The 57,671-nt window shown below is 71.9% G+C and carries 51 protein-coding genes (2 of these 51 only partly in view); 27 read left to right on the top strand and 24 right to left on the bottom strand.

Features of this window, described 5'->3' with window-relative positions; all coding sequences use genetic code 11:
* Positions 1–199 carry the final stretch of a helix-turn-helix transcriptional regulator gene (locus FLL47_RS06930; protein ID WP_246157619.1) on the top strand. 2,576 nt of this gene lie to the left of the window's left edge, so 199 of the gene's 2,775 nt are visible here — the last part of the coding sequence; its start codon lies off the left edge, out of view; it ends in the stop codon at positions 197–199.
* Positions 200–361: 162 nt separating this feature from the next.
* Here FLL47_RS06930 and FLL47_RS06935 read toward each other — a convergent pair whose 3' ends face one another.
* The 3 genes from FLL47_RS06935 to FLL47_RS06945 all read right to left on the bottom strand — a co-directional run bounded on the left by FLL47_RS06935 (position 362) and on the right by FLL47_RS06945 (position 3,747).
* Positions 362–1,480, bottom strand: a complete 1,119-nt coding sequence (locus FLL47_RS06935; protein ID WP_186315592.1) for a Zn-dependent alcohol dehydrogenase — start codon at positions 1,478–1,480, stop codon at positions 362–364.
* A complete protein-coding gene (locus tag FLL47_RS06940; protein ID WP_144119589.1) occupies positions 1,477–2,937 on the bottom strand; it encodes an aldehyde dehydrogenase family protein in 1,461 nt (486 codons plus the stop codon). Before FLL47_RS06940 ends, FLL47_RS06935 begins: the two co-directional genes overlap by 4 nt.
* A 123-nt stretch (positions 2,938–3,060) precedes the next feature.
* A complete protein-coding gene (locus FLL47_RS06945; RefSeq protein WP_144119590.1) occupies positions 3,061–3,747 on the bottom strand; it encodes a TetR/AcrR family transcriptional regulator in 687 nt (228 codons plus the stop codon).
* Positions 3,748–3,834: 87 nt separating this feature from the next.
* Between FLL47_RS06945 and FLL47_RS06950 the strand changes: the two genes are divergently transcribed.
* The 12 genes from FLL47_RS06950 (at position 3,835) to FLL47_RS07005 (ending at position 15,180) form a co-directional block, all read left to right on the top strand.
* Positions 3,835–4,983, top strand: coding sequence for an acyl-CoA dehydrogenase family protein (locus tag FLL47_RS06950; protein ID WP_144119591.1), 1,149 nt, complete (start codon positions 3,835–3,837; stop codon positions 4,981–4,983).
* A gap of 94 nt (positions 4,984–5,077) precedes the next feature.
* Complete coding sequence (gene fabG / locus FLL47_RS06955; RefSeq protein WP_144119592.1) at positions 5,078–5,836, top strand: 3-oxoacyl-ACP reductase FabG; 759 nt, start codon at positions 5,078–5,080, stop codon at positions 5,834–5,836.
* A 29-nt stretch (positions 5,837–5,865) separates the two neighbouring features.
* A complete protein-coding gene (locus FLL47_RS06960) occupies positions 5,866–7,038 on the top strand; it encodes an acyl-CoA dehydrogenase family protein (protein ID WP_144119593.1) in 1,173 nt (390 codons plus the stop codon).
* Complete coding sequence (locus FLL47_RS06965; protein WP_144119594.1) at positions 7,035–7,466, top strand: MaoC family dehydratase; 432 nt, start codon at positions 7,035–7,037, stop codon at positions 7,464–7,466. Before FLL47_RS06960 ends, FLL47_RS06965 begins: the two co-directional genes overlap by 4 nt.
* Positions 7,463–8,998 (top strand): long-chain-fatty-acid--CoA ligase, encoded by a 1,536-nt coding sequence (locus FLL47_RS06970; protein ID WP_144119595.1) that lies wholly within the window; start codon positions 7,463–7,465, stop codon positions 8,996–8,998. Before FLL47_RS06965 ends, FLL47_RS06970 begins: the two co-directional genes overlap by 4 nt.
* Positions 8,999–9,146: 148 nt before the next feature.
* Entirely contained in the window at positions 9,147–9,671 is a 525-nt protein-coding gene (locus tag FLL47_RS06975) for a SigE family RNA polymerase sigma factor (protein WP_144119596.1), read from the top strand.
* A gap of 67 nt (positions 9,672–9,738) precedes the next feature.
* Entirely contained in the window at positions 9,739–11,004 is a 1,266-nt protein-coding gene (locus FLL47_RS06980; protein ID WP_144119597.1) for a hypothetical protein, read from the top strand.
* Between the two features lie 136 nt (positions 11,005–11,140).
* Entirely contained in the window at positions 11,141–11,707 is a 567-nt protein-coding gene (locus FLL47_RS06985; protein WP_144119598.1) for a SigE family RNA polymerase sigma factor, read from the top strand.
* Positions 11,704–12,921 carry a hypothetical protein gene (locus tag FLL47_RS06990; RefSeq protein ID WP_144119599.1) on the top strand — a complete coding sequence of 406 codons (1,218 nt, stop codon included), beginning with the start codon at positions 11,704–11,706 and terminating at the stop codon, positions 12,919–12,921. Before FLL47_RS06985 ends, FLL47_RS06990 begins: the two co-directional genes overlap by 4 nt.
* A gap of 77 nt (positions 12,922–12,998) precedes the next feature.
* Positions 12,999–13,688: an HAD family hydrolase gene (locus FLL47_RS06995; protein ID WP_144119600.1), complete on the top strand. Its 690-nt coding sequence runs from the start codon at positions 12,999–13,001 to the stop codon at positions 13,686–13,688.
* A gap of 126 nt (positions 13,689–13,814) precedes the next feature.
* Positions 13,815–14,321: a DinB family protein gene (locus FLL47_RS07000; RefSeq protein WP_144119601.1), complete on the top strand. Its 507-nt coding sequence runs from the start codon at positions 13,815–13,817 to the stop codon at positions 14,319–14,321.
* Positions 14,322–14,391: 70 nt separating this feature from the next.
* Positions 14,392–15,180 (top strand): SDR family NAD(P)-dependent oxidoreductase, encoded by a 789-nt coding sequence (locus FLL47_RS07005; protein ID WP_144119602.1) that lies wholly within the window; start codon positions 14,392–14,394, stop codon positions 15,178–15,180.
* A gap of 207 nt (positions 15,181–15,387) precedes the next feature.
* Here FLL47_RS07005 and FLL47_RS07010 read toward each other — a convergent pair whose 3' ends face one another.
* Positions 15,388–16,782, bottom strand: coding sequence for an FAD-dependent oxidoreductase (locus FLL47_RS07010; protein WP_144119603.1), 1,395 nt, complete (start codon positions 16,780–16,782; stop codon positions 15,388–15,390).
* Between the two features lie 392 nt (positions 16,783–17,174).
* On the opposite strand from FLL47_RS07010, the gene FLL47_RS07015 reads away from it, so the two are divergent.
* Complete coding sequence (locus FLL47_RS07015) at positions 17,175–19,382, top strand: carbohydrate-binding module family 20 domain-containing protein (RefSeq protein WP_222105988.1); 2,208 nt, start codon at positions 17,175–17,177, stop codon at positions 19,380–19,382.
* A gap of 192 nt (positions 19,383–19,574) precedes the next feature.
* On the opposite strand, the gene FLL47_RS07020 is transcribed toward FLL47_RS07015, so the two are convergent.
* Positions 19,575–21,737 carry a HelD family protein gene (locus tag FLL47_RS07020; protein ID WP_144119604.1) on the bottom strand — a complete coding sequence of 721 codons (2,163 nt, stop codon included), beginning with the start codon at positions 21,735–21,737 and terminating at the stop codon, positions 19,575–19,577.
* A gap of 117 nt (positions 21,738–21,854) precedes the next feature.
* Entirely contained in the window at positions 21,855–22,574 is a 720-nt protein-coding gene (locus FLL47_RS07025; RefSeq protein ID WP_246157620.1) for a DedA family protein, read from the bottom strand.
* A 268-nt stretch (positions 22,575–22,842) separates the two neighbouring features.
* Here FLL47_RS07025 and FLL47_RS07030 point away from each other — a divergent pair, with 268 nt between their 5' ends.
* The gene (locus tag FLL47_RS07030) at positions 22,843–23,478 is read left to right on the top strand and encodes a carbonic anhydrase (RefSeq protein ID WP_342780310.1); all 636 of its coding nucleotides are present in this window, start codon (positions 22,843–22,845) and stop codon (positions 23,476–23,478) included.
* A 197-nt stretch (positions 23,479–23,675) separates the two neighbouring features.
* On the opposite strand, the gene FLL47_RS07035 is transcribed toward FLL47_RS07030, so the two are convergent.
* Positions 23,676–24,002 carry a hypothetical protein gene (locus FLL47_RS07035; RefSeq protein ID WP_144119606.1) on the bottom strand — a complete coding sequence of 109 codons (327 nt, stop codon included), beginning with the start codon at positions 24,000–24,002 and terminating at the stop codon, positions 23,676–23,678.
* Between the two features lie 235 nt (positions 24,003–24,237).
* Between FLL47_RS07035 and FLL47_RS07040 the strand changes: the two genes are divergently transcribed.
* Together FLL47_RS07040 and FLL47_RS07045 are read left to right on the top strand one after the other, a co-directional pair.
* The gene (locus FLL47_RS07040) at positions 24,238–24,732 is read left to right on the top strand and encodes a DUF3145 domain-containing protein (RefSeq protein WP_144119607.1); all 495 of its coding nucleotides are present in this window, start codon (positions 24,238–24,240) and stop codon (positions 24,730–24,732) included.
* 89 nt (positions 24,733–24,821) lie between these two features.
* A complete protein-coding gene (locus tag FLL47_RS07045) occupies positions 24,822–26,519 on the top strand; it encodes a glycoside hydrolase family 3 protein (RefSeq protein WP_246157622.1) in 1,698 nt (565 codons plus the stop codon).
* 153 nt (positions 26,520–26,672) lie between these two features.
* Here FLL47_RS07045 and FLL47_RS07050 read toward each other — a convergent pair whose 3' ends face one another.
* The 4 genes from FLL47_RS07050 to FLL47_RS07065 all read right to left on the bottom strand — a co-directional run bounded on the left by FLL47_RS07050 (position 26,673) and on the right by FLL47_RS07065 (position 29,412).
* Positions 26,673–27,152, bottom strand: a complete 480-nt coding sequence (locus FLL47_RS07050; RefSeq protein WP_144119608.1) for a DinB family protein — start codon at positions 27,150–27,152, stop codon at positions 26,673–26,675.
* A 10-nt stretch (positions 27,153–27,162) separates the two neighbouring features.
* On the bottom strand, positions 27,163–28,395 hold the full coding sequence (locus FLL47_RS07055) for an RNA polymerase sigma factor (protein ID WP_144119609.1): 1,233 nt from the start codon (positions 28,393–28,395) through the stop codon (positions 27,163–27,165).
* On the bottom strand, positions 28,392–28,727 hold the full coding sequence (locus FLL47_RS07060; protein WP_144119610.1) for a YciI family protein: 336 nt from the start codon (positions 28,725–28,727) through the stop codon (positions 28,392–28,394). Before FLL47_RS07060 ends, FLL47_RS07055 begins: the two co-directional genes overlap by 4 nt.
* Positions 28,728–28,881: 154 nt before the next feature.
* A complete protein-coding gene (locus FLL47_RS07065; RefSeq protein WP_144119611.1) occupies positions 28,882–29,412 on the bottom strand; it encodes an XdhC family protein in 531 nt (176 codons plus the stop codon).
* A 59-nt stretch (positions 29,413–29,471) separates the two neighbouring features.
* Between FLL47_RS07065 and FLL47_RS07070 the strand changes: the two genes are divergently transcribed.
* A complete protein-coding gene (locus FLL47_RS07070) occupies positions 29,472–30,017 on the top strand; it encodes an AAA family ATPase (RefSeq protein ID WP_144119612.1) in 546 nt (181 codons plus the stop codon).
* Positions 30,018–30,142: 125 nt separating this feature from the next.
* Here FLL47_RS07070 and FLL47_RS07075 read toward each other — a convergent pair whose 3' ends face one another.
* The 8 genes from FLL47_RS07075 to FLL47_RS07110 all read right to left on the bottom strand — a co-directional run bounded on the left by FLL47_RS07075 (position 30,143) and on the right by FLL47_RS07110 (position 38,132).
* Entirely contained in the window at positions 30,143–31,552 is a 1,410-nt protein-coding gene (locus tag FLL47_RS07075; protein WP_144119613.1) for an acyl-CoA carboxylase subunit beta, read from the bottom strand.
* Between the two features lie 108 nt (positions 31,553–31,660).
* On the bottom strand, positions 31,661–32,887 hold the full coding sequence (gene fabF, locus FLL47_RS07080) for a beta-ketoacyl-ACP synthase II (RefSeq protein WP_144119614.1): 1,227 nt from the start codon (positions 32,885–32,887) through the stop codon (positions 31,661–31,663).
* 15 nt (positions 32,888–32,902) lie between these two features.
* Positions 32,903–33,145 carry an acyl carrier protein gene (locus FLL47_RS07085; RefSeq protein WP_120316303.1) on the bottom strand — a complete coding sequence of 81 codons (243 nt, stop codon included), beginning with the start codon at positions 33,143–33,145 and terminating at the stop codon, positions 32,903–32,905.
* Between the two features lie 58 nt (positions 33,146–33,203).
* Entirely contained in the window at positions 33,204–34,148 is a 945-nt protein-coding gene (locus FLL47_RS07090) for a beta-ketoacyl-ACP synthase III (RefSeq protein ID WP_144119615.1), read from the bottom strand.
* Positions 34,145–35,110, bottom strand: a complete 966-nt coding sequence (locus FLL47_RS07095) for an ACP S-malonyltransferase (RefSeq protein ID WP_144119616.1) — start codon at positions 35,108–35,110, stop codon at positions 34,145–34,147. Before FLL47_RS07095 ends, FLL47_RS07090 begins: the two co-directional genes overlap by 4 nt.
* 118 nt (positions 35,111–35,228) lie before the next feature.
* Positions 35,229–36,428 (bottom strand): PucR family transcriptional regulator, encoded by a 1,200-nt coding sequence (locus FLL47_RS07100; protein ID WP_144119617.1) that lies wholly within the window; start codon positions 36,426–36,428, stop codon positions 35,229–35,231.
* Positions 36,429–36,603: 175 nt separating this feature from the next.
* A complete protein-coding gene (locus tag FLL47_RS07105; protein WP_144119618.1) occupies positions 36,604–37,419 on the bottom strand; it encodes an LppM family (lipo)protein in 816 nt (271 codons plus the stop codon).
* Between the two features lie 89 nt (positions 37,420–37,508).
* Positions 37,509–38,132 carry a hypothetical protein gene (locus FLL47_RS07110; protein ID WP_144119619.1) on the bottom strand — a complete coding sequence of 208 codons (624 nt, stop codon included), beginning with the start codon at positions 38,130–38,132 and terminating at the stop codon, positions 37,509–37,511.
* A gap of 264 nt (positions 38,133–38,396) precedes the next feature.
* Here FLL47_RS07110 and FLL47_RS07115 point away from each other — a divergent pair, with 264 nt between their 5' ends.
* Positions 38,397–39,002, top strand: a complete 606-nt coding sequence (locus FLL47_RS07115; protein WP_246157624.1) for a copper resistance CopC family protein — start codon at positions 38,397–38,399, stop codon at positions 39,000–39,002.
* Positions 39,003–39,053: 51 nt separating this feature from the next.
* On the opposite strand, the gene gltX is transcribed toward FLL47_RS07115, so the two are convergent.
* Positions 39,054–40,481: a glutamate--tRNA ligase gene (gene gltX, locus FLL47_RS07120; RefSeq protein WP_144119621.1), complete on the bottom strand. Its 1,428-nt coding sequence runs from the start codon at positions 40,479–40,481 to the stop codon at positions 39,054–39,056.
* A 112-nt stretch (positions 40,482–40,593) separates the two neighbouring features.
* Complete coding sequence (locus FLL47_RS07125) at positions 40,594–42,288, bottom strand: glycosyltransferase family 39 protein (protein WP_144119622.1); 1,695 nt, start codon at positions 42,286–42,288, stop codon at positions 40,594–40,596.
* 98 nt (positions 42,289–42,386) lie between these two features.
* On the opposite strand from FLL47_RS07125, the gene FLL47_RS07130 reads away from it, so the two are divergent.
* The gene (locus tag FLL47_RS07130; protein WP_144119623.1) at positions 42,387–44,060 is read left to right on the top strand and encodes a stealth family protein; all 1,674 of its coding nucleotides are present in this window, start codon (positions 42,387–42,389) and stop codon (positions 44,058–44,060) included.
* 154 nt (positions 44,061–44,214) lie between these two features.
* On the opposite strand, the gene FLL47_RS07135 is transcribed toward FLL47_RS07130, so the two are convergent.
* Both FLL47_RS07135 and FLL47_RS07140 read right to left on the bottom strand, forming a co-directional pair.
* The gene (locus FLL47_RS07135) at positions 44,215–46,119 is read right to left on the bottom strand and encodes an ABC transporter ATP-binding protein (RefSeq protein WP_144119624.1); all 1,905 of its coding nucleotides are present in this window, start codon (positions 46,117–46,119) and stop codon (positions 44,215–44,217) included.
* Between the two features lie 56 nt (positions 46,120–46,175).
* Positions 46,176–46,667, bottom strand: coding sequence for a MarR family winged helix-turn-helix transcriptional regulator (locus FLL47_RS07140; RefSeq protein WP_144119625.1), 492 nt, complete (start codon positions 46,665–46,667; stop codon positions 46,176–46,178).
* 84 nt (positions 46,668–46,751) lie between these two features.
* Here FLL47_RS07140 and FLL47_RS07145 point away from each other — a divergent pair, with 84 nt between their 5' ends.
* Both FLL47_RS07145 and FLL47_RS07150 read left to right on the top strand, forming a co-directional pair.
* Positions 46,752–47,990 carry an MFS transporter gene (locus tag FLL47_RS07145; protein WP_144119626.1) on the top strand — a complete coding sequence of 413 codons (1,239 nt, stop codon included), beginning with the start codon at positions 46,752–46,754 and terminating at the stop codon, positions 47,988–47,990.
* A gap of 43 nt (positions 47,991–48,033) precedes the next feature.
* The gene (locus FLL47_RS07150; RefSeq protein WP_144119627.1) at positions 48,034–48,693 is read left to right on the top strand and encodes a ThuA domain-containing protein; all 660 of its coding nucleotides are present in this window, start codon (positions 48,034–48,036) and stop codon (positions 48,691–48,693) included.
* A gap of 280 nt (positions 48,694–48,973) precedes the next feature.
* On the opposite strand, the gene aceE is transcribed toward FLL47_RS07150, so the two are convergent.
* A complete protein-coding gene (aceE, locus tag FLL47_RS07155) occupies positions 48,974–51,709 on the bottom strand; it encodes a pyruvate dehydrogenase (acetyl-transferring), homodimeric type (RefSeq protein WP_144119628.1) in 2,736 nt (911 codons plus the stop codon).
* A 202-nt stretch (positions 51,710–51,911) separates the two neighbouring features.
* On the opposite strand from aceE, the gene FLL47_RS42720 reads away from it, so the two are divergent.
* The 5 genes from FLL47_RS42720 to FLL47_RS07180 form a co-directional block, all read left to right on the top strand.
* Entirely contained in the window at positions 51,912–52,457 is a 546-nt protein-coding gene (locus FLL47_RS42720; protein WP_186315593.1) for a hypothetical protein, read from the top strand.
* A gap of 34 nt (positions 52,458–52,491) precedes the next feature.
* Positions 52,492–52,896, top strand: a complete 405-nt coding sequence (locus tag FLL47_RS07165; RefSeq protein WP_144119629.1) for a secondary thiamine-phosphate synthase enzyme YjbQ — start codon at positions 52,492–52,494, stop codon at positions 52,894–52,896.
* A gap of 124 nt (positions 52,897–53,020) precedes the next feature.
* Entirely contained in the window at positions 53,021–55,621 is a 2,601-nt protein-coding gene (locus tag FLL47_RS07170) for a glycoside hydrolase family 9 protein (protein ID WP_144119630.1), read from the top strand.
* 221 nt (positions 55,622–55,842) lie between these two features.
* Entirely contained in the window at positions 55,843–57,414 is a 1,572-nt protein-coding gene (locus FLL47_RS07175) for a DUF4139 domain-containing protein (protein WP_144119631.1), read from the top strand.
* 102 nt (positions 57,415–57,516) lie between these two features.
* A protein-coding gene (locus FLL47_RS07180) for a hypothetical protein (RefSeq protein WP_144119632.1) crosses the window boundary here: on the top strand, positions 57,517–57,671 show its start. 1,708 nt of this gene lie beyond the right edge of the window; the window shows 155 of its 1,863 coding nt (coding positions 1–155); the start codon lies at positions 57,517–57,519; the stop codon falls past the right edge of the window.

Raw genomic sequence — 57,671 nt, forward strand, 5'->3', positions numbered from 1 at the left:
CGCCCCCGCGGTACGCGCCGCCGACGTGCTCACCGCCCAGCAGCTGCAGATCGCCCGCCTGGTCTGCGACGGCGCCACGAACCGCGAAGTCGCCGCTCAGCTGTTCCTCAGCCCCCGCACCGTCGACCACCACATGCGCAACATCTTCGCCCGCCTCAACATCCGCTCCCGCATAGAACTGGCCAAAGCCCTGACCTGACCCCGCCCGCCCCGCTCTTGCCGCTCGTCCCCTCGATCATCCGACTTGCCTGGCACCTGTGCGTATCTTGACCGTCCATTCGCACAGGTGCCAGGCAAGTCGGACGACCTTGAACGCGCCCCGCCCCGCTCCGCGCCGGGTGGGCGCGAAGCGGGGCGGGGGTCAGGGAAGGAGGATGACGGTGCGGGCGCCCTCGCCGCGGGACATGCGGGCGAAGGCCTCGGGGGACTCGTCCAGGGTGATCTGGTCGGTGATCAGGGCGGCCGGGTCGAGGTCGCCGGAGAGGACCTGGCGGGCCAGACCGGGGACGTCGCGGTCGGGGTCGGAGTTGCCGTACACCGATGAGCGCAGGGTTCGGGCGGAGTGGAAGATGTCCAGCGCCGCCAGGCTGACCATGTCGTCCTTGGCGCCCATGCCGACCACGGTCACCTGACCGCCGCGGCGGGTGGCCCGCCACGCGGCCCGGATGGTCGCCGAGCGGCCCACGCACTCGAAGGAGTGGTCGGCCCCGCGGCGCTCGGTGAGGCCGCGGACCTGGGCGCTCAGGTCGTCACCGGATACCAGGAAGTGGGTTGCCCCGGCGGACAGCGCCAGCTCGCGCTTGGCGTCGGAGACGTCCACGGCGATCAGCGGGTCGGCTCCGGCGGCGCGGGCGGCCATCACGGTCGACAGGCCGACCCCGCCGAGTCCGATCACGAGTGCAGATTCGCCGGGCCGCACCGCGGCGGTGCGGTTCACCGCGCCGACCCCGGTGAGCACGGCGCAGCCGAGCAGGGCCGCCGTGTGGAACGGCAGTTCGGGCGGCACCGGGATGACGGCGTGGTCGCCGACGACGACCTCCTCGGCGAGCGCGCCCAGGCCCAGCGTGACGTGCAGCGGCTCGCCGTCGGCGGTCGCGCCGCGGGCGGCGGTCGGCGCGCCCGCGGTCTCGCACAGCCAGGGCTGGCCGTTGCCGCAGAACCAGCAGCGGCGGCACGGCGGGGCCCAGTTCAGCACCACGTGCGTGCCGACCGCGACGCTCGCCTCCGGCCCGGCCGCGGTCACCACACCTGCCGCCTCATGACCCAACACCAGGGGGTACGGCGGCGCGAGTGTCCCGTTCACCATGGACAGATCGGAGTGGCACACCCCGGCGGCGCGGATGTGCACCCGCACCTCCCGCGGTCCCGGCGCGGGCAGCAGGATCGGCTCGATCTCCAGGGCGGACCCGGGACCGCGCCACAGCAGCGCGCGCACCGGCCGATCCACCGCGCCGCCCCCTGCGGACGTCGGGGCGGTCATCGCTGGATCGCCTTCGTCTCGAGGAACTCGTCCAGGCCGTGGCGGCCGAGTTCGCGGCCGATGCCGGACTGCTTGAACCCGCCGAACGGGGCGAGCGGGTTGAACGCCCCGCCGTTGACGTCCACCGCGCCGGTACGCATCCGCCGCGCGACGGCCAGCGCCCGGTCCTCGTCGGCGGACCAGACCGCCCCGGCCAGGCCGTACCGGGAGTTGTTGGCGATGGCGACGGCCTCGTCGTCGGAGTCGAACGGGATGACCACCAGCACCGGCCCGAAGATCTCCTCCTGGGCGACCGTGCTGTCGGGGTCCACATCGGCCAGCACCGTCGCCGCGACGAAGTGGCCGCGGTCCGGCACGGGCGCGTCGAGCCCGCCCGCGATCAGCCGCGCGCCGTCGGCGAGCCCCTGCTCGATGTAGCCGCGTACCGTCTCGCGCTGCGCGGCCGAGGCCAGCGGGCCGAGGCGGGTGCCCACGTCGAACGGGTCGCCCAGGGTCTGCCCGGCGGCGGCCTCCGCGGCGATGGCGAGGGCCTGTTCGTACCGGGAGCGGTGGACCAGCATCCGGGTCCACGCGGTGCAGGTCTGGCCCGAGTTGAGGAATGCGTTCGCGACGCCGGTCTTCACCGCGCGGGGCAGGTCGGCGTCGTCCAGGATCACGTTGGCGGACTTGCCGCCCAGCTCCAGCGCGACCCGGGCGATGCGGTCCGCGGCCAGGTGCGAGATGCGCGCGCCGACGGCGGTGGAGCCGGTGAACGACACCATGTCCACGTCGGGGTGGGCGGCGATGGCGGAGCCGACCACCGAGCCGGGTCCGGTGACCAGGTTGGCCACGCCCGGCGGCAGCCCGGCCTCGTCGATCGCATCGAACAGCAGGTACGCCACCAGGGGGGTCAGGTCGGCGGGCTTGAGCACCACCGTGCAGCCCGCCGCCAGCGCTCCGGCCACCTTGGCCATGATCTGGTGCAGCGGGTAGTTCCACGGCGTGATCGCACCGACCACGCCGACGGGCTCGCCGACGATCAGCGAGTTGCCGACGGTGTGCGTGCTCTCCGGCTGCCCGGCCAGCTCGACATAGCTCTTCAGCACGGTCAGCGGCAGTCCGGCCTGGACCCGCGTGGCGATCTTCATGGGGGTGCCCAGCTCGCGGGCCACGGTGGTGGCGATGTCGCGGGCGCGGCCGGACAGCGCCGCGTGCAGCCGGTCCAGGTGCGCGGCGCGTTCCGCCGGGGCCAGCGCGGACCAGGGACCGAACGCGGCCTTCGCGGCGGCGACGGCACGGTCCACGTCCACCGCGTCACCGGCCGGCACGTGCGCGATGACCTGCTCGGTGGTGGGGTCCTCGACGGCGATCACGCCGGTGCCGTGCGGGGCGGTCCAGCGGCCGCCGAGGTAGAGCTGGGTGCGGTCCGCGATCGGGGTGGTACGTCCCGGGTGCGTCGCCGCGGCTGCCAGGTCCATGCTGTCCCTTCCCATCAGGCGGCGTCGCCCGCGGCGCGGCACCGGACGCCGACCGCGCGAGGGCGGGTGACGGCGTCGTCGTGGGCCGCGTGGCGAGCAGCCGGCATGAGCCGGGCCGCAAAACTAGCGCTGCAAGTTTCGACTGTAGTACGAGTCGGCCCGCGGCTCCAGAGGCGGGAGCGGGCCGACGGTGGCCTCGTACTCCCGGGCCAGCCCGTCGATCAGCGCGTCCAGGCCGAGCGCGAACGCACCCTCGTCCACGCTGTGCTGGTGCTCGGCGAGGCGGTGGGCCTGGGACAGGTGCGGGTAGTGGGCGGCGTACAGCTCGGGGTCCTCGACGAAGCCGCGCGCGAACGAGCCCAGCGACGAGCCCGCGACCAGGTAGCGCATCACCGCGCCGATGTGCGTGGCGCGCGCCGGCGGCCAGCCCGCCTTGACCAGGCCGCCGTACACCGCGTCGGCCATGTGCAGCGCGGCCGGCCGCCGTCCGGGGCCCTGGGCCAGGTACGGGACGATGTTCGGGTGCGCGGTCAGCGCGTCGCGGTACGAGTGCCCCCACAGTCGCAGCGCCTCGCGCCAGTCGTGGGTGGTGAAGAACGACACGTCCACGCCCGCGATCACCGCGTCGGCGACCGCGTCCAGGATGGCGTCCTTGGTGGGGAAGTGGTTGTACAGCGACGGCCCGCGTACGCCCAGCTCGGCGGCCAGGCGCCGGGTGGAGAAGGCGGCCAGCCCGTCGGCGTCGATCATCGCGGCGGCGGTCTCCACGATGCGCTGCCGGCTCAACAGGGCCTGGCTGGGCCGGGGCATGGTCGGGTCTCCTTCGGTCGGTGCTGCCGGAAACTCTGCCACAGCGGGGTCTGGACGAGATAAAACTTTCACCGCTAGTTTAATGCGGTGGACATGACACTGTCGCCGGAACACGCCGCGGTCCGCCGCCTCGCCGCCGAGTTCGTCGATCGCGAGGTCGTGCCGCACGCGGCGGAGTGGGACCGGCGCGAGAGCGTCGAGCGCACCGTGGTCAAGCAGCTCGGCGAGCTGGGCTTCCTCGGCCTGACCATCGCCGAGGAGCACGGCGGCAGCGGCGGCGACCACCTGGCGTACTGCCTGGTTCTGGAGGAACTCGGCCGCGGCGACTCGTCGGTGCGCGGCCTGGTCTCCGTGTCGCTGGGTCTCGTCGCCAAGAGCATCGCCCGGTACGGCACCGCCGACCAGTGCGCCCGTTGGCTGCCTGGTCTCTGCGGCGGCGAGCTGCTCGGCTGCTTCGCGCTGACCGAGCCGGGCACCGGGTCCGACGCGGCGTCGCTGACCACGCGGGCCGTGCGAGACGGCGGGGACTGGGTCATCACCGGTTCGAAGATCTTCATCACGAACGGGACCTGGGCGGATGTAGCCCTGGTCTTCGCCCGCACCGGCGGGGACGGGCCGCGGGGCATCAGCGCGTTCCTGGTGCCGACCGACGTGCCCGGGCTGACCCGGCGGGAGATCCACGGCAAGCTCGGGCTGCGCGGGCAGCCCACGGCGGAACTCGTCTTCGACGGGGTGCGGGTGCCGGCCGACGCCGTGCTCGGCGAGGAGGGGCGCGGGTTCCACCTCGCCATGTCCACGCTGGACAAGGGGCGGATGTCGGTCGCGGCGGGCTGCGTGGGTATCGCGCAGGGCTGCCTGGACGCGGCCGTCGGCTACGCGAAGGAGCGCACCCAGTTCGGCAAGCCGATCGCGGCGTACCAGCTGGTCCAGCAGTTGATCTCGGATGTCGCGGTGGACACCGCGGCGGCCCGGCTGCTGGTGTGGCGGGTCGCCGACCTGATCGACCGCGGGCAGCCGTACGCGACCGAGGCGTCCATGGCGAAGCTGTTCGCCAGCGAGGCGGCCGTGCGCGCGGCGAACAAGGCGCTGCAGGTGTTCGGCGGGTACGGCTACGTCGACGAGTACCCGGTCGGCAAGTACCTGCGCGACGCCCGCGTCACCACCCTCTACGAGGGCACCAGCCAGATCCAGCAGCTCCTCATCGGTCGCGCACTCACCGGCGTGAACGCGTTCTGAAGGTCCAGCTCAGATAGGCACAGGCGTTAAGAAGGGCACCTTCCTCTACACATAGCGATGTGAAGGTGCCCTTCCTTTCAAAAGGAGGATGGGCATGAGCAGGTTCAGTGGGCGGGTCGCGATCGTGACCGGTGGCGCGCAGGGGATCGGGGCGGCTACCGCGAAGCGGTTGGCGTCGGAAGGGGCGGCGGTTGCGGTCGTCGATCTGAGCGCGGAGAAGAGTGAGGCGCTGGCGAAGGAGATCGCGGCGGCGGGCGGCACCGCTTCGGGGTACGGGTGTGACGTCACCGACGAGGCGGCGGTGCACGCGATGACCGAGCGGGTCGTCGCGGATCACGGACGGCTGGACATTCTGGTCAACAACGCGGGGATCACGCGGGACGATCTGCTGTTCAAGATGAGCGCGGCGGACTGGCACGCGGTGCTGAACACCAACCTGACCAGCATGTTCTACTGCTGCCAGGCGGCGCAGAAGCACATGGTGGCAGGCAAGTACGGCAAGATCGTCAATTTGAGCAGCCGGTCGGCGCTGGGCAACCGGGGGCAGGTCAACTATGCGGCGGCCAAGGCGGGCGTGCAGGGGTTGACGGCGACGCTGTCGATCGAGCTGGGGCCGTTCAACATCTGCGTCAACGCGGTCGCGCCGGGGTATGTGGCCACCGCGATGACCGCCGCCACCGCCGAGCGGGTCGGCTCGTCGGCCGAGGCGCACCAGAAGTGGGCGAGCGAGCACACGCCGCTGCGCCGGGTCGCCCAGCCAGCGGAGATCGCTTCCGTGGTCGCGTTCCTGGCCAGCGACGACGCCTCCTTCGTCACCGGGCAGACCCTCTACGTCAACGGCGGCGCGCGCTAAGCGAAGCACCACAACCGAAGGGAACCACAGTGGACTTCTCGCTCGACGACGAGCAGCGGGCGATCCGGGACACCGCCCGCGCCTTCATCCGCAAGGAGGTCGTGCCCCTCGAACACGAGCTGCTGCGCCGCGAACGCGCCGGAGAGCCCGGCATCGAGCGGTCGGAGCTGCGCGAGCTGCAGCTCAAGGCCCGGAAGTTCGGCTTCTGGGGGCTGGCCACGCCGACCGAGTACGGCGGCATGGACCTGCCCGCGATCATGCAGTCGCTGATCTGGACCGAGATCGGGCACACCCTGGTGCCGTTCCGGTTCGGCGGCGAGGCCGACAACATCCTGTTCCACGCCAACGCGGAGCAGCAGGAGGAGTACCTCAAGCCCACCATCGAGGGTGAACGCGTCTCCTGCTTCGCCATCACCGAGCCGGGCGCGGGCTCCGACGCCGCGAACATCAAGCTCAGTGCCCGCAAGGACGGCGACGACTGGGTCCTGAACGGCGAGAAGACCTTCATCACCAACGGCAACGACGCCGACTTCGCCATCGTGGTCGCGGTCACCGACAGGGACAAGGGGGTACGCGGCGGCGGCACCACGGCGTTCCTGGTCGACCGGGCGATGGGCTGGCACTCGGAGTTCATCGCCACCATGGGGCCGGGTGGCCCCGCGTCGCTGGTGTTCGACAACGTGCGCGTCCCGTCCCGCAACATCCTCGGCGAGCTCGGCCAGGGCTTCGAGCTGGGCATGAAGTGGATCGGCAAGGGCCGCTACCTCATCCCGTCGCACGCGCTCGGCATCGGCGAGCGGGCCCTGCAGATGGCCGTCGACTACGCCAACACCCGGGTCACCTTCGGCAAGCCGATCGGCGAGAACCAGGCCATCCAGTGGATGATCGCCGACGCGGAGACCGAGCTGGAGGCGGCCCGCTGGCTGGTGCTGCGCGCCGCGTGGACGGTCGACCAGGGCGAGGACCCGCGCCACTCGTCGTCGATGGCGAAGCTCTACGGCGCCGGGATGATCAACCGGCTGGTGGACCGGGTCATGCAGATCCACGGCGGCATGGGCTACACCCGGGAGCTGCCCATCGAGCGCTGGTACCGGCAGGTGCGGCTGCTGCGCATCTACGAGGGCACCGACGAGATGCAGCGTCTGATCATCTCGCGGGACCTGCTGCGCGGGTACACGAAGATCGGGGGGCATCTGGCATGAGGGTGTTCGCGTCCGCCCAGGAGCTGGCCGCCGCGGTCGGCCAGTGTTTCGGTCCGGGCCCCTGGCAGCGCGTCGACCGGTCGCGGGTGGACGCGTACACCGACGCCACCGGCGGCGTCGACTGCATCGGCATCGGGGCGGCCACGCCCGGCTGGCTGACCCTGTCGATGCTGCCGCTGCTGGTCCGCGACGTGTACCGGTTCGACAACGTGCGCCTGGGCGTCAACTACGGGGTGAACCGGGTCCGCTTCCCGGCCCCGATCCCGGTGGGCGCCCAGGTGCGCCTCACCGCCCGCATCGCCGAGGTCGAGCCCGTCGACGGCGGCGTGCAACTCATCGCGCAGCTCACCGTCCGCGCCGACGGCGAGGACAAACCCTGCTGCGTGGCCGAAACCGTCAGCCGTATCTACTTCGAGGAGGAGCTGTGAGCACGCTTTCCCTGGCCGCCGTCCTGGCCGAGGCCGCGCGCCGCCATCCCGCAAAGACCGCCGTGGTCGACGCGTTCGGCCGCGAGACCTACGCCGACCTGTGGCGGCAGGCGCTCGCGTACGCCGCGGGCCTGCGCGAACTCGGCATCCAGCCCGGTGACGCGGTCGCGCTGGTCGCGCCGAACGTGACCGACTTTCCGCGCGCCTACTACGGCATCCTCGCCGCGGGCGGCGTCGTGGTGCCGGTGCACCTGCTGCTCACCCCGACCGAGGCGGCGTACGTGCTGCGCGACAGCGGGGCGAAGCTGGTCGTCTGCCACAGCGGCATGCTCGCGCTGGGCGCACCCGCCGCGGCCGAGGCCGGCGTCCCTGTGGTCAGCGTCGGCCCGCGTCCCGACGAGGGCGGCCCGGAGCGGCTGGAGCAGATCAGCTCCCGGGTGCCCGCGCTGCGCTCGTACGAGACCCGCTACCCGAACGACCCGGCCGTCATCTTCTACACCAGCGGGACCACCGGCAAGCCCAAGGGGGCCGTGCTCACCCACCTCAACCTGGTGATGAACGCGACCGTCAACATCTTCGACGCCAACGACGCCCGCCCCACCGACGTGGCACTCGGCTGCCTGCCGCTGTTCCACACGTTCGGGCAGACCGTCGGCATGAACGGCACCTTCCGCATCGGCGCGACGCTGGTGCTGCTGGCCCGGTTCACCGGCGAGGCGGCGATCGACCTGATGCTGCGCGAGGGCGTCGACGTCTTCCACGGCGTGCCGACCATGTACGTCGGCCTGCTCGAAGCCGCTGCCGGGCGCACCGACCTGCCCAAGCTGCGGCTGGCCATCTCCGGCGGCGCGTCGCTGCCGGTGGCCGTGCTGGAGCGGTTCAACAAGACGTTCGACACCACGATCTACGAGGGCTACGGCCTGTCGGAGACCTCCCCGACGGCCACCACCAACCAGCCGCACTTCGGCGTACGGCCCGGCACCGTCGGCCACTCCGTCTGGGGCGTCGAGGTCGAGATCGCCCGCGCCGAGGTCGACGACCGCATCGAGCTGCTCGGCACCGGCGAACTCGGCGAGATCGTGATCCGCGGCCACAACGTGTTCGCGGGATACCTCGGCAACCCCGCCGCGACCGAGCAGGCCCTGGTGGACGGCTGGTTCCGCACCGGCGACCTCGGCACCAAGGACGCCGAGGGCTTCGTCTCCATCGTGGACCGCAAGAAGGACATCGTGATCCGCGGCGGCTTCAACGTGTACCCCCGCGAGGTCGAGGAAGTCCTGGCCCGCCACCCGTCCATCGAGCTGGTCTCGGTCATCGGCGTCCCCGACGACGTGCACGGCGAGGAGATCTGCGCCGTCGTCGTGCTGCGCCCCGACGCCGAACCGGTCACCGAGGACGGCCTCATCACCTGGTCCCGCGACCAGCTCGGCAAGCACAAGTACCCCCGCCAGGTCCGCTTCCTCCCCGAACTCCCCATGGGCCCCAGCCACAAGATCCTCAAACGCGAGCTCCGCCGTATGCTCACCGACTGATGAGCAGAAGGAAGGGCACCTTCTTATCGCTTTGCGATGCAGAAGGTGCCCTTCCTAACTTCTGCCGCGGGTTTTCCAACCCGTGCGCCGTGTGCCGCCGTGTAGGTGGGGCGGAAGGTCGGACAGACGAACGGGGAGGTGTCATGTGGTGGACGACGACGGATTCCGCGAGTTCGTGCACGCCCGGCTGAGCAGGCTGTCGCGCATCGCGTACCTGCTGACCGGAGACCATCACGCGGCCGAGGACCTGCTGCAGAACGCACTGGTCAAGCTGGCGTCGCGGTGGTCGAAGGTGGCCTCCGGGGGCGCGCCGGACGCGTACCTGCGCAAGATCCTCTACCACGAGCACGTGTCGGCCTGGCGGCGTAACCGCCACCTGCGCGCCGAGTGGCCCACGGCAGAGCCGCCGGAAGGGGGCAGCGGCCGGGACATGGCCGCCGAGACGGTGCGCCGCGTGCTTCTCGAGCAGGCGCTCGCCAAGCTGACCCGCAAGCAGCGCGCGGTGATCGTGCTGCGCTTCGTCGAGGACCTGTCCGAGGCCGACGCCGCCGCGGCGCTCGGCGTCACCGTGGGCACGGTCAAGAGCCAGACGTCGTACGCCCTGAAGCGGCTGCGCGAGCTGGCACCCGAACTGCACGTGCTGGTCAGGGAACCGAAGGAGGCCTGGGCATGAGCGAGCGCAGCGAGCGAATCATGTTGCCCGGGGTTCATGCCGCCGACGAGCGAAGCGAGGAGAAGGCATGAGCGACCTGACCGAACTGCTGGCCGACATCGGTGACCGCGCCCGCACGTACGACGTCACGGAACAGGCCCTGGTGCTGGGCCGTCGCCGGCGCAACGCCCGCCGCCTGTCCGGTGTGGGCGGGATCGCCGCGGTGGTCGTCCTGTCGATCCTGGGCGTCACGTACCTGCCTGCCGCGCAGAGCTCGCCGCCGCCCCCGGCGGCCCCTTCGTCACCGGCCCCGGCCCTGTCGCCGACCACCCCGGCCGTGAACGTGGCCAAATGCGTGCCCCAGCGCCTGCCGATGCCCAAGGGCTATCCGCCGAAGAGCGTGCTGACCGGCGGCGACCCCACCGGCCGCTTCCTGGTCGGCCGGGCCTACCCGTACGACGGCCGGGACCGCCTGCTGATCTGGGAGGACGGCAAGGTCAAGGTGGTCCGGCACGAGGGCGAGGACCCCGACCTCAACGACATCAGCTCCACCGGCATCGCGGTCGGGTCCAGTTTCGTCGAAGGGGACGTCCAGGTCCCGTGGATCTACCAGAACGGCAAGTTGCGCAGGCTGAAGGGCAAGAACGCGGCGGCGAACGCGGTCAACGACAGCGGCGTCGCCGTCGGCGCGATGGGCCGCAACGGACCTGCCCTCGGCGGGGCAGGTATTGCCGACGAGCGCCCGGTCGTGTGGCGCTCACCGGCTGCAGAACCGACAGCGCTGTCAGTACCGGCCGGGATGGTGGGTAGGGCGACAGGCATCGACGCCGACGGCACGATCTCCGGCTGGGTGGGCCCGCCGCCGCGATTCGGCAAGCGCGGGGAGAAGCCGTCCATGCCGGTGAACCCGAGCCGGGCGGTCGTCTGGCAGCCCGACGGCACGATGCGGGAGCTGAAGGTGCCGGACAGCATCGACGGCAGGCCGGTCGTCGGGGCCACGGCCGAGGACATCCACGACGGCCAGGTGGGCGGCAGCTTCGTCACCGGCACCGGCGACGCCGACCGGTACGAGTACGTGGCACAGTGGAACCTCGCCACCGGCGAGGTGCGCTGGCACGCCGTGACCGGCCGCATGAGGCACATCAACGCCTCCGGGCTCGCGGTCCCGTGGGCGAGGCATCCCGTGCTGTTCCTGGAGCAGGCCACCGTGCCACTGCCGGACGCGAAGGGCGCCCCCGAGTCCTCGGCGGCCGAGCCGGACATCCGGGTGATCAGCGTGGACGGCCGCATCGTCGCCGGCTACCAGCCGGTCAACGGAGCCGGCCCCGCCGCGGTCGTCTGGCACTGCACCTGACGAAGGAAGGGCACCTTCTTACCTCTATGTGTAAAAGAAGGTGCCCTTCTTAACTCGCTGCCGACGACTTCCAACTTTCGTGCCGTACGCCGCCGTCAGCTGATGCGGAAGGACGACACGATCGAGGAGGTGACGGGTGGCGGACGACGAAGGTTTCCGCGACTACGTGCACGCGAGGCTGGGCTGGTTGTCGCGTATCGCGTACCTGCTCGCCGGTGATCGCCATGCGGCGGAGGACCTGCTGCAGAACACGCTGATCCGGCTGTCCCCGCGGTGGTCGAAGGTGGTGCGCGCGGGCACGCCTGACGCGTACGTGCGCAAGCTGATGTATCACGAGCACGTGTCGGCCTGGCGGCGTGCTCGCCACCTGCGCGCCGAATACACGACGGCGGAACTGCCGGACGGGGCGGCCGGGTCGGACATGGCCGCCGAGACCGTGCGGCGGCTGCTGCTGGAGCAGGCACTGGCCAAGCTGACCCGCAAGCAGCGGGCGGTGATCGTGCTGCGGTACTTCGAGGACCTGTCCGAGGCCGATGCCGCCGACGCGCTCGGCGTGTCCATCGGCACCATCAAGAGCCAGACTTCGCACGCGCTGTCGCGGCTGCGCGAGCTCGCGCCGGAGCTGCACGTGCTGGTCAGGGAGCCGAGCGAGCGTGGCGGCACGGCCGTCCGCCAGCTCGGCGGGAACGGGGTGAGGGCATGAGCGACCTGAAGGAACTGCTGCTCGCGATCAGCGACCACGCCGGGGTGTACGACGTCACCGAGCGTGCCTACGTGCTCGGCCGCCGCCGCCGTACCAGACGCCGCGCGGCCTACAGCGGTGCGACCGCGGTCTTCGCCGTCACGGCCCTGCTGGCCGCGGTGAACCTGCCCCTCGACCGCCCCGCCCCCGAACCGGCGGTAACGCCGTCCCCGTCTCCGTCCGCGGTCGCCCTGTCGGCGTGCACGGCCGCGGAGCTGCCCACGCCTGCCGGCGTCCGGCCGGACGAGTTCCGCATGGTGGCGGGCGATCCCACCGGGCGGATCCTCGCTTCACGTGGCAAGGACGTCAAGGGCGGCGACATCGTGGCGGTCTGGACCGACGGCGTGCCCACCGCGGTGGGCAAGGTGTCGGACCTGGTCGTCGAGGTCACCGCGGTCAGCTCGACCGGCGCCGTCGTGCTGTTCGGCCAGAAACTGAAGGACGGCAGCCGCGGACAGACCCAGTACACGGCGCTCGCCTGGGTGTACCAGGACGGCAAGGTGACCCGGCTCAAGGGCGACGAGGCCTTCGGTGCCGCGGTCAACGCCGCCGGCACGGTCGTCGGCATGGTCGGGAAGAACCCGGTGACCTGGCGCGACGCCACCGCCGAGCCGAAGCGGCTGCCCGTGCCGGCGGGTATGACGGCGGGGGTGCCGATGGCGATCGCCGACGACGGCTCGGTCGTCGCGCCGCTCTATCAGGGCACGAACAGCCGGTTGCACCTCTGGTCGCCGGACGGCTCGCGCCGCCCGCTCACCTCGCCCGACACGATCGACGGCGCGCCGGTCGTCGAATCCATGGTCGGCCGGGTCGCCGACGGCTGGGCCGCCGGGACGATCGTCACGCAGAAGGGGCAAGCGCGGCAGTGGTACGCGGCACGCTGGAATCTCGGCACCGGCGCGGTCGAGTGGTTCGGCGGTCCGGGCCGCCCGGGACCGGTCAATCCGCAGGGGTGGGCCGTCTTCGGGGACACGGCGGCGCTGACCCTGGTGCACGGGGACACGGCCGTCGTGGTGACCGGGCTGCCCGGCTACACGCCAGGGACAAACCGCACCGCGATGGACCGGCCGGTCGTCTCGGTGATCAGCCCGGACGGGCGCATGCTGGCCGGGAGCCAGATCACCCTGGCGCGGCAGGTGCCGTCGCACCGGGTACTGCGGTGGACCTGCCGGTGAGCTTCGCGGGCCGGGCACGTGATCTGTGCCCGGCCCGCGGCTTGACACCGACCCCTGCCGCGTGATCCGGTCGGGGGATGCAACGGCTGGTGCTCTGGGACATCGACCGCACGCTGATCGACGGCGGCAAGGTCGGCCGGGACGTGTTCGTCGCCGCGTACCTGGCGGTGGTGGGCAGCGAGCCGCCGCGGCTGCCGGAGTTCGGCGGGCGTACCGACCACTGGATCTTCACGACGGCGCTGGAGTGGCACGGCCGCGAGGTCAGCACGGACATCGTGGCCGAGTTCTTCGTCCACCTGGCCGAGCACACCCGGGCGCACCGGCCGCAGTTGCTGGCCCGCGGTGCGGCGCTGGCCGGTGCGGCGCAGGCGCTGACCGCGCTGGCGGCGCAGACCGGAGTGGTGCAGTCGGTGGTCACCGGCAACATCCGGGAGGCCGCGTACGAGAAACTGTCCGCGTTCGACCTGCTCGGGCCGATCGACCTGGAGGTCGGCGGCTACGGCTGCGACGACGGGGTGCGTTCCGTGCTGGTGCGGCTGGCCCACGAGCGGGCGCAGGCCAAGTACACCGCGGTACTGCCCGCGCGGCAGGTCGTGGTCATCGGTGACACGCCGCACGACATCGAGGCGGCCAAGGCCAACGGCGCGATCGCGGTGGGTGTGGCGACCGGCTCGTGTACCGCCGACGAGCTGGTCGAGGCGGGCGCGGACGTGGTGCTGCCGTCGCTGGCCGACACCGCGGCGGTGCTGCGCGCAGCCCTGGCCTGACCTGTCAGGCCCATAGGCCCACGGCACGACGTCGACCGTGCGCGTGATTTCGGCGGGGCATGCTCGCGGCTTGATCCGGGGCTTATCGGTTCGACAGGCACCGGACCGACCAGCATGATCGCAGGCATGACACGAACCGACGTGCCCGCCACCTGGGACGAACGAGCCACCCTGACCACGTTCCTCGACTACGCCCGCGCGACGGTGCGCGCCAAGTGCGAGGGCATCTCCGACGAGGCTGCGCGTAGGGCGCCGCTGCCGGACTCTCCGCTGATGACGGTGAAGGGCCTGGTCAGCCACGTGCGCTGGGTGGAGTACTCGTGGTTCCAGGTGGTGCTGCTGGGTGAGGAGGACGCCGGGCCGTGGACGAAGGAGGAGCCGGACCGCGAGTTCACCTTCGCGCTGGACGTGCCGATCGAGCAGCTGCTCGACGAGTACGAGGCGCAGAGCGCCCGCTACCGGGAACTGGTCGCCTCGCTCGACCTGGACACCCTCGCCCAGCGTGACCTGCGCGGGGCAGGCCGCCCCGCGACGCTGCGCTGGATCCTGTTCCACCTGGTCGAGGAGATCGCCCGGCACAACGGCCACCTCGACGTGGTGCGCGAACTCGTCGACGGCACCAAGGGCGACTGACCTGCCCGTTCCCGTGATCGCGAGCACCCGGCGCGCGTAACCTGAACCGGAGCGCGTCGGGGGAGGCGTCATGGATCTGCACCTGGGCGGCAAGGTGGCGGTGGTCACCGGGGCGAGCAAGGGCATCGGCCTGGCGGTGGTGAAGGCACTGGTGGCCGAGGGCGCGAGCGTGGTCGCCGCGGCCCGGGACACCGCCGGTGAGCTGGCCGAGATCGCGGCGAACGGCCCCGTGCGCACCGTCTCCGTCGACCTGACCGACCCGGCCGGGCCGCAGCGCCTGATCGACGAGGCGGTGACCGCCCATGGCGGGCTGGACGTGCTGGTCAACAACGTGGGTGCGGTGAAGCCGCGGCTGGGCGGGTTCGTCTCGGTCACCGACGAGGACTGGCTGTGGTCGCTGAGCGTCAACCTGCTCTCCGCGGTGCGCACCACCCGGGCCGCACTGCCGCACCTGCTGGCCCGGGGCAAGGGCAGCATCGTGACGGTGAGCTCGATCAACGCCTTTCTGCCCGACCCGACGATCATCGACTACACCGCATCGAAGGCGGCGCTGACCAACTTCTCCAAGGCGCTGTCCAAGGAGGTCGGACCGAAGGGCATCCGGGTCAACACGATCAGCCCCGGCCCGGTGCGCACGCCGCTGTGGACGGGTGTGGACGGTGTCGCCAAGTCGTTCGGCGTGGCCGGCGGGGTGTCGGCCGAGGAGGTGGCCAAGCAGGTCGCCGCGCAGGCGGCGACCGGTCGGTTCACCGAGGCCGAGGAGGTAGCCGACCTGGTGGTGCTGCTCGCCGGCGCACGCGCGGGCAACGTCACCGGTGCCGACTTCGTCATCGACGGCGGGCTCATCACCACACTGTGAACCCCATCGGGTGACCACGGCCGGATTATTTTCGATGCGGAGGTTTGACGCGCGGTCTTTCGGGGAAACCCCGTGCGCCGCGCGGCCACTCGTCATTGGAGGGATGGGCGCATCCCGGAACGAGTGGCCGCGTACGGCCGTCGCCCGCCGGCGGCTCGATCGATTCGGTCGCACCCCGGATCGACCGTCCGCCGGCGGGCTGCCTGGTCAGCCGGCCGGTTCGGCCAGCGAGACCGGGGCGGCCTGGGCGACCGGCGTGGCACGGGCCTTGCCCGTCCGTCCGGACCACAGCACCCGGGCCAGCACGCCGGGGGAGAAGAGCCGCTGCGGCGGGGACATCAGGTTCGCCACGGCCAGGAACGCGAGGCCGACCTCGGGGTGCTTGGCGGCCGCGATGTGCAGGCGGCCGACGTACCCGTTGAGGAAGTCGACCTTGCCGGTGCGAGCGCCCTCGACCTCGGGGTAGCGCAGGTCGGCGCCGACCGCGATGTCCCACGGCACGTCGATGACCTTCGCTGCGGCCGCGTAGAAGCGCTTGGGCAGGCCGTCGCGGCCCGCGCGCAGGCTGTCCCGGAGCACGACCGACTCGACCGCGGCCACGGTCATGCCCTGGCCGTATGCCGGGTTGAAGCTGCACATCGCGTCGGCGACGGCGACGAAGCCCTCGGGCAGCCGCGTCATCCGCTCATAGCGGCGGCGCACGCTGACCGGCAGCCGCAGGCGCAGTGCCGGACCGGCCGGCTCGCACTTGCTGAGCAGCTGGAACAGCTCGTCGCCGGGCAGCTGCCGGGCGAACCCGACGTAGTCGTCCGGGTTCGTCGGCGGGGTGCCCGCCTTGCCCACGCCGACCAGGGTGACCATCCAGCGGTCGCCCTCGACCGGCACCGCGATGCCGCCGAAGGGCGTCTGCGGCGACGGGCTGATCACGGCCGCGCTGAAGTTCAGCTGGCCGGGCGTACGGCGGTAGGCCCGCGAGACGTAGACCGTGTGCGGGTCCACGTGCTCCTCGGCGGGCTTGTCGAAGCCCAGCTCGGCGAGCCAGGTCGGGCCGCGGTTGCCGCGGCCGGTGGCGTCGATGACCAGGTCGGCGTCGAGACGCTGCTCGGCGTCGCCGCCGACGGGCAGCACCCGCGCGCCGACGACCCGGCTGCCGTCCGCCGAGGCGATCAGGCCGACGGCCTCGTGGCGGGCGTGCAGCGCAACGTTCGGCAGCTCGGTGAGCCGGCGGCGTACGTACGCCTCCAGCCCGATCCGGGTGACGCCGAGGCCCTGCAGGCCGGTGGCCTTCGCGGCGAGCCGGTGGCCGTCGTTGATCCAGACGACGTCGTGCTGCACGTCGAGGGGCACGGCTCCGGCCTGCGCCATGTCGGCGGCGAATCCGGGGAACAGCTCCTCCAGCACTTCGCGGCCGCGGGCGAGCAGGCCGTGCGTGTGGTCGCCCTGCGGCACCCCCTTGCGGCCGGTGACGCCGTCGGTGGGCAGCGCGTCGCGGTCGAAGATGGTGACCTTCGCGTACGACTCGCTCAGCACGCGGGCGGCCAGCAGGCCGCCGATGCTGGCGCCGAGCACGATCGCGTGCCCGGACTTTTCCTTGGCAGACAAGGTTTTCTCCGTCTCGGTGTGGGGTGTGCACACACCGTAAGAAGGGGTGACGCAATCATGAAAACGAATATGCGGTCCGGTAGATGACACTGTGTGCCCGCTCACGCGCGCTGCGTGGGTGCTGTCGGGAGCCCGACGACGGCCGGCTGGAAGAATCTTTGAAAGATTTTTCACGACGGTGCGCGCGGTAGCCCGGCTCGGCGTGCACCGATGTGGTCCAGGGGTCGCCTGGTGGTAGCCGTCGGTGCAAATGGAACCCCCACCAGCTCTGATTTGTACGGTAAATCCGGCGCATCGACGCTCTTCACGCCGTGTCAACGCGGGGCTAACATCCTTGAAACTTGCGCAAGAGTTTCCATCCCCCCGCCCCTCCCTGACCCAGGAGGAGACTCGTGTTCACCCGCAACCGCCCCCTAGCCGCAGCCCTCGCCTCGGTGCTGCTGGCCGCCGCGCTCTCCGTGGTCGTGCTCCTGCGCCCCGGCACCCCCGACCTCGTCCCGGCGAAGGCAGACGCCAATCCGGGCAACCGCGACGTCATCGTGCACCTGTTCCAGTGGCCGTGGGCCTCGATCGCGAACGAGTGCACCACCGTGCTGGGCCCGAAGGGCTTCGGCGCCGTGCAGGTGTCCCCGCCGCAGGAGCACGTCGTACTCGGCAGCCAGGGCTACCCCTGGTGGCAGGACTACCAGCCGGTCAGCTACCAGTTCGTCAGCCGTCGCGGCAACCGTGCCGCCTTCGCGAACATGGTCTCCGCCTGCCACAACGCGGGCGTGAAGATCTACGTGGACGCCGTGATCAACCACATGGCCGGGGGCGCGTCCACCGGCACCGGCTCCGCAGGTTCGACCTACTCGCAGTACAACTACCCGGGGATCTATCAGAATCAGGACTTCCACCACTGCGGCCGCAACGGCAACGACGACATCGTGGCCTGGGGCGACCGGTGGGAGGTGCAGAACTGCGAGCTGGTCGACCTGTCCGACCTGGCCACCGAGTCCTCCTATGTGCGCGGGAAGATCACCGCGTACCTCAACGACCTGGTCTCGCTCGGCGTGGACGGGTTCCGCGTCGACGCGGCCAAGCACATGCCCGTCGCCGACCTGCAGGCGATCCTGGGCGGCGTCAGCGGCACGCCGTACGTCTTCCACGAGGTGATCGAGGACAGCGCGTTCCCGCCCGGGGAGTACGCCGGGATCGGTGACGTGACCGAGTTCCGCTACGGCGACGTCGTCGGCAACGCGTTCCGTGACGCGAACCTGTCCAACCTGAACAACCTCGCGTCCCAGATGGCGCTGGCGAGCGGAGACGCGGTCAACTTCGTCGACAACCACGACACGCAGCGCAACGGCCGCGCCCGGCTCACCTACAAGAACGGGCAGACCCACGCGCTGGCGGCGGCGTTCAGCCTGGCGTACCCGTACGGCACGCCGCAGCTGATGAGCAGCTTCACGTTCAGCAACAACGACGCCGGCCCGCCCGCGAGCAACGGCGTCACCAGCCAGGTGAGCTGCGGTTCGGGTTGGGAGTGCGAGCACCGCAAGTCCGTGGTCGCGAACCTGGTCGGCTTCCACAACGCGGTCAACGGCACCGGCGTCGCCAACTGGACCTCGCCGTCGGCGTCCCGGATCGCGTTCGGGCGCGGCAACGTCGGCTTCGCCGCGTTCAACCGCGACGGCGCAGCCTGGAGCACCACCTTCAGCACCGGGCTGCCCGCAGGCGTGTACTGCAACGTGGCCACCGGCGATTTCACCGCCGGGGCCTGCGCGGGCAGCACCGTCACCGTGAACGGCTCCGGCCAGGCCGCCGTCACCGTGGCGGCCAACAGCGCGCTGGCGATCTACACCGGGGCGCTGGTGGGCAACCCGCCCTCACCGACGGCCTCGGGCACCCCGTCGCCGACCCCGTCCGGCACCGCCTGCACCAGTGTGGCGGTCACGCTGGAGTCCACCGCCACCACGACCAGCGGCCAGCACGTCTTCGTCGCCGGCAGCATCGCCCAGCTCGGCTCCTGGAACACCGCGAACGCGGTCGCCATGTCCAGCGCGGCCTACCCGGTCTGGCGGGTCACCATCAGCCTGCCCGCGGGCACGTCGTTCGCCTACAAGTACATCAAGAAGGACGGTTCCGGCACCGTCACCTGGGAGAGCATCGCCAACCGCAGCCGTACCGTGCCGACCGGCGTCTGCGCGGTCACCTACCCGGAGACCTGGAACGTGCCCGGCGGCTCGACCCCGTCGCCCAGTGCCTCCCCGACATCGTCCCCGTCGGCCTCGCCGAGCCCGTCGCCCACCGGCTCGACCTGCGCCTCCATCGCGGCGGCGTTCTCGGTGAACGCGACCACCACCTGGGGCCAGAACGTCTACGTCGTCGGTTCCATCCCCGCCCTCGGCAACTGGAACGCCGCGAGCGCGGTGGCCCTGTCCAGCGCGGCCTACCCGGTCTGGACCGCCACGGTCAACCTGCCCACCGGCACGACCTTCGCGTACAAGTACCTCAAGAAGGACGCCGCCGGCACCGTCACCTGGGAAAGCGACCCCAACCGCGCCCGCACCACCCCCACCGTCCCCTGCACCGCCACCTACCCCGACACCTGGCGCTAGGGACAAAGGAAGGGCACCTTCTTAACGCTCCGCGTTATAGAAGGTGCCCTTCTTAACGCCTCACCCGTCTTGAGCTGCGCCGATGCACGCTGTGGCCGCTACGTGCGGCCTGACCAGCGGCGCAGGTCGTCAAAGGTTAAGAAGGGCACCTTCTACAACGCATAGCGATGTGAAGGTGCCCTTCCTTCGTTCTCAACGCCAGGGGCGGGTGGCGAGGGTGGTGAGGCGCTGGGTGGCGCGGGAGAGGGCCACGTAGAGGGTGCGGCGGCCGGCGTCGGTGCCCGCGTCGATGAGGCCGGGTTCGACGAGGACCACGGCGTCGTACTCCATGCCCTTCGCGGCGAGGGCGGTGACGACGCGCAGGCGTTCGGTGTCCCACTCGGACAGGCGGGCGGTGATCCGGTCGCGGATGCGGGCGTCGGGAGTGATGACGCCGACGGTGCCCTCGACCTCGCCGAGCAGTGCCGCGACCGCGTCGCGGACGCCGCCGTCCAGCTCGGCCCGGTCCACGATCCGGTGCACGGGGTCGACGCCGGTGGTGCGTACGGCCGTCGGCAGCGGCAGGTCCGGCGACACCTTCCGGATCACCTCGGCGGCCACCTCGAAGATCTCCGTCGAGTTGCGGTAGTTCGTGGTGAGCTGGTGCGGGTACCGCTTGCGGCCGCCCAGCGCCTCGTCCCGGGCCCGGGCCACCTCGCCCGCGCTGCCGATCCACGCCGACTGCGCCGGGTCGCCGACCACGGTCCAGCTGGCCGCGTGCCCGCGCCGACCGATCATGCGCCACTGCATGGGCGTGACGTCCTGCGCCTCGTCCACCACCACGTGGGCGTAGTCGCGGTAGTCGTTCTCCCGCGGCGCGGCGGCCGATGCGGCGCGCGAGCGCTCGTACGAGGTCGCCACCTCGCGCACCCCGCCCACCGTGTACGCCTCGCGTCGGCGTACCCGCGGCTTCGGCTTGTCGCCGAGCAGTTCCTGCAGCTCGTCGAGCAACGGCACGTCGTCGATGCTGGGACCCTGCTCGCGCAGCGGCGCCAGCGCCCGCACCAGGGTGCGCTGCTCCTCGTTCGACAGCGTGCCCTCGGCGTATCGGCGCAGCCGCTGCGGCTCGGCCAGCCAGCCCAGCACCTGCACCGGGCGCACCAGCGGCCACCAGGTCTTGAGGAACTCGCGGAAACCCTCGTGCTCGGTCAGCTCCTCGTCGAACCGGGCCTGCTCCAGCCTCGGCTGCTTGGCCTTCATCTGCTCCCAGAGCTGGTCCAGCACCGCGCCGAACGCCTTGGCGCGGATCTCGTTGCGCCGGTTGCCGCGCCCGATCCGCCGCCGGATCTCCTCGCCCTGCCGCCAGGTCAGCTCCAGCCACTCCCCGCGGTAGCGGAAACGCAGGCCGTCGGGGCTGCCGGGCGGGGCGTCCTCGGCGGCGCGGCGCAGCACCCGCCGCATGCGCGTCGAGCCCTTCACCGCGCGGACCGCGGCCGTCTCCTCCCGGCTCGCGCTGAACCCGGGCACGAGCTGCCCGAGCGACTTCAGCGTCGCGGTGTCCTCGCCCAGCGAGGGCAGCACGGTCTCGATGTACTCGACGAACACGGGGGAGGGGCCGACGATGAGCACGCCGCCGCCGGCGAACCGGGACCGGTCGGAATACAGCAGGTAGGCCGCGCGGTGCAGGGCCACCGCCGTCTTGCCGGTGCCGGGGCCGCCCTCGACCATGGTCACACCGGACGCGGGCGAGCGGATCGCCAGGTCCTGCTCGTGCTGGATGGTCGCCACGATGTCGCGCATGCCGGTGCCCTTGGCCCGGCTCAGCGCCGCCAGCAGCGCGCCGTCGCCGACCACGCGCATGCCCTCGGGCGCGGCCGAGGGGTCGAGCAGGTCGTCCTCCAGACCGGTGACCTTCTCGCCGAACGACGAGATCATCCGGCGGCGGATCACGCCGAGCGGCTGCGCGGCGGTGGCCCGGTAGAAGGCCGCCGCGGCGGGCGCGCGCCAGTCGATGAGCAGCGGCTCCGCTCTCTCGGTACGCACGCCCAGGCGGCCGATGTAGCGGGGGCGCTCGTCCCAGCCCGCCGCCTCCGGGTCTGCCGCGGCCTCGTCCGGCTCGATGCGGCTGGGGTGCATGTCCAGGCGGCCGAAGACCAGGCCCTCGTGCTCGGTGTCGAAGGCGTGCCGCCGCCGGGCGGCGTGGAAGACCATCGCGTCGCGCTCGACCAGCGACCCGTACGTGCCGACCCGTGCGAGTTGATAGCCGTCGGCCTCCGCCTTCGCGGCGTCGGCGCGCAGTCGGGCCAGCCGCACGTAGACGCGGTCCACGTGCTGCTGTTCGATGGCGATCTCGTCGTGCAGGGTGTTGTCAGACATGCGTCTCCCGGGCCGGGTATGGCGGCGATGGTGCCCCGATAGGGTACGGGCTGCCCCCGACCGGAAGATCGATCACCGGGCCGATGTGACGCGGAGCCCCACCGGATAGGCTGACTATCAGCCCACCCGCTCCTCGCTGGGCCGCTGTGCGGCCGCCGGGGAGATGTCCGTGGCGTGGTCGATCTCATCCGTGCCGAGGTGGGCGACGGTCTCGTCCGCTGCGGCGGCGACCAGGGACTTCTTCGCCCGGTGCTTGAACCACCAGGTCGTGCCGAGGCCGAAGACCAGGGCCAGGGCCAAGGCCGCCCAGGAGAACCGCTTCAGCCAGGCCTCCGCCACGGCGCCCAGCGCGTAGATCGCGAAGGTGGTGCCGAACGCCCAGACCAGGCCGCCACCGGCGTTGGCCAGCAGGAACTTGCGGTACGGCACCTTCAGCGCGCCGGCCATCGGCCCGGCCAGGATGCGCAGCAGGGCGATGAAGCGGCCGAAGAAGACCGCCCAGGTGCCCCAGCGCCCGAACATCGCCTCGGCCCGCACGATCTGCTCCGGGCCCAGGTGCTTCGGGAACCGGCGGCCCAGGCGGTCCAGCAGCGGGCGGCCGCCGCGCTTGCCGATCGCATAACCGATGGAGTCGCCGACGATCGCGCCGATCGCGGCGCCGATCGCCACGCCCCACGGTGAGATGTGATCCGTGGTGGCGGCCAGCAGCGAGGCGCTGACCAGCACGATCTCGCCGGGCAGCGGGATGCCCATGCTCTCGGTCCCGATGACCAGGCCGACGATGAGGTAGATGGCGACCGCGGGGAGCGTCTCCAGCCATGCTCCGACGAACTCCACCGGCCACCCCTTTCCGAGCACCATCGCCCGCAGTGACCTCACCGGGACGCTCGAAAGATACCCGACCAGGAACCCCGGCGCACCCGGCTGAAGCCCCTAAGGGGACACCGGGGGTGTCGGATCACGGCCGCACGCCGCAGTGGCGCGGGTCCGCGAGGCCGGGCCGACCGGCCGGTTCTGGCGGGTCCGCACGTTCCGGTCGTGAGAAGGGTCGCACTACTTCCGAGTAACCTTCCCGTGACGGGCCATCACCAGCGACCCTTGACTCATGACGCAGTCGAGGACCGCGCCGTCGGATTCTGGTGTGACGATGACCGGCAACCGTCGGGGGCCCGCAGAGGCGCTGGCCGACCTGATGACGGGCAACCGCCGCTTCGCGGCCGGGCGCCCCCGATACGGTCACCACATCGGCGAGGCCGCCGCCCAGTCCAGCGGCCAGGAGCCGTACGCCGTTGTGCTGGGCTGCATCGACTCGCGGGTGCCGCTGGAGGCCGTGTTCGACCAGAACTTCGGCGACATGTGCGTGGTCCGTTCCGGCGCCCATGTGCTGGACCGTTCGGTGGTGGGCTCGGTCGAGTTCGCCGTCGCCGAGCTGCACGCCTCGCTGGTGATGGTGCTCGGACACGAGCGCTGCGGCGCCGTCGCCGCCACCGTCGACGCGCTGCGTACCGGCAGCCGGCCCGACGGGTTCATGGGTTACCTGGTGGACCAGATCGCACCGGCCGTTACCGAGGTCGGCCTGCACGACCCGAAGGTGAACGCGAAGGCGCTGCGCCGCCACGTCGAGCGCACCGTCGAGCAGCTCCGCCTAGCCGAACGCCTCGCCACCGCCACCGCGGCCAGCCGCCTCCAGATCGTCGGCGCCGTCTACGACCTCGACACCGGCGTAGTCGACCTCCTCTGACCCCGGCCCCGCCCGCCGCCCCCCGCGCCCGCGCGCCGGCCGGCGCGGCCCCACCGGCGACACGATTCTCAAAGACTTGCGGCCTCAGACAGTGTCTGAGGCCGCAAGTCTTTGAGAGTTGTCGCAGAAGGCCCGGGTGGGCATGACTGAGGCCCCGGCCGCGGAGCGGACGGGGCCTCAGTGTGAGACAGAAGGGCTCAGCCCTCGAAGATGCCGGCCTCGGCCAGGCGCTTCTCGGTGGCGTCCCACCCGTGACCGGGGTGGGTGCTGTTGAGAGCGACCAGCTCGGCACGGATCTTGGTGGCGTGTCCGGCGCCCGCGAGCACGCGGATCTCCTCGACGAAGGCGTCCGAAGAGGTGCTCAGGTGCACGGTCTTGCCGTTGGTGAGGTTCCGCACGTAGGCGTGCTTGCCGTTGTTCAGCGGAATGATGTACTTGAACTCACCGAGCACGCTGAGCGCGCCACCCTTGGCCTCACCGGCCCGGACAGACGCGCGTGCGGTCTTGGAGGTGTTGCTCGCCACGACGTACTCCTTGAAAGTCTGGTTGACTTAAGAACTCTACACGACCCCTGAGCAGACCCTGATCGGCGTCGCCTTCCGGTGTGACGGACACGTCGCCGCGGGCCGGTCGGACAATTCATCCGGCGAGTTTCGCGATTCTCTGGCGCCACATCCGCCCCAGCCGTCATCATGGGTGAGATCGTCCGCGTCGCCAGGCCGTAGGGGAAGACGAGCCTGTCCGTCTCGGGAGGTCACCGTGCCCACGCGTGGCGTCGTACACGTCCACTCGAGCCCGCTTGCCGTGTGTCCTCACGTCGAGTGGGCAATTTCGCGCGCCCTGAAAAATGGCGCCGTCAACCTGCACTGGACCGTGCAGCCGCTCGAGCCCAGTGCCCGTCGCGCCGAGTGCGGCTGGTCCGGGCGGCCCGGCACCGCCGCGGAGATCGCGGCTGAGCTGCGCCAGTGGCCGATGCTGCGGTTCGAGATCACCGAGGAGCCCAGCGCCGGTGTCGACGGCGAGCGCTTCATGCACGTGCCGGGCCGCGGCCTGTTCCGGGCCGCGATGGGCGCGGCCGGGGACATCCAGCTCGGCGAGGACCGGCTGCGCGCGCTCATCACAGGCAGCCGCAGCCCGGAGGCGCTGGCGCATGCCCTCGACATGGCGATGGGCACGCCCTGGGACGCCGAACTCGAGCCGTATCGCTACGCCGCCGAGGGTGCGCCGGTGACGCTGCTGACCAGGGCGGGTTAGCCCGCGCGCCGGGTGCCCGATCGGCCGTAAGGAGGAGGCCGAGGCGTGTAACGGTTGACCCCGTCCCGTACGGCTGGTGGGATACCCGCGTGACCTCGTCAACGCAGAAGTGGTTCCGCGGGCTCGGCGCCGTCGTGTCCGGCCTGTGCACAGTGGCTGTCGTGGCCAGCGCGTGCGGCACGGCGCCCGACAACGGGGGAACACTGCCGATGCAGGATCCGGCCGACGTCTCCGCCAAGGTCGCGGGGATCATCAAGAAGATGTCCGACGCGGACCTCGCCGGACAGGTGCTGATGCCGTTCGCCTACGGACGCTCGGCCACCGACGTCTCCGCCGGCACTGCGGCGGGCAACAAGGCGCTGGCCGGGGTGGACACCCCCGCGCAGATGATCGAGAAGTACCGGCTCGGCGGCATGATCCTGATCGGGTTCGGTGGCAACGACCCGACCGCGGCCAACCAGCCGGTGAACAACGTGCAGTCCCCGGAGCAGGTGCGCGCGCTGACCAGCGGGCTGCAGAGCGCCGCGGCCCGGCTGCCCGCCGACGTGCCGCTGCTGATCGGCATGGACCAGGAGTTCGGGGTGGTCACCCGGCTCACCACGGGAATGACGGCGCTGCCCAGCGCGATGGCGTTCGGGGCGGCCGCCGACCCGGGCCTGACCGAGGTCGCCTGGCGGGCGGCGGGCCTGGAGCTGTCCGCGGTGGGCGTCAACGTCAACTTCGCACCGGTCGCCGACGTGCTCGGCGCGGCGGGCAGCCCCGTGATCGGCTCGCGGTCGTACGGGTCGGACCCGCGGGCGGCCGGTGAGCAGGTCGTCGCAGCGGTCAAGGGGATGCGCGCGGGCGGTGTGGCGGCGACGCTCAAGCACTTCCCCGGGCACGGCCACACCGCCGCGGACAGCCACACCGAGCTGCCGGTCGTGAAGCAGTCCCGGCAGCTGCTCGACACCGACGACCTGGCCACGTTCAAGGCCGGCATCAAGGCCGGAGCGCCGCTCATCATGTCGGGGCACCTCGACGTGCAGGCGATCGACCCGGGTGTGGCGGCGACCTTCTCCAAGAAGGTGCTGACCGACCTGCTCCGCAAGGAGCTGGGCTTCCAGGGCGTCGTGGTGACCGACGGCATGAACATGGCACCGGCGATGAAGGTGCCGCCGGGCGAGGCGGCCGTGAAGGCGCTGCTGGCCGGCAACGACCTGATCCTCATGCCGCCGAACGTGGGCCAGGCCCACCAGGGCATCGTCGACGCGGTGAAGGCGGGCACCCTGCCGCGGGCGCGGCTCGTCGAGGCCGCCGGCCGGATCCTGTCCCTCAAGCTCGGCTTCGGCCAGGCCGCGGCCCCCGCGCTGTCCACCGTGGGCACCCACCAGCAGGACGTCGCCCCGCTCGCCGCGGCCGCGGTCACCGTGCTGCGCGGCGCCTGCGGTAAGCCGCTGGTGACCGGGCCGGTGCGGGTGACCACCTCGCCGGGGCGCGACAAGGCCCGCAACCGCCTGACCGAGGCGCTCAAGAAGAACGGAGCCACGGTGGTCGAGACCGGTGGCAGCGTGGTGCACCTCGTCGGGTACGGCGACGCCGCCGACGACCTGAGCACGGCCGCGGCGGTCACCGTCCACATGGACGTACCCACGCTGCTGGCCAAGTCGACGTCGAAGGTCCTGCTGGCGACGTATTCGTCCAGTGACCTGTCGATGGACGGCCTGGCCGCGGTGCTGACCGGCAAGGCCAAGCCGACCGGCCGCTCGCCGGTCGAGGTCACCGGCCTGCCCCGGACCACCTGCGCCTGAGCACCCGAAGCGCCCGCTGCGTGCCCCCGTGGCCGCAGCGGGCGCTTCGCCGTCTCACGGCTGCGCACCTGACCGGCTGCCGCCGGGCCGCGTCTGCACCGCCGTCTCCGGCCGCGGCACCCGGACCGGCAGCCACCGGCCACGTCTGCGCTGTCAGGCCTGCACCAGCCACTGTCGGCCGTCGATGAGCTCGCGGGTCGCGTCGAGGTGCCCGGCGTGGCGGGCCGTCTCGGTGATGACGTGCAGCAGCACCTGGTGCCGGCTGGTCAGCCGCCAGTCGCCGAAGTGGCCTTCGGGCCACCAGGCCAAGCCCGCGTCCGGGTCGGTGGCCGCGATGACGGCGTCGGCGTGGGCGATCTGCCGCCGGTAGCCCTCGAGCACCAGGTCACTGGGCGTCTCCGGAGCGACCTGCCACGCGTCGGCGGTGACCGCCAGTTCGTCGATCGCCTCCTGCTGCCCGCCCAGCACTGCGCGGAACCAGAACAGCTCGACGTCGTGCGCCAGGTGGTTGATCAGGCCGAGGCAGGACCAGCCGGACGGCAGCACCGGGCGGTGCAGGTCGGCCTCGGACAGCCCGGCGACGCAGTCGAGCACGTGCCCGCGCTGCCGGCTGAGGGTGGTGTGCAGGTCCATGGGCTGTCTCCTAGATCTCGTCGGCGCGGTCGAGCAGGGCGCGCCGCTCGGAGTCGCTGTGGGTGCGCGCGGCGGCCGCGCGGAACAGCGCCGCGGCGCGTACCCGGTCGCCCGCCCGCGCGGTGAGGTCGGCCTCCGCGGCGATGGCCAGCGGGTAGTCGTCGAGCGCCCCGCCCGCGCGGGCCCGGGTCAGCAGGTCGAGCCCGGCGACCGGTCCGTACGCGTAGCCGTGCGCCACCGCGCGGTTGAGTTCGATCACCGGGCTCGGCTGCAGTTCGGCGAGCCGGTCGTAGCAGCCCGCGATCCGGGTCCAGTCGGTGTCCGCGACGGACGCGGCGGTGGCGTGGCAGGCCGCGATCCGCGCCTGCAGCGCGTAGGGGCCGGACCCCGGCGGCGCGGACTCCCGCAGCTCGGACAGGATGTCGACGGCTTCGCCGATCGCGGCGTGATCCCAGCGGGACCGGTCCTGCCGGTCGAGCGGGACCAGGTCACCCGCGGCGTCGCGGCGTGCGTGCCGCCGCGAGTGCTGCAGCAGGAACAACGCGAGCAGGGCGCGGGCCTCGGCCTGGTCGGGCATGAGCCGCGCGAGCAGCCGGGCCAGCCGGATCGCCTCGTCGGCGAACGCGGGCTCCCCGTCGGCGTTGTAACCGTGGGTGAACAGCAGGTACAGCACGGCCAGCACGCCGGGCAGGCGCTCGGTGAGCGCCGGGCCGGTCGGCACCCGATACGGGATGCGGGCTTCGGTGATCTTGGTCTTGGCCCGGGTCAGCCGCCGGGTCATGGTGGACTCGCTGACCAGGAACGCCCGCGCGATGTCCGGGGTCGCCACGGCGCAGATGGTGCGCAGCGTCAGCGCCACCCGGGCCTCCAGCGGCAGCGCCGGGTGGCAGCAGGTGAAGATCAGCCGCAGCCGGTCGTCCACGATCTCCTCCGGCTCCGGTTCGGCGGTGGCCGCGGTCAGCGCCAGCACGGCGAGTTCGCGCAGCTTGCGGCGTTCGACGGTGCCGCGCCGGAGCACGTCCAGGGCGCGGTTGCGGGCCACCGTCATCAGCCAGCCGCCCGGGTTGTCCGGCACACCGTCGGCCGGCCAGCGGTCCAGCGCCAGCGCCAGCGCCTCCTGCGCGCAGTCCTCGGCGAGCGTCCAGTCGCCCGTGATCCGGATCAGGGCCGCCACGATGCGCTGATACGCCTCGGTGGCGGCGGCCGCGGCGGCCTGCGCCGCCGCGGCCCGCGCGTCGGTCACTGCGACCAGTCGGCCAGCGGCCGGATCTCGATGCGGCCGCCCCGCGCCATCGGGTGCTCGCGGGCGACCTCGATCGCTTCGTCGAGGTCGGCGCACTCGAGCACGTCGAAGCCCACGATCAGCTCCTTGGTCTCGGCGAACGGGCCGTCGGAGACCAGGGTCCGGCCGTTGCGCACACGCACGGTCGTCGCCGCCGACTTCGGGCCGAGCCCGATGCCCTGCAGGCGCTGCCCGCTGGCGTCGTGCTTGTCGACCCACACGTCGATGTCGGTCTCGGGCGCGGGATCGGTGTCCGGCTCGGTGTCGGTGCAGACGAACATCAGATACTTCATCGCTTGCTCTCCTTGTTCGAGGTTCACCACAGTGACGAACGGCGGACCGCGTTCCGGACAGCCCCGCGAAAAATAGTTCGAAGGAAGGGCACCTTCTTATCGCTATGCGTAGAGGAAGGTGCCCTTCTTAACGTCTCGCGAGCGTTTCCGCAGGTCAGAAGGCGAAGCCGCCGGGGCGGTCGTTGCGGTCGGCGATGAGTCCGGCCAGCGTCGCCACGGCGATCTCCGCGGGCGTACGCGAGCCGATGTTCAGCCCGATCGGCCGGTGCACCCGGGCCACCGCGGGCTCGTCCACCCCGCGTTCGCGCAGCGCCGCGACGTGCGGGGCGGTGTGCCGGGGGCTGCCCATCACGCCGATCCAGCGGGCCCGGGTCTGCAGCGCCGCGTCCAGGATCGCACCGAGTTCCGGCCGGTCGTGGTCGGTGACCACCACATCGGCGTCGCCGTCGGCGAACGACGGGTCGACGGTGCTGGCCAGGTGCAGGTGGCCCGGCTGCGAAGCGGCCTCGATCCGGCTCAGGTCGGGTTCGACCAGCACGGTGCGGTAGCCCAGGTCGTGTCCGAAGTGCAGCAGGTGCTCGGCGACCGGGGAGGCGAACACCGCGACCAGGGTGCGGGCGCCGCGCTGCGCCGGCAGGTCGCCGTGGGCCGCGGCGCAGGCCGGATCCGTGTGCTGATGTGCCACTCGCCCAGCCTAGTACCGTCGCGTCTGAATTTGGGACGGCAGCGGGGAGGCTGGACGCAATGGCGGTGATCGTGGTGACGGGTATCCAGGCCGCGGGCAAGTCGACGGTGGCGCAGGGGGTCGCCGAGCGGCTGGCGCGGTCGGTGCATCTGCGCGGCGACCTGTTCCGGCGGATGGTGGTCAACGGCCGGGTGGAGATGGGCCCGGCGGACCCGCCCGCCGAGGCGCTGCGGCAGCTGGCGTTGCGGTATGCGCTGGCGGCGACGGTCGCCGACGGGTATGCCGAGGCCGGGTTCGACGTCGTGCTGCAGGACATCGTGCTCGGCGAGGACCTGACCACGATGCTGGCGGCGATCAGGCACCGGCCGCTCTACGCGGTGGTGCTCGCGCCGCGGACCGAGGTCGTGCAGGCCCGCGACGACGAGCGGCGGGCGCGGCGCGGCAAGGTGGCGTACAAGCCCGGCGACGAGGGCGTGGCGGAGCTGGACGCGTACCTGCGGGCGCATACGCCCCGGATCGGGCTCTGGCTGGACACGTCGGACCAGACGGCGGCCGAGACCGTCGACGAGGTCATGTCTCGGGTGTGGACCGAAGGACTGATCTGAGCCGCCGCCGACGCCATCCGCACAACCCAACGGCGCTTAGCCGACGAATACGCAGCTCACGGACGTGAGGCGTTAAGAAGGGCACCTTCCTCTACGCATAGCGATAAGAAGGTGCCCTTCCTTCGTCAGAGCGGGATGTTGCTGTGGGCGCCGCGGGCGGCGGGGGCGGCGGCGAGGGCTTCGGCGATGCGTTTGCGGGACTCGGCGGGTTTGATGACGTCGTCGACGACGCCGATCTCCAGGGCACGGTTCACACCGCCGGCGGTGTGGGTCTGCTCGTCGATCAGCCGGGTGCGCAGGGCCTCCCGCTGCTCGGCGGGGGCCGCGGCGAGCTTCTTGCGGTGCAGGATGTTCACGGCCGCGCCGGCGCCCATGACGGCGACCTCGGCGTTCGGCCAGGCGAACACGGCGCTCGCACCGAGCGCGCGGGAGTTCATCGCGATGTACGCGCCGCCGTACGCCTTGCGGGTCACCAGGGTCACCCGGGGCACCACCGCTTCGGCGAAGGCGTGCAGCAGCTTCGCACCGCGGCGTACCACGCCGTCCCACTCCTGGCCGAGGCCGGGCAGGTAGCCGGGCACGTCCACCAGCACGATCAGCGGCACGCCCAGCGAGTCGCACATGCGCACGAAGCGGGCGGCCTTCTCCGCCGCAGCCGAGTCGAGGCAGCCGCCCAGGCGCAGCGGGTTGTTGGCGACGACGCCGACGGTGCGCCCGGCGAAGCGGCCCAGCGTGGTCACCACGTTCGGGGCCCACTTGCCGTGCAGTTCCACGCCGGGCTCGTCGAGCAGGGCCTTGACGACGGGCCTGACGTCGTACGCCCGGTTGGCCTGCTCGGGCAGCCAGGCGCCGAGGTCCCGGTCGTCGGCGGCGTCGGCCGGGGACAGGCGGCCCTGCCTGCCGAGCAGCCTGGCCAGCCGGCGCGCCTCGCCGAGCGCGGCGTCGTCGTCCTTGCAGGTGAGGTGCACGACGCCGGAGCGGCGGCCGTGCGCGTCCGGACCGCCTAGGCTCTCCATGTCGACCTCCTCGCCGGTGACGGAGCGGACGACCTCGGGGCCGGTCACGAAGATGCGGCCGGCGTTGCTCATGATCACGATGTCGGTCAACGCGGGCCCGTACGCCGCGCCGCCGGCCGCGGGGCCGAGCACCACGGAGATCTGCGGCACCCGGCCGGAGGCCCGCACCATCGCCGCGAAGACCTGGCCCACGCCGTCCAGCGCGACCACGCCCTCGGCCAGCCGCGCGCCGCCGGAGTGCCACAGGCCGACGACCGGGATACGTTCGCGTACCGCGGTGTCGATGGTGTCCACGATGTGCCGGCAGCCCTCGACACCCATCGCACCGCCCATCCGGGTGGCGTCGGTGGCGAACGCGACGGCGGGCATGCCGTCGATCTCACCGCGGGCGGCGAGCACGCCCGAGCCGTCCGCGCCGTTCAAGGTCCGCACGGTGCCCTGGTCGAACAGGGCCCGCAACCGCACCAGCGGATCGCGAAGGTCGACGTCCCCGCCGACCGCTGCCGAGATCGTCGTCATTCGGGTCTCCTAGGGGCAGGGCGGGTATACGAAACGACGCCCAGGCGCCTCACGGCACCTGAGCGTCGCCTGGCTACGGCCGGGGACCGAACGCTTCGGCCACCCGGCTCACGGCCGCGTGAACAGGAGGGCGACGTTGTGCCCACCGAAGCCGAACGAGTTGTTCAGCGCGGCTGCGATCTGGAGGGGGCGGGCCTTGTGCGCCGCCACATCCATGGTCAGGGCGTCGTCGGGGTCGTCGAGGTTGATCGTCGGCGGCACGACACTGTCGCGGATCGCCAGGATCGTCGCGATCGACTCCAGCGCGCCCGCCGCGCCGAGCAGGTGCCCGGTCATCGACTTGGTCGCGGTCAGCACCGGGTGGTCACCCAGCGCCGCCCGCAGCGCCGCGATCTCCGCCATGTCGCCGACCGGGGTCGACGTGGCGTGGGCGTTGACGTGCACGACGTCGGCCTTGGCCACGTCGGCGTCGCGCAGTGCCATCGCGATGGCCCGGGCGGCGCCCGTGCCCTCGGGGTGCGGCTGCACGATGTCGTATCCGTCGGAGGTCATGCCCGCGCCGGCGAGACGCGCGTAGATCCGCGCGCCGCGTGCCGCGGCATGGTCGGCCCGCTCGAGGATCAGGATGCCCGCGCCCTCGCCCAGGACGAAGCCGTCACGGCCCTTGTCCCACGGACGGGAGGCCTTCTCCGGGTCGTCGTTGCGCGTCGACATGGCGCGCATCGAGGCGAACCCGGCGATCGGCAGGGGGTGGATGACGGCCTCGGTGCCACCGGCGATGACCACGTCGGCGCGGCCGGACCGGATCATGTCCAGACCCCAGGCGACCGCCTCCGCTCCGGTGGCGCACGCGCTGGTCGGCGCGTGTACGCCGGCCTGCGCGCCGTACTCCAGGCCGACGAAGGCGGCCGGACCGTTCGGCATCAGCATCGGCACCGTGTGCGGGCTGACCCGCCGGGCGCCGGACGCCTCCAGGATGTCGTCCTGGGCCAGCAGGGTCTGTGCGCCGCCGATGCCGGAGCCGACAACCACGCCGAGCCGCTCGCGGTCGAGGCCGGCGTCGGCCAGCCCGGCGTCGGCCCACGCCTCGGCGGCGGCGATGAGCGCCACGGCCTCGGAGCGGTCCAGCTTGCGCAGCCGGACGCGGTCGATGACCTCGCTCGGCTCCACCGCCAGCTGGGCGGCGATCTTCACTGTCAGCTGATCGGCCCACTCCTGGGTCAGCTTGCTGACCCCGGAGCGGCCCGCCAGCATCGCGTCCCAGGTCGACGCCACGTCCCCGCCGAGCGGGGTGGTGGCGCCGATGCCGGTGACGACAACGTCAGGCTTGGTCACGTCAATCTCGCAACTTCAGGAGTTGGCGACGATGAAGGAGACAGCGTCGCCGACGGTCTTCAGGTTCTGGACCTCGTCGTCCGGGATCTTCGCGCCGAACTTCTCCTCGGCGGCCACGACGACCTCGACCATGGAGAGCGAGTCGACGTCGAGGTCCTCGGTGAACGACTTCTCCTCGGAGACGTCGTCGGGGTTCACGCCGGCGACCTCTTCGAGGATCTCGGCCAGGCCGGTGACGACCTCTTCGCGCGTAGCCATGGAACTTGGTTTCCCTTCGGTTGGTGGAACTTATGGTGAGAAAAGCCAGGGGTGGGGCTCAGGGGCAGCGGACTACCTGACCGGCGTAGGTCAGGCCACCGCCGAAGCCGACGAGGAGCACCGGCGAGCCGGACTTCACCTCGCCGCGTTCGATCATCTTGGACAGCGCCAGCGGGATGCTCGCCGCCGACGTGTTGCCGGATTCCACGATGTCGCGGGACAGCACCGACGGGTCCACGCCGATCTTGCGGGCCAGCGGCTCGATGATGCGCAGGTTGGCCTGGTGGGGCACGAAGCCGCCCAGGTCGCCGGGAGCCACTCCGGCCTTCTCACAGGCTGCGAGCGCGACCTGGGGCGCGGTGCCGGTGGCCCAGCGGAAGACCTTCTGGCCCTCCTGCACGATGTACGGCTGCCAGCCCTCGATCGCGATCGCGTCGCTGGGCTCGCTGCCCCAGACCACGGGGCCGACACCGGGCTCCTCGCCCTCGGCGGTCGCGGAGACGACCGCGGCGCCCGCGCCGTCCGCGAAGATCACGCAGGTGCTCCGGTCGGACCAGTCGGTGATCTGCGACAGCTTCTCCGCGCCGATCACGAGGGCGTGCTTCGCCGCGCCCGCGCGGATCGCATGGTCGGCGTTGGCCAGCGCGTACGAGAAGCCGGAGCACGCGGTGTTCAGGTCGAACGCGGCCGCCCCGGCGACGCCGAGCTTGTCGGCGACCCGGCAGGCCACGTTCGGGCTGCGGTCGATCGAGGAGCAGGTCGCCACGATCACCAGGTCGATGTCGGCGGCGGTCAGGCCGGACGCGGCCAGCGCCTTCTCCGCGGCGAACCCGGCCATGTCGGCGACGGTCTCGGTGTCGGCGATGCGCCGCTCCTTGATGCCGACGCGGGACTGGATCCACTCGTCGTTGGTGTCGACCATCTGCGCCAGATCGTCGTTGGTCACGACGCGCGACGGCTGGTAGTGCCCGAATGCGAGGATCTTGCTGCCGTTAGCGGTCATGATTGCTCTCCGATACGGGCTTGCGGGGTGGACTCGTGCGACCCCGGTGCGCTGTGGCGCGAGATGAGGTCCTTCGCGGCGGCCAGGTCGTCGGGCGTGTTCAACGTGACGATCTCCGGCGTGCCGGTCTTCAGCTCGCGCTTGACCAGCCCGGCGAGTGTGCCCGCGGGCGGCAGCTCGATCACGGCGGTGACGCCGAGCTGGGCCAGGCTCCGCATGCACAGGTCCCAGCGCACCGGCGCGGTGACCTGGCGGACCAGGCGGCCCAGCATCTCGCGGCCGTCGGTCACGGCCGTGCCGTCGGCGTTGGACAGCTGCGGGCGCTCGGCGTCGGCGGTGTCGACGTCGCTCGCGACGGCGGCCAGCGCCGCCTCGGCGGGGGCCATGAACGGGGTGTGGAACGCGCCCGCGACCTGCAGCTTGATGATGCGGGTCCGGGCCGGCGGGTTGGCCGCGAACTTGTCCAGCGCGTCGAGCGCGCCCGCGATGACGACCTGGCCCGCGCCGTTGCGGTTGGCGGCGTAGAGGCCGTGCGCCTCCAGTGCGGCCAGCAGCTCGGCCTCGTCACCGCCGAGCACGGCGGCCATGCCGGTGGGCTCCAGGGCGCATGCGGCGGCCATCTCGCGACCGCGTACGCCGGCCAGCGTGATCGCCGCGTCGGGGGTCAGCATCCCGGCCAGCGCCGCCGCACCGAGCTCACCGACACTGTGCCCGGCCACGACCGACACGTCCGCCATCGGCAGGTGTTCGGCGGCGAGCAGCGCGGCGGCGACGAGCAGCGGCTGGGTCTTCGCGGTGTCCTTGATCTCCTCGGCGTCCGCCTCGGTGCCGAGGTGCACCAGGTCGACCCCGGCGAGACTCGACCACCAGCGCAGACGTTCGGCGGCGCCGTCGAGGTCGAGCCACGGCGTGAGGAATCCTGGTTTCTGGGCACCCTGGCCCGGGGAGAGTACGGCGAGCACGTATTCAACCTTGAGGGATCACGGACCCGCACGCCGTTGCCGGGGATGACTAAATCCTCCTACCGGAGTTGTGGGTACCCCACAAAGATCGGCGGACCGTGTTGGAATTATGTCCCGTTCATGTCGGCTTGGTGAGCTGTTCGACCTGCGTACCGGGCTCCAGGCGGCCCAAAGCCAATGCGATCTTGAGGGTGAAAGCGTCACGCGGAGTCAGCGGGCCGAAGCCTGTGACCTCGGCCACTCGGCGCAGTCGGTAACGCACCGTGTTCGGGTGGACGAACAGCGCCCGTGCTGTCGCTTCCAGCGCGCCACCGTGGGTGAGGAACGCGTCCAGCGTCTCCAGCAGCTCCCCGCTGGTCCGGGCGAGCGCGCCGTACGCCGAGTGGCGCAGGATGCGCCGCGCCTCCCCGTCGCCCGCCAGCGCCCGCTCGGGCAGGAGGTCGTCGGCGGCCACCGGCCGGGGCGCGGCGGGCCATGCGGGCGCGGCGCGGTAGCCGGCCATCGCCGCGCGGGCCGACTCGGTCGCCGCCTCCAGCGACGGCACCGCCGGGCCGACCACCACCGGGCCCTCGCCGAACGCGGGCAGCAGCCGCTCGGCCACCGACACCGGGTCGCTCGCCCCGCCCATCACCACGACCAGCCGGTCGCCGTGCACGCCGCCGAGCACTTCCACGTCGGCGCGGCGGGCGGCCCGGTGCACGCCGTGCAGCACGATCGCGGCCTCGCCGCCGGGGGAGCGGCCCACGACCACCGCGACCGGCGGCGCGTCGGTCCAGCCCAGCGCAGCCGCGCGGCTGGCCAGAACGTCGGCGGAGTCACCGCGCAGCAGCGCGTCCACCAGCAGGGCCTGCAGCCGGGCGTCCCACGCGCCGCGCGATTCGGCCGCGCGGGCGTACACCCGGGCCGCGGCGAACGCGACCTCCCGGGAGTAACGCAGCACGGCCTCGCGCAGCTGCTGCTCCTCACCCGGCGCGGCCAGGTGCGGCACCTGCTCCTCGACCACGTCGATGGTGACCTTGATCAGCGCGACCGTCTGCTGCAGGTTGATGCTGCGGGCCAGGGCCCGCGGTGCGACGTCGAACACCTCGTCGGAGACGGCCTGCGGCCCGCCCCGCGTGCCTGCGCCCGTGCGCAGCCACTGCACCAGCGACTGGACACCGGCCTGGGCCACCAGCATGACCCACGACCGCTGGTCGGCCGGCAGCTCGCGGAACCACGGCAGCGACTCGTCCATGCGCGACACGCTGGCGGTGGCCAGGGCGCCTGCGGACCGCTCGATCTGCCGCAGCGTCGCGGCCAGCGGTTCGCCGTCGGTCATGTGCCCCATATTAGGGAGCCTGCGGGCTCCGGAACCCCGGCTCACCCGGCACGCCCCGGACCGGGCGCGGATGCGGGCAGCCGGAGGCCCCGTCCGGCCCCCGGATCGCCCGCGCCGTGCGCCGGCCCCGGAGCGGGTGAGCCGACTCCGGGGGCGGCGATGCCGGCGCGTGGTGTCACGGTTGGGGGTGTCCGTCCGCCCCGCCCTGCGGCGGCGTGGCGTAGGGCTGCGTCGTCGGGTGCCCGCCGACGGGCTGGGCCACGGTGGCCGGGTCGAACGAGGCCACGGCGTTCGGGTCGGCCGTGGCGGCGGGCGCCTTGCGGCGGGTGAGCCAGACGGCCAGGAACACGATGGCGGCGATCACGGCGAGGCCGAGCACGCCGCCGACCACGGCGACGACCAGCCAGGGGAAGGCGCTGCCCTCCTCGGCCACGGCGCGCAGCTCGTTCTTGCCGCCCAGCGCCACGTTCCAGCGCACGGTGTCGCCGTCCACGACCGCCTTGGCGTCGTGCTCGACGACCTTGCCGGGGAAGGTGATCGCGAAGGTGATCTGCAGGCTGCTCAGGAACGGCTTGACCATCTCGGCCTGCGGGCCGAGGCCGTCGGCGCCGGTGTCGAGGTCCGCGGTGAACAGGTACTTGCCGTTGGCGTGGGTGATCGAGGGCGCGCCCTTCTCACCGGTGTTGAACTCGGTCAGCGGCAGGTCGTCGTAGACGATCTTCTTGCCGTAGTACTTGCCGTCGTCGTACACCTCGGTGCGTGTGCCCTTCGGCAGCTCCGTCAGGCTGTCGCCGGCCTCCTCGAAGGCCTGCTCCGGGCTCTTGCCGCTCAGCTGCAGCACCGACTTGTCCAGTGCCATGATGATCGTGCCGTCGACGGTGTCATCGCTGTTGACGGTCATGTTCATGTCGAGCTTCATGCAGCCGGTGAGGCTGAAGGCCGCCAGGGCCAGCACGGCGAGGGTGCGCAGGGGTTTGCGGGGCAGTCGCATCGGGCCAGTATGTGGCAACTGCGCCCCGGCCGGAAGCCGGGGCGCAGGCCACCGATGTCGGAGGGTGCGCCGGGAGGCGCACGCGGATGTCAGATGGTGCGCCGGAACGCGTACGCGATGGCGAACACCCCGAGCGCGATGACCACGACGACCGCGCCGTTGAGACCCACGAAACGCTGCCAGTCGCCGACCATGGCGCGGATGTCCGGCTCGGCGGTCGCCGACTCCACCAGGCCGCCGCCCACGCCGCCCGCCTCGACCGGCGCGGCCGTGCCCAGCAGGAGCCCGGCGCCGCGCAGCGAGGCGTCCATGGTGAAGCGGCCCAGGAACCAGGCGGCGGTGACCTTGCGCTTGTCGGGCTGCGCGGCCGGCCGGAACACCCGGGGACCGCCCGCGGCCAGCGGATACAGGTCGTAGGTCTGCTTGTCCACGCCGTTGACCGCGCTCACCACGACGAACTTCGGGCCGAGCTTGTCCGCGGCCGGCGGCTTGAGCGCGGAAGTCCCGCCGGCCAGCCAGTCCACCTCGCCCGCCAGCGCCGCGAACTGGCGCTGGTGCTGGTCGGAGCGCAGCACGATGGGCGCGGTCAGCGTGTCCGAGGAGATGGTGATGCTGCGCACCGTCGGCGACGGGCTGGGCTTGGGCGACGGCGTCGGCGCGCCGAACGCGGGCGCGCCGAGCAGCAGGAGGGCGGCTGCGAACAGTCCTGCCACGACCTTCACGATGGTGCCCCTCACGATGGTGCCCTGCATGGCCCGCCCCGTTTCGCCGCGTCACCTGGTGCCAGTGTGACTGGTGGTACCTCTTCTAGACCCGCGAGAAACCTGTCAGGTTGCTGCTCTGATAGTCACGTTTCGGACACGGACGGAGCACTGTCCGGCTCGGTGGGTGACATGCGCGATTCGCCGGGAACCGAACAGGCCGGTAACGTCGACCAACTGCGGATTGCGGTGGATCATAACGAGGCGGAGGCGATCGTGGGGGACAGTCGGCAGCGGACCCGGGAGCACCGGGCGGCAAGACGCGGCGCGGCGGTGCTCGCCGTCCTGGTGGGACTGGGCGCGCTGCTGCTCGGCGCGACTCCCGCCTGGGCACACAATGCCCTGGTCGAGGCGTCGCCGAAGAAGGACGCGAAGCTGACTGCCGCGCCTCCGGCAGTGAAGTTGACGTTCCTGGCCACGCTGAAGAGCGATGGGACGAAGCTCACGGTGACCGGCCCGGACGCGGCCGCCGCGGCGGGCCCGGTGACCGTCAGCGGCAAGACGGTGTCCGCGCCGTTCACCGGTACGGCGGGCGGCGCCTACACCGTCGCCTACGAGGTGTTGTCAAAGGACGGCCACGTGGTGAAGGGCTCGTACAGGTTCACCCTGGCGGTGGCCGAGAGCGCCGCGCCGAGCCCATCCCCGGTCACGGAGTCGGCGCAGGTCAGCCCGTCGGCGGCTCCGGTCGCGGCGAGCACCGCCCCGGTGGCGGACACGGAATCCGGCGACCCCTGGTGGCCGTGGGTCGGCGGGGCCGCTGTGGCGGGCATCCTGGTCGGCGGACTCGTCAACCTCGTCAAGAAGCGCCGCGAAAAGGCCTGATCCGAACATGAAGCCCCCGCCGAGCACGGCGGGGGCTTCGTCGTCTGCGGGTCAGGCCGTGGCGGCCTCGAGCCGGCGCAGCGTGCGCTCGCGGCCGAGCACCTCGAGGGACTCGAACAGCGGCAGGCCCACCGAGCGGCCGGTGACCGCGACGCGGACCGGGGCCTGCGCCCTGCCCAGCTTCAGCCCGTGCGCCTCACCGACGGTGACCAGGGTGTTCTTCAGCGACTCGGCGTCCCACGAGGCCAGGTCGCGCAGCGCCGCGATGACGTCGGGCAGGATGCCCGCGTCCTTGGACGCCTTGGCCCACGACGCCTCGTCCAGCAGCGGCTCATCGAGGAACAGGAAGTCCACGTAGGAAGGCACCTCGGACAGCACCGCGATGCGGGTCTGTACCAGCTCGGCGACCTGCGCGAACACGGCCGGGTCGTACGCGTCCGCCGGCCACGGCGGCGGCGTGATGCCGTACCCCCGCTCGGCCCGCTCCTCCTCGGTCGGGAACGGCCCGGTCAGCCACGGCGTGCAGACCTCGGTGAACTCCGCCGGCGACAGCGCCCGGATGTACTCGCCGTTGAACGCGCGCAGCTTCTTCTCGTCGAAGAACGCGGGGGACGGGTTGACCTCCGCCAAGCGGAACTCGTCCTCGACCACCGACCAGGGCACGATCTCGCGGTCGCCGCTGGGCGCCCAGCCGAGCAGCATCAGGTAGTTGCGCATGGCCGCGGCCAGGTAGCCCTCGTCGCGGTACATCTCCAGCGCGACCTTGTCGCGGCGCTTGGACAGCTTCTGCCGCTTCTCGTTCACCACGACCGGCACGTGCGCCCACACGGGCGGGACCTTGCCCAGCGCCTCCCAGAGCAGCTGCTGCTTGGGCGTGTTGGGCAGGTGCTCCTCGGCGCGGATCACGTGGGTGATCCCCATGGTCATGTCGTCGACGACGTTGGCCAGCAGGAACACCGGCGAGCCGTCGCCGCGCGCGATGACGAAGTCCTCGAGCAGCTTGTTCTCGAAGGTCGGCTCACCGCGGATCAGGTCGACGACCTTGGTGACGCCCTCGTCGGGGGTGCGGAAGCGCAGCGCCCGGCCCTCGCCCGCGCTCAGGCCCCGGTCGCGGCAGAAGCCGTCGTAGCCGGAGTACTTGTTCTCGGTGCGGGCCTGCACGTCGTCGCGGGTGCAGTCGCAGTAGTAGGCGCGGCCCGCGTCGAACAGCTGCTGGGCGGCCTTGGTGTGCTCCGCGTGGTAGGACGACTGGAACAGCGGGCCCTCGTAGGTGTCGCGGGCGATGCCGATCCACTCCAGCGCGGAGAGGATGCCCTCGGTCCACTCGGGGCGGTTGCGCGCGGCGTCGGTGTCCTCGATGCGCAGCACGAACACCCCGCCCTGCTGCTTGGCGAAGACCGCGTTCTGCAGCGCCGAGCGGGCGCCGCCGACGTGGAACATACCGGTCGGGGATGGGGCGAATCGCACTCGTACCGTCACGACCTCCAGGGTACGGCGCGACCCCGGGCCCTGCGCCACCAGGTTTGCCGAGGGTGTCCCCGGATACGCGAAGGGCCCACCCGGCGGGGGTGGGCCCTTCGCGTGCTCGCCGCTACGGCTGGGACGGGGCGGGCTGCTCGCGCACCAGCAGGGCCACCGCTACGCCCTGCGTGCGCTGGGCGAACACCGTGGTGAACTCGTCGCGCAGCAGCTCGGCGCGGGCCACCGGCATGTCCGCGAACAGGTCCCGGTCGGGCGCCGAGGTCACCAGCCAGATCCGGGTGACGCCCCTGGCGCACTCGGCCGGGTCGGCGCACTCGACGGCCTCGAAGCTGCCCCGGTCCTGGCCCCGCAGGGACACGAAGACGTCCTTCGGCCCGTCGAGATCGCGCAGTTCGAAGGTCATCCCGCGACGGAAGGTCCGCGGGCCGCCATGGGACTCGCCGCCGTAGGCGATGGCGTCGCCCGGCAGCAGCCGCGGCCGCATGATCTCCGCAGCGGTACGCAGATCCGCCTGGTTGCCGGCGGGCAGCGTGCGCGCCTCGACCTGGCCCGGCAGGCCGAGCAGGGCCAGCGCCGCCAGCGCGCCCAGCGACACCGCCCAGGCGGGCCCGTCCCCGGCCAGCGCCCGCCGGGGCCGGACCGTGCCCGGCCCGCCCGCGGCCGACTCCGCACCGGCCGGGGCCGATCCCGCACCGCCCAGGATCGACCTGGCGCTGTGCGAGTTCGCGGCGCGTGCGGCTGTCGCGGGTGGGACCGGCGACGCGGCCCGGACCGCGGCCGCGCGGGCTGCCGGGGTCAGCGCGGCCACCCGGGCCGCCAGCAGGCGCAGCGTGCAGGCGGCGAGCAGCACCCAGGCGGGCACGGTGAACAGCAGGTACCGCGACAGCATCATGTTGATCACCGGAGTGAGCGCCAGCACCGCGGCGGGCGGCAGCAGGGCCCAGGCCAGCAGGAAGCGACGGCGCGGCTCGGCCAGGCGCACCGACAGCAGTGCAAGTGCCAGCACCGCGAGCCCGATCCAGAGCGAGCCGAAGATGCTGGTGACGAACTCCCGGACCGACTCCTCGCCGCGGTCGCCGATCCAGCCGATCTGACCGGTCTGCCGCTTGCCCAGCCACAGCAGCGGTGCGACGGGCAGGCCGCCGGCGGCGGTGGCGAGCATCCAGTTGCGCAGCGCGACCGAGCGCAGGCCCGCCGCGCCGGCCACGGCCACCGCGTACGCCGCCAGCACCGTCAGCGCCACCAGGTGCGACCAGCCGATGGCCGCCACCACCAGGGCGTACGGCACCCAGCGCCGCCACTGTCCCGGCTGCTCCAGCGCGCGCAGCAGCAGGAGCGCGCCCGCCACGGAGAACGCCAGCGCGAACGCGTACGGCCGGGCCTCCTCGCCGTAGCGGGAGACCGCGGGCAGCAGCGCGAACAGCAGCCCGGCGACCAGCCCGGTGCCGGGGGAGAACAGCCGCCTGCCGAGCGCGCCGAGCAGGCCCGCGGCTGCGGCCATGGCCAGTGCCGACGGCAACCGCAGGCTGGTCAGGCTGTCCCCGAAGAGGGCGACCCACGCGCGGGTGAACAGGTAGAACGGCGCGAACACCGCATCTACCTTGGACAGCAGGAGTTGCAGCTGGTCGGTGGTGAGCGAGGCCGCCCACCAGGTGGCGTACTCGTCGCGCCAGAGTGCGCGCCGGTCGTGTCCGACCAGCACGACGAGCAGGGTGACCAGCGCCGGAATCGTGATCGGAAGGCTGCGGGCGAGCCGGGAGCCGAACGCGTTCGCCTCGAGGGCGTGCGGTTGTGGGCGGGTCAAGCGTTGACCCCCTGACGGCGGAAAACGGCAGTCAACATGAATGTCCTTATTAACCAAATACGCAGTCCTATGCGGCTTATACACTATGTTGGGTTGTTGTGAAGCAGATTGTCAAACGCCTCCTGCCGAGACCCGCACTGCGCGCCGCGGCCTACCGGCTCCCGCTGCGCCAACGGGTCCGCATCGCCAAGCTGCTCGTCGGTGGACCCTCGCGCACCCGGACCCCCGGCTCCGCGACCCCGGCCGGCGGGTCGTCGCCCGCCCACGCGTGGCACGACAATCTGCAGACCGTGATCGGGCTGCTGGAGGCCGACGGCGTGGACTACTTCTGCGTGCCGCACACCGACCCGCGGCGCAGCGCGGTCGCCGTCGCGGCCGAGCACCGCGCCCAGGTGCTGCGCCTGCTGCGCGGCAGGTCCGCCGGGGACACGGTCATCCGGACCCTGGACACCGTCGGCCGCCGGGTCAGCCCGCAGCGCTGCGCGGTGGTGCAGGTCTACCGGGTCGCCGCGGGCTCGGCGACCACGCCGCTCACCGAGTGCGCGTACGCCTGCGAGGTCGAGTTCTGGTCGACCGTGAAGCAGCAGGGCTGGCAGGCCCCGCGCCAGGTCGGCCCGCGCAACCACAAGGTCGGCACGGTCGTCAGCGTGGACAACCCGACGCAGTACGTCGCCGCCGCGCGCCTGTCCGCGTTCGTGCCGCGCGACGCCGAGCCCCGCTACCGCAGCCGCGCCGTCTACGCCGAGCCCGGCCCCAACGACGTGCAGTTCCCCATCGACGTCGTCTACACCTGGGTGGACGGCGACGACCCGGCCTGGCGTAGCCGCAAGGCACAGGCGCTCGGCGAGGACGCCGACGACTCGTTCGCCGGGCTCGCCACCAACGACTCCCGGTTCACCTCACGCGACGAGCTGCTCTACTCGATGCGCTCGCTGCACGCGTTCGCGCCCTGGGTCAACCACATCTACCTGGTGACCGACGACCAGACGCCGTCCTGGCTCGACCCGACCTCGCCGTACGTCACGCTGGTCTCGCACAAGGAGATCTTCGGCGACGTCGGCGTGCTGCCCACCTTCAACTCGCACGCCATCGAGTCGCGCCTGCACCGGGTGCCGGGCCTGCACGAGCACTTCCTCTACTTCAACGACGACATGATCCTGGGCCGCCCCGTGCTGCCGACCCAGTTCTTCTTCGCCAACGGCGTGGCCAAGTTCTTCCCGTCCAGCTCGCTGGTGGACGTGAACCCGCCCGCGCCCGCCGACGCACCCGTGGACGTCGCCGCGAAGAACAACCGCCGCCTGCTCCAGACGCGTTTCGGCACCCAGCTGTACCAGAAGATGCGGCACGTGCCGTACCCGCTGCTGCGCGGCGTGCTGGAGGAGATCGAGACCGAGCTGCGCGAGGAGTCGCACGCGACCGCCTCGCACCAGTTCCGCGACCGCGGCGACCTGTCCATCCCGTCGTCGCTGGCGCACTACTGGGCGCACAGCACCGGGCGCTCGGTGCCCGGCTCGATCAGCCACGTCTACATCGACCTGGGCCGCCTGGTCGCGCCGATCATGCTGGCCCGGCTGGTGCGCCAGCGCAACGTCGACGTGTTCTGCCTCAACGACACCAACTCGGCGGCCGGGGAGATGGACGAGCAGACGGCGATGGTGCGCGACTTCATGGAGGCGTACTTCCCGTTCCAGGCGCCCTGGGAGCTGACCGGCCGCATGGACCTCACCCAGCGCACCGCCGAACTCGCCGCCGCGGCCCCGATCGCCGGCTGATCCGGCTGGGCAGGACGTCCGCGCTTTTTATCGACGCTGGCCTATCTCATCGAGAATGATCTACGATTTCTCGATGAGATAGGCCAGCGTCTATGCACGTGACGGGGTGACGGGGTGGCGGGTGGGCGGTCGGGGCGGGGCGCGTCGGTGGGGGTCAGGCGGGGTCGGGGGCGGGGTCGACGAGGAACTGGTGGGCGGCCAGTTCGCGGTAGAGGGGGCTGGTGTCGAGGAGTTCGGTGTGGCTTCCGGTGGCGACCACGCGGCCGTGCTCCAGCACCACGATCTGGTCCGCGTCCACGACGGTGGACAGCCGGTGCGCGACGATCAGCAGCGTGCGCCCCCGGGCGACGGTGTCGATGGCGGAGCGCAGCGCCGCCTCGTTGCGTGCGTCGAGGTTGCTGGTCGGCTCGTCCAGCAGCAGGATCGGCGGCGCGGCCAGCAGCGTACGGGCGATGGCCAGCCGCTGCCGCTCCCCACCGGACAGCAGTACGCCGCCCTCGCCGACCTGCGCCTCCAGCCCCAGCGGGGTCCGGTCGACCAGCTCGTCGAGGTTGACCGCGGCGAGCACGGTGCGCATCTGCTCCTCGGTCGCGTCGGGCGTGGCCAGGCGCAGGTTCTCCCGCAGCGTGCCGGCCAGCACCGGCGACTCCTGCTCGACGTAACCGAGCCGGGACCGCAGCGTCTCGTGGCTCAGCTCCCGCACGTCCACGCCGTCGATCCGCAGACTGCCCGAGGTCACCTCGTAGAACCGCTCGACCAGGGACAGCAGCGTCGACTTGCCCGCCCCGGACGGCCCGACCAGCGCGGTACGCGTACCCACCGGGGCCCGGAAGCTGACCTCGCGCAGCACCGGCTCACCTACCCGGCCCTCGGCGTCGGTATAGCCGAAACCGACCCGGTCGAACTCGATCGCCGGTGCCCCGGCCACCGCCGCACCGGCCGACGCCGCCGCATGCGCCGACGCTGCCGCACCGGCCGACCGGGCCGAGGCGGCCGACCGGGCCGAGGCGGACGACGGCTGAGCGCCCACCAAAGCCCTCGCGCCCCCGGTCGGCGCGGTCGCCGTGTCGTCGCGGGCACCCTCCAGCGGGATGACCAGCACCTCCTCCATCCGCTGCAGCGCGCCGAGGCCCGCCTGCAGCTGGGTGTACGCGTTGAGTGCCTGGCCCAGCGGCATCACCAGGAAGAACACGAACAGCACGAACGCGACCAGGTCGCCGACGGTGATCGCGCCGGACGCGACACGTGCCCCGCCGACGCCCAGCACTAGCAGGAACGAGCCCTGGATGGTGGTCACCATGGCGGGCTGCACGATCGCCTGCAACCGGGCGATCCGCACCCCGGCGTGGTACGCCTGCTCGGCGCTGTGCGCCACGGTCGCGGTCTCGCGGTCCTCGGCGCGGCTGGCCCGGATCGTGCGCGCCGCGGTGATGGACCGCTCGACCGCGGCGGTCATCTCGCCGATGCGCGCCTGCGCGTCCCGGGACATGCCGCGCACCTTGCGGGCGAAGAAGATGCCGCCGGACAGGCCGATGACCAGGCCGATCAGGGTGACCCCGAACAGCAGCGGGTCCAGCAGCACCATCGCCGTCGCCGCGCCGACCACCATGATCGCGCCGCTGACGGTGTCGAACAGCCCCGAGGTGACCACGGCCCGCAGCAGCGTGGTGTCCGCGCCGACGCGGGACAGCAGGTCACCGGTGCGGCGCTGGTCGTACTCGGCGATGGGCAGGCGCAGCAGGTGCCCGGCCAGGCGGCGGCGCGACGTGAGCACCAGGCCCTCCGCGGTGCGCTGGAGCAGGAAATGCCGGAAGCCGTCGACTGCTGCGACGCCGACCAGGGTGCCGACCAGCGCGACCACCCAGGGGCCGATCGGCGTGCGCGCGCCGAGCCCGTCGAGCACGTTGCGGGTCAGCACCGGTTGCAGCAGCGTGCCGGCGGTGGTGACCAGCGACAGTGCGGCGACGAGCAGCAGCGAGGAGCGGTGGGCGCGCAGGTACGGCCAGAGGGTGCGCAGCCCCACTTTGGGCAGGGCGGTGGCGGGGTCTTCCGGGGGCATGTCCCGACACTAGCCGCCGTGCCACAACCGCCGTCCTGAGCTGCTGCTCGGCGGCGTCAGCGCTGCTCGGCGGCGAGCATCACCCGGCGCAGCAGATCGGCCAGCGTCCGGCGCTCGTCCGCGTTCAGGGCTCCGAGCAACCGGTATTCCTCGTGGCCCAGCACGTCCATCGCGCCGAGCCAGGCGGCGCGACCGGACTCGGTGAGCTCGATGTCGACCCGCCGTCGGTCCGAGACGGAGTGGGTGCGGCGGATGAAGCCGCGCTGTTCCAGCCCGTCGAGGCGGCCGGTGACCGTCGCGGGCGCCATGGCCAGGTCGCCGGCCAGCTCCGACGGCGCGGCGCGGCCGCCCCGCCCGGCCAGCGAGTGCAGCGTGTCGAACTCGTGGCGCTGCAGGTCGAAGTCGACGAGCGACTGCTCGCGTACCCGGCGCAGGTGGTCGGACAGCTTTTTCATCCGTGTCACCGCTGCCTCGACGTCGGGGTCGAGGTCGGGCAGCACGGGCAGCCAGCGGGCGACGTGCGCGTCCACCCGGTCGCGAGGCTCCATGCCGGTGATCCTATGACGGCAGCGGTCCTTCGACTCTGGATTGTTCGTTGACAAATAATTCGGTGTCGAAATATCTTGGGCGGCATGGCCCACCCCCTGCGCCAACGCGCCTTCCGGCTGCTGTTCATCGGTCGCACCCTGTCCTCGCTGGGCGACTTCGTCATCCCCGCGGCACTCGCCATCGCCGTGCACCACGCCACCGGATCCAGCGGCGCGCTGGCCCTGGTGCTGGGCTGCGCGATGGTGCCCCGCCTGGTGCTGCTGCCGCTGGGCGGCGTGCTCGCCGACCGGTACGACCCGCGCCTGGTGGCGCTCGCCGCCGACCTCGTCCGGTGCGCCGCGCAGGTGTTCGTCGGGTGTGCGCTCATCGGTGGCGATCCGGTGCTCGCGCACCTGGCGGTGGCGTCCGCGGTCGGCGGAGTCGCCTCCGCGTTCGCCATCCCCACCACGTCACCGCTGGTCGCCGGGGTGGTGGACGCTTCGCAGCGGCAGGCGGCCAACGCCGCGATGGCCGTCGCCACCGGCGTCACCCGGCTGGCCGGTCCGGCACTGGCCGGGGTGCTGATCCTGTCCGCCGGAGCCGGCTGGGCGTTCGTGCTCGACGGCGCCTCGTTCGCGGTCAGCGCGATCCTGCTGGCCGTCATCCGGGTGCGCCGGGTGCCGGTCGAGCGCCGCACCCTGCTGGCCGACCTGGCCGCGGGCTGGGCCGAGGTCCGCTCCCGCGACTGGTACTGGACCAGCCTCATCGCCCACGCCGCGTGGAACGGTGCCGCGGCGGTCCTGATCACGCTCGGTCCGGCCATCGCCGTCGACCGGCTCGGCGGCGACGCGACCTGGGTGCTCGTGCTGGAGGCCGGAGCGGCGGGCCTGCTGCTCGGTTCGCTGGTCGCGAGCCGGGTTCGCCCGCGGCGTCCGGTGCTGGTGGCGAACCTGGGCCTGGCCACCTACGCGCTGCCGCTGGCACTGCTGGCGGTCGCCGCCCCGGCCCCGGCCGTCATCGGCTCGTACGGCCTGGCCATGGCGGCGCTCGGCTTCCTCAACCCGGTGTGGGAGACGGTCGTGCAGGCCGAGATCCCGCCGCAGGCGCTGGCCCGGGTCACGTCGTACGACTGGCTGTGCTCGCTGGCGGCGACCCCGGTGGGCTACGCGCTCGCGCCGCTGGCCGCGGCGGCGTGGTCGCCGCAGGTGCCGCTGCTCGCCGGGGCGGTCGTGGTGGCCGTCGCCTGCCTCGGCACCGTGCTCGCCCCCGGGGTGCGCCGGATCGGCCTGTCCGTGCCGCCGCCGGCCCCGGCCGCTGCCGAGCCTGTCGCCGCCGTCCGGTGACCGGCCCTCGTCGCCCGGAAGGAAAGCGTTTACCCTGTTCGCCATGCGTAGCGCGTTGATCGTCCGGGGCGGGGCCGAGTTCCACGACCCCGTCGGCACCACCGACAGCTTCCTGCCGTTCCTCAAAGGCCAGGGCTTCACCGTCGACACCGCCGACGACCTGGTCGTGTACGACGACGCCGCACTGCTCGCCCGCACCGATCTGATCGTCAACTGCTGGACCGCGGGCGGCGACGCGCTCACCCCCGACCGCGCCCGCAACCTCGACGACGCCGTCCGCGCCGGAACCGGCCTGGCCGGCTGGCACGGCGGCATCGTGGCCGCGTTCACCGAACGCCGCTACCAGTGGCTCACCGGCGGCTGGTTCACCTGCCACCCCGGCGACTTCGTCCCGCACCCCCTGACCGTGCTGCCGGAACGGGCGGACCATCCGATCGTCGCCGGGATCAGCACCGTCGCGCTGAACACCGAGCGCTACTGGATGCTCGCCGACCCGCTCAACGACGTCCTCGCCACCATCACGTTCCCCGTCGAGGACGGCGAGCCCTGGCACGAGCCGGTCACCCACCCGGCGGTGTACACCCGGCAGTGGGGTCTGGGCCGGATCTTCGTCTCCACCGTCGGCCACCACCTGCCCGACCTCGACATCCCCGAGATCCGCACGCTCACCGAACGCGGCCTGCTCTGGGCCGCCCGATCCTGACCGCGGTCGCCGCCTGCCCGTTCCGCCCCGCCAACCTTGCCCGGCCCACGCGCCCTGGCCGCCTCGCGGTGCCTCGGGCGGCTGAAGATCGCTGTTTCGGGTCAAAAACTATGGTTTGACCGCAGATCTTGACCGGAAACAGCGATCTTCGCCCGCCGCCAACCGGCGGCGCGCCGGGACGGACGCCACGAAGGCCCCGTGACGCCAAGTCACGGGGCCTTCGTGGTTAAGAACGGCACCTTCACATCGCCGAGCGATGTGAAGGTGCCGTTCCTTCTTGTTAGGAGTCGCCGCCGGTTTCGCCGGCGGGGGCCGCCAGGACGTCGTCGATGGCGTACTTGCGGGCCGCCTCGGCCGGGGCGGTCGCGGGGACCTCACCGGCGCGGGCGAGCTGGGCCAGGACCGCCACGACGACCGACTCGGCGTCGACGTTGAAGTGGCGGCGCAGGGCCGAGCGGGTGTCGGACATGCCGAAGCCGTCGGTGCCGAGCGAGGTGTAGTCGCCCGGGACCCAGCGGGAGATCAGGTCCGGGACGGCGCGCATCCAGTCGGACACGGCCACCTTCGGGCCGGGCGCGTTCTGCAGGGCCCGGGTCACGTACGGCACCTTGGCGGGCTGGTCCGGGTGCAGCAGGTTGTGCCGCTCCGTCTCGATCGCGTCGCGGCGCAGCTCGGTCCAGCTGGTCGCGGACCACACGTCGGCGGCCACGCCCCAGTCCTCGGCCAGCAGCTGCTGGGCGCGCAGCGCCCAGTGCAGGCCGACGCCGGAGGCCATGATCTGCGCCTTCGGGCCCTCGACCGTCGCCGGGGCATACCGGTACAGGCCCTTGAGCAGGCCGGCCACGTCCACGTCGGCGGGCTCCGCCGGGTGCACGTACGGCTCGTTGTAGACGGTCATGTAGTAGAAGATGTCCTCCGGCGTCTCGCCGTACATCCTCTTCAGGCCGTCCTCGACGATGTACGAGATCTCGAAGCCGAACGCCGGGTCGTACGCCACGGCGGCCGGGTTGGTCGCCGCGATGAGGTGCGAGTGCCCGTCCTCGTGCTGCAGGCCCTCGCCGTTGAGCGTGGTGCGGCCCGCGGTGGCGCCCAGCAGGAAGCCGCGCGTCATCTGGTCCGCCGCCGCCCACAGGCCGTCGGCCGTACGCTGCCACCCGAACATCGAGTAGAAGATGTAGACCGGGATCATCGGCTCGCCGTGCGTGGCGTACGCGCTGCCCGCGGCGGTGAACGAGGCGACCGAGCCGGCCTCGTTGATGCCCTCGTGCAGGATCTGCCCGGCCGTCGACTCCTTGTAGGACAGGAACAGCTCCCGGTCCACCGAGGTGTACTGCTGGCCGTGCGGCGAGTAGATCTTCGCGGTGGGGAACAGCGAGTCCATGCCGAAGGTGCGCGCCTCGTCGGGGATGATCGGCACCCAGCGGTGGCCGATCACCTTGTCCTTCATCAGGTCCTTGAAGAGCCGGACGAAGGCCATCGTGGTGGCGATCTTCTGCTTGCCGGAGCCCTTCTTCAGGTCCGCGTAGACCTTGTGCTCGGGCAGCTGCAGCGGCACGTGTTTGGTGTTGCGCGAGGGCAGCGAACCGCCCAGCGCCGCACGCCGCTCCATCAGGTAGCCGATCTCGTCGCTCTTCGCACCGGGGTGGAAGTACGGCGGCTCGTACGGGTTCGACTCCAGGGCCGAGTCCGGGATGTCGAGGAAGAGGCGGTCGCGGAAGCTCTTCAGGTCGTCCAGCGTCAGCTTCTTCATCTGGTGCGTGGCGTTGCGGCCCTCGAAGTGCGAGCCCAGCGTCCAGCCCTTGATGGTCTTGGCGAGGATGACCGTCGGCTGACCGGTGTGCTCCGTCGCGGCCTTGTAGGCGGCGTAGAGCTTGCGGTAGTCGTGGCCGCCGCGCTTGAGACCCCAGATCTCGTCGTCGGACATGTGCTCGACCATCTTGCGGGTGCGCGCGTCGCGGCCGAAGAAGTGCTCGCGCACGTACGAGCCGGACTCCGCCTTGTAGGTCTGGTAGTCACCGTCGGGCGTCACGTTCATCAGGTTGACCAGCGCGCCGTCGGTGTCCTGGGCGAGCAGCGGGTCCCACTCGCGGCCCCAGACGACCTTGATGACGTTCCAGCCGGCGCCCCGGAAGAACGCCTCCAGCTCCTGCATGACCTTGCCGTTGCCGCGGACCGGGCCGTCCAGGCGCTGCAGGTTGCAGTTGATCACGAAGGTGAGGTTGTCCAGCTCCTCGCGCGCGGCCAGGCCGATCGCGCCCAGGGTCTCCGGCTCGTCCATCTCGCCGTCGCCGAGGAAGGACCATACTCGCTGGTCCGAGGTGTCCTTGATGCCGCGGTGGTGCAGGTAGCGGTTGAACCGCGCCTGGTAGATCGCGTTCAGGCCGCCCAGGCCCATGGAGACGGTGGGGAACTCCCAGAAGTCCGGCATGAGGCGCGGGTGCGGGTACGACGGCAGCCCGCCACCCGGGTGCGACAGCTCCTGGCGGAACCCGTCGAGCTGGTGCTCGGTGAGCCGGCCCTCGAGGTACGCGCGCGCGTACATACCCGGGGAGGCGTGGCCCTGGTAGTAGATGTGGTCGCCACCACCGGGGTGGTTCTTGCCCCGGAAGAAGTGGTTGAAGCCGACCTCGTAGAGCGAGGCGGACGACGCGTAGGTCGAGATGTGCCCGCCGACGCCGACCCCGGGGCGCTGCGCCCGGTGCACGGTCATGGCCGCGTTCCACCGGATGTACGCGCGCAGCCGGCGCTCGATGTGCTCGTCGCCGGGGAACCACGGCTCGCGCTCGCTGGGGATCGTGTTGATGTAGTCGGTCGCGGTCAGCGGGGGGACGCCGACCTGCCGCTCACGAGCCCGCTCCAGCAGGCGCAACATGACGTACCGGGCGCGCTTGGCGCCTCGCTCGTCGATCACTCCGTCGAGCGACTCCACCCACTCGGCCGTCTCCTCGGGATCGATGTCCGGGAGCTGGCTCGGCAGGCCGTCGCTGATCACCGGGCGCTTGCGTTCGGTGGCCACAGGCGTTCCCTCGTAGTTGTAGTGATGATCGGTCTAGACACAGAGTTTGTCTGTTCGACCCATCCTGCCCCTCCGGTGGGGGATTCGTCACGCGTACCGCCATGCGATGCGACACGCGACACGCATACTGACCAGTAACATTTCGGTCGGCTTCACGACCGGGGACCCGTTTCAGTGGCGTACGCCGATTAGATTGCCGCCCATGCGACGACTCCTCGGCCTCCTTCTCATCGCATACGGATTCCTGCTCGCCGTCAACACGACCTTCCCCCTCCTGGCCGATCTGGGCGGGGAAAAGGTGACGGCAGGGGTCAACGGTGATGAGTGGACCTGCAACAAGGACTTCCTGGCCCCGCCATACGCGGGCATCTACGGCAACTGCGAGCTCAGCTGGGTGATCGGCCCGCTGCGCGACAGCGGCCGCCTGGTCGGGCCGGACGTCGCCGCCAAGGTCGAGCCGAACAAGGACTCGATCCCGGCGGTCGCGATCACCGGCATGGAGGGGTATGCCTTCCTGCCGCCCGCGGGTCTGGAGCGCATCGCCGGCTTCGCTGCTCCGCTGGTGATCATCTTCGGCCTGGTCCTGCTGCTCGCCCCGCGAAAGCGCCGCCGGCGCGGCGGCGGCCACTCGCACGGCCACCACGACCATGACGACGACTACGACAGCGACGACTCCGGCGACTCGGGTGACTCCGGCGGCGACGGTGGCGGCGGTGGCGGCGGCGACGGCGGTGGCGGCGGGGACTGACCGCCGCCGCACGGTGCTGTCCTAAGTTGTCCTCATGGACAGCACCGTGCTCACCGTACGCACCGGCTCGCGCGCGAGCGTGGTCGATCTGACCGACGAGGCCGCGAAGTTCGTCGCGGGCCGGGGAGACGGCCTGCTGCACGTGTTCGTGCCGCACGCGACGGCCGGAATCGCGATCATCGAGACCGGTGCGGGCAGTGACGACGACCTGCTCACGGCGCTGGAGCACGTGCTGCCCGCCGACAACCGCTGGCAGCACCGGCACGGCTCACCCGGCCACGGTCGCGACCACGTGCTGCCCGCCTTCGTCGCGCCGTACGCCAGCCTGCCGGTCCTGAACGGCCGTATCGCACTGGGCACCTGGCAGTCGATCTGCCTCGTCGACACCAACGGCGACAACCCCACCCGCCAGGTCCGCCTCTCCTTCCTCGCGGGCTGAAACTTCCACGCCTCCACTGCAGGGGCGATTGACACTCCGGAAACGCGGCGGCAATAATTCATGGGCGCAGATGGGAGCGCTCCCAGCATTTGTGGCGCATTCTGGCTGCTCACGCCCGCTTTCGATGCAACACCGATCGCTCCATCGAAAGGAACCCCCAGTGCGTAGACCCGTGCTGATCGCGCTGGCCGCCGTGGCCGGGCTCGTGTCGACGAGCCTGACCGCCGCCGCCGCCTCGGCTGATCCCCCCGAGCAGATCGTCAACGGCACCTTCACCTCCGGCCACGCCCCCTGGTGGGGGACCGGCAACATCACGCTCGACTCCAGCAGCGGGCAGCTGTGCGCCGACATCCCGGGCGGCACCGTGAACCCGTGGGACGTGATCATCGGGCAGGACAACATCCCGCTGGTCGCCGGAGAGACCTACAGCTACACGTTCACCGCGAGCGCGACCCCCGACAAGGTCGGCAAGGCGCTCATCCAGCTGCCGGTGGACCCGTGGACGCAGTTCCTCGCCGCGAATCCGCTGATGACCGGCACTGCCACCGGCTACTCGTACACCTTCACCGCGCCCGTCTCCCTTCCGAACGCGCAGGTGGCGTTTCAGATCGGTGGCAGTGCCTCCCCCTGGCGGATCTGCCTCGACGACATCTCCCTCAAGGGCGGCGCCGCGCCCGAGGTCTACCAGCCCGACACCGGCCCCCGGGTGCGGGTCAACCAGGTCGGCTACCTGACCAAGGGCCCGAAGAACGCCACCGTGGTCACCGAGGCGACGGCAGCCCTGCCCTGGCAGCTCAAGAACGCCGGCGGGGCCGTGGTCGCCAGTGGCGACACCACCCCGCGCGGTGTGGACGCCAGCTCCGGCCAGAACGTCCACTCGATCGACTTCAGCGGGTACGCGGTCGCGGGCGCCGGCTACACCCTGGTCGCCGACGGCGAGACCAGCCGCCCGTTCGACCTGGCCGGCAACCTCTACGCCGGGCTGCGCGACGACGCGCTGAAGATGTTCTACACCCAGCGCTCGGGCGTCGAGATCCTGGACGGCCTGCGGCCCGGCTACGGCCGCCCGGCGGGCCACGTCGGCGTCGCGCCGAACAAGGGCGACACCTCCGTGCCGTGCCAGCCGGGCGTCTGCGACTACTCGCTGGACGTCTCCGGCGGCTGGTACGACGCCGGTGACCACGGCAAGTACGTCGTCAACGGCGGTATCTCGGTGTTCCAGCTCGTCAACGAGTTCGAGCGCGGCAAGTGGGCCGCCACCGCCCAGCCCTTCCCCGACGGCCAGCTGAACCTGCCGGAGAGCGGCAACGGCGTGCCGGACATCCTCGACGAGGCCCGCTGGCAGCTGGAGTTCCTGCTGAAGATGCAGGTCCCGGCCGGTGAGCCGCTGGCCGGCATGGCCCACCACAAGATCCACGATGCCGAGTGGACCGGCCTGCCGCTGCTGCCGCACCTCGACGACAAGGTGCGCGAGCTGCACCCGCCGTCGACCGCCGCGACGCTGAACCTGGCCGCCGCGGCGGCGCAGGCGGCCCGCGTGTACGCCCCGTACGACGCGGCCTTCGCGGCCCGCAACCTGGCCGCGGCCCGCACCGCGTACGCGGCGGCGCTGGCCCACCCGGCGATCTACGCCAGCCCGTCCGACGGCACCGGCGGCGGCACGTACGACGACGTCGTCGTGACCGACGAGTTCTACTGGGCGGCCGCCGAGCTCTACCTGACCACGGGGGAGAGCCAGTACCAGGCCGCGGTGACCGGCTCGCCGCTGCACACCGCCGACGTGTGGAGCAGCAACGGCTTCGGCTGGCAGTCGCTGGCCGCGCTGGGCCGCCTCGACCTGGCCACGGTGCCCAGCGCGCTGCCCGGCCGGGCAGCGGTACGCGCCTCGGTGGTGTCCGGCGCGGAGGAGTACCTGGCCGCGATCGAGGCGCACCCGTACGGCGTGCCGTACCAGCCGGCGAACAACTCCTACGACTGGGGCTCCAACAGCCAGATCGCCAACAACCTGGTGGTGCTCGCGGCGGCGTACGACCTCACCGGCCAGGACCGGTTCGCCGACGCGGTGACCCAGGGCGCGGACTACCTGTTCGGCCGCAACGCGCTGAACATGTCCTACGTGACCGGCTACGGCGAGGTGCACGCCAAGAACCAGCACAGCCGCTGGTACGCGCACCAGCTCAACCCGGACCTGCCGAACCCGCCGAAGGGCACCCTGTCCGGCGGCCCGAACTCGTCCATCCAGGACCCGCTGGCGCAGCAGAAGCTGACCGGCTGCGTCGGGCAGTTCTGCTACATCGATGAGATCGACTCGTGGTCCACGAACGAGCTGACCATCAACTGGAACGCCCCGCTGGCCTGGGTGGCCGCTTTCCTCGCGGGCCAGGGTGACGGCGCTGCCACACCCGCGTCCACGTGCAAGGTGACCTACACCAAGCACGCCCAGTGGCCGGCCGGGTTCAACACCCAGATCACCGTCAAGAACACCGGCTCCGCCCCGATCAGCGGGTGGACGCTGCGCTGGTCGTTCCTGGGCGCGCAGTCGGTCGGCGACGTCTGGAGCGCGTCGGTCGCGCAATCCGGTGCGACGGTCAGCGCGACGAACCTCGCCTGGAACAAGGTCATCGCACCCGGCAAGTCGGTGACCTTCGGGTTCATCGGCGACGTCGCGAGCGGCCCCAACCCGGACCCGGCCCTGTTCACCCTGAACGGCGCCGCCTGCTCCTGATTCCTCCCAGCAGAACGGGGCGGTCGCGGCACCCAGCCGCGGCCGCCCCGCCCCATTGGGGCGCTTCCCTTACAGCGGTTTGGGTAGCCTCGTTTCATGAGCGAACGATTTACGGGACGGTCAGACCGACGGGGGACACGGCGGGGTGCGGGCGTGCGCGAGCGCAGCGGGCGAAGCGGGTCACGGGTCGTCGCTGCCGACGAGCGCGGCGAGGAGCAGGCATGAGCCTCAGCGCGGAAGGCCTCGACCTGGTCGACGCCCCGATCGTGGCGGTCACGGTGTTCCCGGACCGAGCGCGGGTGACCCGCCGCGCCATGGTGACCCTGACGCCCGGCGAGCACCGCGTCCCGTGTGGACCGCTGCCGCTGAACCTGCTGCGCGACTCGGTGCGGGTTTCCGGGCACGGCCCGGCGGCCGTCGCCGGGGTGAACGTGGTGACCCGGCGCGAGCCGGTGACGTCGCACAAGACCGTCACCACGCTGGAGGCGGAACTGCGTGAGATCGAGGCGGCGATCGCGGTCCTCGACGACACCGACAAGGTGGCGACCGCCCGTGAGCGCTTCCTGGGCCGGCTGGCGATGCGCGGCGCGGGGGCGCTGGCCACGGGCGAGCCGACGGCGGCGAACCGGTTCGCCGACGGGCTGGACGAGCAGCTCACCGCGATCCATGCGGGTCGCCGCGGCCGCGAACGCGAGCGGCTGGAGCTGCACCGCCGCCGGACGGCGACCGAGCGCCGGTTGACGGACCTGCGCGGCAGCACCCGGCCGGACCGGCTGGCCGCCGAGATCCTGCTGGAGGTCGACGAGGCCGGAGAGATCGAGCTGGAGCTGTCCTACGTGGTGCCCGGTGCGAGCTGGAGCAGCGGCTACGACCTGCGGCTGGCCGGCGAGACGCTGACGCTGACCTGGCACGGCATGATCATCCAGCGTACCGGCGAGGACTGGCCGGAGTGCGCGCTCAAGCTGTCCACGGCCCGCCCGGCGGGCGCGCTCGAGGTGCCCGAACTGGACCCCTGGTACGTCGACGTGATGCGCCCGATGCCGGTCGCCTACGCCGCCGCCGCGATGCCGATGTCCGCCCCGCCGCCACCCGCTCCGGGGGCAGCGCCGATGCAGACGATGATGCCCAAGGCGCGGGCCGCGGTGCGCGACACCAGCGCGACTGTCGAGGAGGGGCCGGTCGCGGCGACGTACACCCCGCTCAAGCCGGTGGCCGTGCCCGCCGACGGCACCGCGCACCGCACCCTCATCGCGCGCTTCGACCTGGCCGCCCGCCTGGACCACATCACCGCGCCGGTACGCGCCGAGGAGGCCACCCTGCGCGCCACCGTGCCCAACACGTCCGGGCACACCCTGCCCGGCGGTGCGGCGGCACTTTTCCACGAGGGCGACTTCGTCGGCTCGACCAGGCTGGAGCCGTGGGCCCCGCAGGAGGAGCGCGAGCTGGCCCTGGGCGTCGACGACCGGGTCCGTGTCGAGCGCGAACTGGTCCGGCGTAACGCGAGCAAGGCCACGCTGGGCTCATCGCGCCGCACCGACGCCGAATACAGGATCACGGTCGCCAACCACAGCCCGCGCCAGGTCACCGTCACCGTGCTCGACCAGCTGCCGGTGTCCCGCGACGCCCAGATCACGGTCAAGGAGCTCAGCGCGAAACCGGAGCCCGCCGAGCGGTCCGATCTCGGCGTCTACACCTGGAAACTCGCCCTGGCCCCGAACTCCACCCAGGAGATCCACTTCGCCCTGCGCGTCGAGTCGGCCAAGGGCGTCGACATCTCCGGCTGGCGCGACTGAGCCACGGCATCGCATCGGTCCGGCCCGATTCGCGGCCGGGCCGATGCCGAACCGTGGCCGTCGCGGGCAGCGCGTGATCAGTCGATTTCGTAGCGTCGGAACATGGCTGCCACCGTCCGCCCCGACCAGGGTGCCGCGCTGCTCACCGCCGCGGTGCCGCTGGCCCTGGCCTGGCTGATCGACCACGGGATCACGATCGCCGACGCGGACTTCGTCGCACAGGGCGCGGTCCTGCCCGGCACGAGCCTGGGCGTGCG

Source organism: Catellatospora sichuanensis, from assembly GCF_007483665.1.
Lineage (GTDB): Bacteria > Actinomycetota > Actinomycetes > Mycobacteriales > Micromonosporaceae > Catellatospora > Catellatospora sichuanensis.

Excerpts from the sequence above, each read along its gene's own strand:
- FLL47_RS07085 (WP_120316303.1), bottom strand. The coding sequence starts at position 33,145 with ATGGCTACGCGCGAAGAGGTCGTCACCGGCCTGGCCGAGATCCTCGAA.
- FLL47_RS06980 (WP_144119597.1), top strand. The coding sequence starts at position 9,739 with ATGAGCGACCTGACCGAACTGCTGGCCGACATCGGTGACCGCGCCCGC.
- FLL47_RS07005 (WP_144119602.1), top strand. The coding sequence starts at position 14,392 with ATGGATCTGCACCTGGGCGGCAAGGTGGCGGTGGTCACCGGGGCGAGC.
- FLL47_RS07150 (WP_144119627.1), top strand. The coding sequence starts at position 48,034 with ATGCGTAGCGCGTTGATCGTCCGGGGCGGGGCCGAGTTCCACGACCCC.
- FLL47_RS07075 (WP_144119613.1), bottom strand. The coding sequence starts at position 31,552 with ATGACGACGATCTCGGCAGCGGTCGGCGGGGACGTCGACCTTCGCGAT.
- FLL47_RS42720 (WP_186315593.1), top strand. The coding sequence starts at position 51,912 with ATGCGACGACTCCTCGGCCTCCTTCTCATCGCATACGGATTCCTGCTC.
- FLL47_RS07060 (WP_144119610.1), bottom strand. The coding sequence starts at position 28,727 with ATGAAGTATCTGATGTTCGTCTGCACCGACACCGAGCCGGACACCGAT.
- FLL47_RS06965 (WP_144119594.1), top strand. The coding sequence starts at position 7,035 with ATGAGGGTGTTCGCGTCCGCCCAGGAGCTGGCCGCCGCGGTCGGCCAG.
- FLL47_RS07145 (WP_144119626.1), top strand. The coding sequence starts at position 46,752 with ATGGCCCACCCCCTGCGCCAACGCGCCTTCCGGCTGCTGTTCATCGGT.
- FLL47_RS06990 (WP_144119599.1), top strand. The coding sequence starts at position 11,704 with ATGAGCGACCTGAAGGAACTGCTGCTCGCGATCAGCGACCACGCCGGG.
- FLL47_RS06945 (WP_144119590.1), bottom strand. The coding sequence starts at position 3,747 with ATGCCCCGGCCCAGCCAGGCCCTGTTGAGCCGGCAGCGCATCGTGGAG.
- FLL47_RS07100 (WP_144119617.1), bottom strand. The coding sequence starts at position 36,428 with ATGACCGACGGCGAACCGCTGGCCGCGACGCTGCGGCAGATCGAGCGG.
- FLL47_RS07070 (WP_144119612.1), top strand. The coding sequence starts at position 29,472 with ATGGCGGTGATCGTGGTGACGGGTATCCAGGCCGCGGGCAAGTCGACG.
- FLL47_RS07030 (WP_342780310.1), top strand. The coding sequence starts at position 22,843 with ATGACGCAGTCGAGGACCGCGCCGTCGGATTCTGGTGTGACGATGACC.
- FLL47_RS06940 (WP_144119589.1), bottom strand. The coding sequence starts at position 2,937 with ATGGACCTGGCAGCCGCGGCGACGCACCCGGGACGTACCACCCCGATC.
- FLL47_RS07135 (WP_144119624.1), bottom strand. The coding sequence starts at position 46,119 with ATGCCCCCGGAAGACCCCGCCACCGCCCTGCCCAAAGTGGGGCTGCGC.
- FLL47_RS07165 (WP_144119629.1), top strand. The coding sequence starts at position 52,492 with ATGGACAGCACCGTGCTCACCGTACGCACCGGCTCGCGCGCGAGCGTG.
- FLL47_RS07170 (WP_144119630.1), top strand. The coding sequence starts at position 53,021 with ATGCAACACCGATCGCTCCATCGAAAGGAACCCCCAGTGCGTAGACCC.
- FLL47_RS06995 (WP_144119600.1), top strand. The coding sequence starts at position 12,999 with ATGCAACGGCTGGTGCTCTGGGACATCGACCGCACGCTGATCGACGGC.
- FLL47_RS07020 (WP_144119604.1), bottom strand. The coding sequence starts at position 21,737 with ATGTCTGACAACACCCTGCACGACGAGATCGCCATCGAACAGCAGCAC.
- FLL47_RS06935 (WP_186315592.1), bottom strand. The coding sequence starts at position 1,480 with ATGACCGCCCCGACGTCCGCAGGGGGCGGCGCGGTGGATCGGCCGGTG.
- FLL47_RS07000 (WP_144119601.1), top strand. The coding sequence starts at position 13,815 with ATGACACGAACCGACGTGCCCGCCACCTGGGACGAACGAGCCACCCTG.
- FLL47_RS07090 (WP_144119615.1), bottom strand. The coding sequence starts at position 34,148 with ATGACCGCTAACGGCAGCAAGATCCTCGCATTCGGGCACTACCAGCCG.
- FLL47_RS07050 (WP_144119608.1), bottom strand. The coding sequence starts at position 27,152 with ATGGACCTGCACACCACCCTCAGCCGGCAGCGCGGGCACGTGCTCGAC.
- fabG (WP_144119592.1), top strand. The coding sequence starts at position 5,078 with ATGAGCAGGTTCAGTGGGCGGGTCGCGATCGTGACCGGTGGCGCGCAG.
- FLL47_RS07140 (WP_144119625.1), bottom strand. The coding sequence starts at position 46,667 with ATGGAGCCTCGCGACCGGGTGGACGCGCACGTCGCCCGCTGGCTGCCC.
- FLL47_RS07175 (WP_144119631.1), top strand. The coding sequence starts at position 55,843 with ATGAGCCTCAGCGCGGAAGGCCTCGACCTGGTCGACGCCCCGATCGTG.
- FLL47_RS07105 (WP_144119618.1), bottom strand. The coding sequence starts at position 37,419 with ATGCGACTGCCCCGCAAACCCCTGCGCACCCTCGCCGTGCTGGCCCTG.